Genomic DNA, 57,671 nt, shown 5'->3' with positions numbered 1-57,671 from the left:
GATGGCACGAAAATCATTGACGTTGGTCAGCGTCGGCCCGGTGATGACCGAGTCGCCAAGCGCCTGAAAGAAGCCATGAGCGTCGTTGTTTTCGAGGCGCTCGGACTCACGGATGCCGCGCTCGCGAGCCCGCTCCAGCGTGTCCGGCCGCAGCAGTGCACCCGCAATTTCTTCCTGACCGTCCACGCCATCCGTATCGCCTGCCAGCGCGAACACGCCGGGTTCGCCATTGAGCGCGACGCCGAGCGAGAGCAGAAACTCGACGTTGCGGCCGCCCCGGCCGTCGCCGCGAATCGTGACCGTCGTCTCGCCGCCGGACAGCAGGATGCAGGGCGCGCGAAACGGTTGGCCGCGCCGGCTCACCTGCTTCGCGATGCCCGCCATCACCGCGCCGACGTCGCGGGCCTCGCCTTCGATCGCGTCGCCGAGAATGTGCACCTCGATGCCCGCCTCGCGCGACTTCGTCGCAGCCGCTTCGAGCGCGAGCTGAGGCGTGGCGATCAGGTGCGTTTCAATGTTGGGCAAACGTGGATCGCCGGGCTTCAAGGTTTCCGTCAATCCTTTTTCCAGCAGCGCGATTGCCGCGGGCGACGCGCAAATTTCGTAGCGACGCAGCACGGCGAGCGCATCCGCGCAGGTGGTCGTGTCGGGAACCGTTGGACCCGACGCGATATCGCTTGCGGCATCGGCCGGGACGTCCGAGATGATCAGGTTGACTACGCGTGCCGGGAAGCAGGCGGCCGCGAGCTGGCCGCCCTTGATCGCCGACAGATGACGGCGCACGCAATTCATTTCGGCGATGGTTGCGCCGCTCGCGAGCAGCGCCTGATTGATTTCCTGCTTGTCCCGCAGCGTGAGACCTTCGGCGGGCAGCGGCAGAAGCGACGATCCTCCGCCCGAGATGACGCAGATGACCAGATCGTCGGCGCTCAGTCCCGAGACGAGCCGCAGCAGGCGTTCGGCTGCTTCGAGACCTTGCTCGTCGGGGACCGGGTGCGCGGCCTCGACGATCTCGATGCGCTCGCACTCCACCGCGTAGCCGTAGCGCGTGACAACGAGCCCTTCGAGGGGACCGGCCCAGTGGTCTTCCACCGCTTTCGCCATGGCAGCCGAGGCTTTCCCTGCCCCGACGACGATGGTCCGCCCACGCGGCGGCTGTGGCAGGAAGTCCGGCACGCGCAACGCCGGTTGTGCGGTCGCGATCGCGGCGCCGAACATGTCCTTCAACAGACCATCGACTTCGAGGCCGTCCAACGCGCCGTTTATCGGCAATGGCTCACGGGTTGCCGGGCTATTCATTGCTGCTCCCGCGCAGCGGCCGGCAAGGCCGCAACAGAAGCGAAATACGCCTGGGTGGAGGAAGTGAACATCGTGTCTCCGGCTTTTTTCTGAGCGTCGGGACGAGTCGATCCGGGCCGCGAATTGCTGCGGCCTCGTGTGTCGATCGTGCTGTCGCGACTGCTCGCGGATGCACGCCCGCCGTCAGGCAGGCGCGCTGCGTCAGGCGTTGAATTCAGCCTGGCTCATGCCGCATTCGCTGCGGGAACCGCGGACTTTTCCAGCAACGCACAGACTGCGTCGGTGACCTGAGCCGTCGTTGCGGTGCCGCCCAGGTCGCGGGTGTGGAGAGACTTGTCGGCGGTGACTTTTTCGACGGCCTGCATCACACGCTTGGCCGCGTCGAATTCGCCGAGATGTTCGAGCAGCATCACGACCGACCAGAAAGTGCCGACCGGATTGGCAAGCCCCTTGCCCATGATGTCGAAGGCGGAGCCGTGAATCGGCTCGAACATCGACGGATAGCGGCGCTCCGGATCGATATTGCCGGTCGGCGCGATCCCGAGACTGCCGGCCAGTGCCGCGGCCAGGTCGCTGAGAATGTCCGCATGCAGATTGGTCGCGACGATCGTATCGAGCGACTCGGGACGGTTGACCATGCGCGCGGTCGACGCGTCCACCAGTTCCTTGTCCCATTTGACGTCCGGAAACTCCTTCGAAATTTCGAGCGCGATCTCGTCCCACATCACCATCGCGTGGCGCTGCGCGTTGCTCTTCGTGATGACGGTCAGCAGCTTGCGCGGACGCGATTGCGCGAGCCGGAACGCGAAGCGCATGATTCGCTCGACGCCGGCCCGAGTGAGGATCGACACGTCCGTGGCCGCTTCGATCGGATGCCCCTGGTGGACCCGGCCGCCCACGCCCGAATATTCGCCCTCGGAGTTCTCGCGGACGATCACCCAGTTCAGGTCTTCCGGCTTGCAGCGCTTGAGCGGCGCGTCGATGCCCGGCAGGATGCGGGTCGGCCGCACGTTCGCGTATTGATCGAGGCCCTGGCAGATCTTCAGGCGCAGGCCCCACAGCGTGATGTGGTCGGGAATGTCGGGGTCGCCCGCCGAACCGAACAGGATCGCGTCCTTGTCGCAAATCGCGTCCAGACCGTTCTCCGGCATCATCACGCCGTGCTTGCGGTAATAGTCGCCGCCCCAGTCGAAGCTTTCGAACTCGAACGCGAACGATTTATCCGACTTCGCGAGCGCCTCGAGAACCTGCTGACCGGCCGGCACGACCTCCTTGCCGATACCGTCGCCCGGAATGGTTGCGATGCGATAGGTTTTCATGTCTCCGTCCTTCATGGTGTTGGGGTGTGACTGAACTTTACTGACATCCGGACTCCAAAACCGGTGCTAAACTCAAACCATCTTTAACTTGAATTCACAAGTTCACACGATGCGTGAGACCGTCCAACCGGCCGATTTGAGTTTTTTCTCGACGCTTGCGGCGTCGGGCAGCCTGAGCGCGGCCGCGCGCGAATTGGGGCTGACGCCGGCCGCTGTCAGCAAGCGCCTGACGCAAATGGAGAGCCGCGCGGGCGTGGCGCTCATCAACCGGACCACCCGCAGGATGATGCTCACGCCCGAGGGCGAGCTTTATGTCGAGCACGCGCGCCGGATTCTCGACGAGATCGATCAGTTGTCGGAACTGCTCGGCACGGCGAGGGAAAGTCCGAAGGGATTGCTACGCGTGAATGCGACGCTCGGCTTTGGACGAAGCCACGTCGCGCCTGCGATCTCGCGGTTCGTCGCGGAGTATCCGCAGGTGTCCGTGCAACTCCAGTTGTCGGTGACGCCGCCGCCTTTGACCGACGACGCGTTCGACGTCTGCATCCGCTTCGGCGAGCCGCCCGATACGCGGGTGGTCGCGAGGCGTCTCGCCGTGAACCGGCGGCTGCTGTGCGCGGCGCCCTCGTATATCGCGTCGCATGGCATGCCGATGACCGCGCATGACCTCACGCGGCACAACTGCATCGGCATCCGGCAGGGGGACGAGGCTTATGGAGTGTGGCGTCTGACGTCGGGCAGAGGGGCATCCCGCAAGACGGAGGCGGTACGGATCAACGGCACGCTGACGACGAATGACGGCGAAATTGCCGTCAAGTGGGCGCTCGAAGGGCACGGCATCCTGATGCGGGCCGAATGGGATATCAAGCAGTACCTGGCGGACGGGTCTCTCGTTCGCGTGCTGCCCGATCACGAAACACCGAACGCCGATATCTTCGCGGTCTATTCCCAGCGGCATCAGATGTCCAATCGCATTCGCGCGTTTGTCGATTTCATTGCGCACGATCTGAGGACCGAGGTGGGGGAGCATGCGTAGCGGCTCCCCTCACTCGACCGGTCACGCGAACCGCGTGGAGCGATGCTGGCGACGCGCCATCTTCGGCGGAAAATAGCGCGCGACGCACAGCCCGTAGATGATCAGTGAGGCGACGGTATAAGGCACGAACTTCGCCGCGATTGATTTGGAACTTCTGTTATTTGGCCTTTGCCGGCATCGTCAGCAGCGATTCACGAGCAATCATTATTTCCGGCGCTGTTTGTCCAACTCACGTATGGCGCCGCAAAATCAAAACGGAAAATTTATTTCCTCAACCCTCAATTTTTCTTACAACCTCCCGATAACAGGAATGGATGACGTCCAGGACTATCCACAATCAGCCGGGCGTTATTCATTAATCTTTAAGACCAAACGGGGGATGCGTGAAGAAAATCGCTGTACTTGCTCTAGCTCTGGTCCTGGCTGGCTGCGCCGGCACTGGCAATGAGAGCTTGCGTTCTGAATCGGAAGCAACAGTCTCGACAAAGATCGCAGAGGGAAAGACCACCAAGCAGGAAATCCGCGCAAGATTCGGGTCGCCGCAGAAGACGGAATTCACGGACGCGGGACTCGAAGTGTGGCGTTATGAATTCGCGAAGATGCACTCCGACGGGGTTAATTTCATCCCCGTGGTGAACTGGTTTGGCTCCAGCCAGAGCGGCGAGAAGAAGGAACTGGTCGTTCTATTCGATTCGTCCAACGTCGTGAAACGCTATTCCATGAGCGTGTCGGACGTCAGTGTCAAGACCGGCATTTTCAACCAGTAAAAACTTCGGCTCGTGGAATATACGAGCCGCTTAATCAACTGGTTATCTGGCTTGCGCGTGATTCACAGCTGTATCACGTGATCAACGTGCGATAAAGCTCGTTGGCGCGAGTCAGATGCGCGCGCATCGCTTGCGCGGCTTCGTCGCCGTCGTGTTTGGCGATCGCATCGACAATACGCTGATGCTCCGAAAGCGTCAGCTCCTCTGCACCTGGTGCGCGCACCAGCGGTCGATAGTATTCGCCGGCCCAGCGAAACAGCGATTCGACGATCGAAGGAAAAATCGGATTGCCGCTGATCTTCGCGATCTCGCGATGAAATGCCATGTCGCGTTCAATGAACTCTTCGAGGTTGACCATCGATGCGCGATGTTGAGCCACGCTCAATTGCAGCCGCGCGACATCCTCTTCGGTCGCACGTTCGGCAGCCATGCGCGCGGTGCCGGTCTCTAGAAAGAGGCGTGCGTGCTTCAGATGCTCCAGCATGTCGGGATGCGTGCGCAGCAGATGCATCGCGCCGCCGGCAATCTGGCCGATGAGCCGGTCCGCCGTGGGCACGACGACGCGCGCGCGTTCGCCATGCACGATCTCGACGATGCCCGAACGTTCGAGCGTCTGCAGCGCCTCTCTGACAGCCGGCCGGCCGACGCCATAGATTTCCATCAGTTCGCGTTCCGACGGCAACTGCGCGCCGGGCGCGATTTCACCCGAGCGAATGCGCTCCATCAGACGGTCCACGACCTCCTGGTACAGTTTCCGACGCGGGATGATCTCGCCCATTACGTTTTCGTCATTCAAGCTTCTGGTGTGATGACGATACCATAGACTCTCAGGTCTTTGCGAGGAACTGCAGCGACGCAGCATGCAGCAACGAAGCACGACTCGCATCGAAGCGATCGGACGAGATGCTATCGACCGGTTCTGACTGTACCGAAGAAATCCGTGCCGCCAATCTGGCCTCCCTTCAGCACGATTTCGAGCCCATCGCGCCGTGCCGACGACGACCATGCGCGGCACAACGGCGCGCCAGGCGCGAGCCCGGCGGCGACACTCAGCGCATCGATCCCCAACGTGCTCGCGACTTCGCCGGAACTGTCGCCGCCCGCCACGACCACGCGCGAAAGCTCGACCTGATCCAGCAACTGACGCATCACTTCAGCCAGCGCGCCGCCGACATTGCGCGCGGCTTCCTGCCGCGTCAGGCCCGCGTCGCGCGCAATCGTGTCGAATGCCTGCACGGCCGGATCGTCCGGCCCTTCCGCGCTGTGAACGATCACGCTCTTGCCCGCGCGGATCGCAGCGGCGGCAACCGCGACCGCGCGAAGAATCTCGCCATTGCCCGTGTGCGGATCGAGCGCGCGATGCAAATCGAGCCGTTCGACATGAAAGCCATTCGCACGTGCCCACGCAATCTGCGCGGCCGTGACCGGCGAGCAGCTTCCGCTCACGGCCGCAATCTGTTCGACCGGCCTGGCAACCGGCAACGAAGGCGTCGCGGGCAACCAGCCACGTGAGCGCCAGTACGCGGCCAGCGCGTATTGCAGCCCGGACGACGACGCGGTGAACACGCCGCCCGCGCGCTGCTCCCATACCAGCCGCCCCGCTTCGACGAGCGTCTCGTCATCGAGCACGTCGATCATTACGACGGGCGTGTCGGCCGCGCACAAGGCTCGCACCCGTGAGGCGCCTTCGCCGGCGCGTAGTTGCAGCATGTCGACGAGATCGATGCGTCGCGAAGTCTGCCGGCCAAGATGAACGCGCAGGTCCGCTTCGTCCATCGGCGTGACCGGATGGCGCGACATGGTCGGATGGCGGTCGAGCCGGTAGCCGACGCCATCGACGGCGGCAAACAGATTGCCGAACATCTGATAGCGCTTCAGGCGCGGCGCACCCACCACCATCGGCGACCACTGCGCGGGCATCAGCTTCACGCCGAGGTCGATGGCCGCGCCGATCGAGCCGACTTGCGGCGACGAATCGAACGTCGAGCAGACCTTGTATTGCAGGATCGGCGCACCCAGCGCCGCGAGACCCGCGAACGCGGCGGGCAGCACATCGCGCATCCACGCCGGGCTGCGGCCGCGCGAAGAACCCGCGAGGCCGACGCAGCGCACGTCCGGAAAGCGCGTGAGCAGATCCGGCGTCGGCGTGTCGAGGCACAGCACGGTCGGCACGCCTGCCGCCGTCATGGCTTCCATTGCGTCGGTCGAACCGGTGAAGTCGTCGCCGTAATACGCGAGCAGCAGACCGTTGCCGAATGCCTCTTTCGCTGGATCGGTCATCACGTGCTCACTTCCAGAAGCCCAGCGCCGCACGCAACGACGCATGACGCACGGCATGACGTTCGAGCGGCACGCCTTCGATCGCGGCGACCCACGCTTCGCGCAGCGCCTCGACGCCCGCCGCGACACCCTGCGGATGGCCGAAGATACCGCCGCCCGCCGTATGAATCAGGTCGGCGCGGCCGATCGCGGCGTAGGTGTCGGCGGCCTGCAAACCTGTCTGGCCCGAGCTGAACACGGGCATCGCGGTCATCGGCGCTTCCGGCATGACCGGCGCGAGCACCGCACGTGCGGAGGCGATCACACTGTCGTCGGATTCGCTGAACTTGTTGCGCAAGCCGTTCACGTGCATGTGATCCGCACCCGCGAGACGCCAGAGCATCTGCCACGGCGCGTAGTCCCAGCCGAGCCCTTCGCTGCGCGTCAGATAACCCCAGCCCGCGCGATGCGCATGAATCGGCAGTTGCGAATGACGCCGCAGCTCATGCAGACCGACCAGCCCCACGGAATTGAGCACCGCCATCACGCAGGTGCCACCGTGTTCAAGCACGAGATCGTGACGGCGGCGCATCTGATCGAGATCGCCGGTCAGATTGAAGGCGACCATCACCTTCTTGCCGGTGCGCTCCGCATGCTCGTTGACGACGCGCATCACCGCTTTCACGCGCTCGTCGAACGGGCAGTGCGAACCGTCGGCCTGCAGTTCGTCGTCCTTGATGAAATCGATGCCGCCCTCGACGAGTTCGCGCACCTGCTGCGCGGTCTGCTCAGCTGACAGGCCGACGCTCGGCTTGATGATCGTGCCGATCAGCGGACCATGCGTGACGCCGCTCAGACGACGCGTGCCTTCAATCCCGAATGCCGGTCCCGGATAGGCCGCGGCGAACGATGGCGGCAACTTCAATCCGGTGAGCCGCAAGCCCGACACCTGACGCAACTCGAACAGATTGCCCGCGATGGTCGACATCAGGTTCGGCAGCGAAGGGCCGAAGTTCTCGATCGGCCACGACAGTTCGAGCGTGCAGCGCGTATAGCGGTTCGACGCGAAACCGCCGGCGAGGTGGGGCTCGTCGGAGGTGTCGAGAATCTCGAGCCGCTCGACGCGCGCCCCGGAGCGCGCCTTCAGCTCGGGCGTCTCGGTCGGCAGCGCCACGAAGGTGCCGCTCGACTGTTCGCCCGCGATGGTATCGGCGGCGCGGCGTGGATCGTCGCCCGTTTCCAGCCAGTAAGTTGCGTAGATGCGTTCGCTCACAATGCAGTCCCTGTCGAAAGTCGGTAAGGAGAAGTCGCGGCGCGCATCAGGTAATGCGGCGGATGCTCTCGGCGATTTCGTCGCGCTCGAACACGCCCTTCCAGTCGTCGCGCATCAGGCGCGGCTTGCCGAACTCGATCGCCTTGTTGCACGCATCGGAGAACGCGCCGGGAATCTCGTTGAAGATCACCGCGCTCAGGATGTTCATGTGGCCGAGCAGGAAATCGCGCGCCGCTTCTTTCGGCACACCGCGCTTCACGGTCTCGTCCATCGCTTCGCGCATCACATAGAGCAGCGTCGCGCAGATCGTCTCGGAGAGGCCTGGTTCGAGCAGCGCCATCTGGTCGACGCTCAGGCGGTATGAACGCAGGATCGGCTGATAGATCGTCTTCGCCACGTCTTCACCGAGGTCGAACGCGGACTCGGGGCCCTGCATCAACGCGCTCGTGATCGACTGCTTCGCATACGCGCCGCCGAAGAAATCGCGCCGCGCTTGCGGATCGGATTCGTCGTTGAAGATCAGCGGGTGGCACGGGTGCGCAACGAAGTACGTCAGGTCGGGGCGGTTCGGCAGATGGCCGGCGAACGGCGCGGCCGCGTCGAGCGTCATCACCATCGTGCCGGACGGCAGCTTCGGCGCGATCTCATGGCTGAGCTTGCCGATCAGCGTGTCGGGCACCGCGAGAATCACCACCTGCGCGCCGTCGATCGCCGCGTCGATGGACACGCAATCGACCTTCAGTTCGTCCTTCAGGCGCTTGCGGCCCGCCTCGCTCACTTCGACGTGAGCAACGCGGTAGTCCGATTTCAACAGATTGCTGGTCAGACGGAAGCCCATTTTTCCGCCCGCGCCGATCAATGCAATTTTCTCTTTCATGGTTCTATCTCCTTCGAAGGGTTCGCTGTCTGTTCGCTGTCTGTTCGGTATTAGTCGTGAGGCTCAGCCGGCGTGCGGATCCAGCGCGATCGCCGCCGATTCATCGGCCGTTCCTGTGCCGCGCTCGGCGCAGAACACGAAAGCGAGCACGGCGCTCATCAGCATGAAAACGCCGACCACGAACATCGGCGCGTGATACGAGCCGGTCGCGTCTTTCATCGCGCCGGTCAAGTAGGGCGCGACGAAGCCAGCCAGATTGCCGACCGTGTTGATCAGCGCGATGCCCGCGGCGGCCGCCGCGCCGGACAGAAAGCGCGCGGGCAGCGCCCAGAAGTTCGGCAGCGCGGAGAAGATCGCGCAGGCCGTGATCGTGATGACGGCAATGCTCGCCGACGGCGACTTCATGAACAGCGCGAGCGGAATGCTCAACGCGCCGATCAGCGCCGGAATGCCGATGTGCCAGTTGCGCACGCCATGCTTCGTCGCGTTGCGGCTCCAGAGGAACAGCACGATCGCCGCCGGCAGATACGGAACCGCGGTGATCAAGCCCTTCTGGAACACGTTGAAGTGCGAGCCGAACTGGCCTTCAAAGCCGCCGATGATGGTCGGCAGAAAGAACGCAAGCGCATACAGGCCGTAGATCAGGCCGAAGTACATCAGCGAGAACATCCACACGCGGCCGCTCTTCAGCGCGGCGCCCGCATGATGCCGGTGGTGGACGGCATTCGTTTCGCGCGCACGCTGCTCGGCTTCGAGTTCCTCGGTGAGCCATGTGCGTTCGTCGGACGTGAGCCAGCGCGCGTCGGACGGCCGGTCAGTCAGATAGAACCACGCGACGATGCCGATCACGATCGCCGGCACCGCGACGCCGAGAAACATCACGCGCCAGCCGGCGAGGCCGAGCACCCCATGCGCGCCGATCAGCAGCGCGGCAAACGGCGCACCGATCACGATCGTCAGCGGTTGCGCGAGGTAGAACAGCGCGAGGATGTGGCTGCGATGACGCTGCGGCACCCACGTGCTCAGAAACAGAATCGCGCCGGGAAAGAAGCCCGCTTCGGCGACGCCAAGCAGAAAACGCAGCGCATAGAGCCCCGGCACGCTGCTCACCCACGTGAACAGCAGCGCGACGATGCCCCACGTCACCATGATTCGCGCGAGCCAGCGGCGCGCGCCGAATTTGTGCAACGCCAGGTTGCTCGGCACTTCCAGAAAGATGTAGCCGATGAAGAACACGCCCGCCGCAAAACCGAACTGCGCGGCATCGAGGCCGAGGTCCTTCGTCATGCCGTTCGGCCCGGCGAATGAAATGGCGGTGCGGTCGAGGAAGTTGATGAAGAACATCAGCGCGACGAACGGCACGAGCCGCATCGACACCTTCCGTATGGTCGAACGCTCCAGTTGGCTGGCCTGAGCGGTTTGCGTTGCGGTTTGCATTGCGTCCTCCGACTTGACTCGCGACCTCGGCGAGAATCCACAGATCACACATGTGCTGTGCTGGTGTGATGAGTAGACCACCATGCTTAAACTGTGGGCACTGGGTTTACTACCGAGACGGGTGAATTGCGGTGGACGACGCATGCGGCCCCGAAAAGGCCCGTACCCGCCCGCGAGACGGCGCGTGCGGGTGAGAAAAAAATCTCACTCACGTCCATGGTGCAGCGCAGTGTGATCTGCCGGAGCACGCATGCTAAAAACCATCCTGTACGTTTCAGCTTCGGAGACATGCGGCGCCCCAGGTGGCGCACAATGCCTCCAGCACCCAGCTCGCGCCGTATTCGCGTTGTATTCGCCCGGAGACTCGTGATGCCCTACGTTCCGTCGACCCGACATATCGACCGCGTCTGCAATGTGATCGAAGGACGGACCACCCGGCCCGGCGCGGACGGCAAGCGGCTCGCGTCGTCGTACCGGCGCTCGCTGGAGCAATACCACCTCGACCCCGGCGCGACCGCCGGCCCGCGCGTTCTCACCACGCCCGAATTGCGCGACGTGCAGCATCGCGAGGAAACCTTCCTGCGCGCGTCCGGCCAGTGTCTGTCGCGGCTGCATGAAATGGTGCGCGAGGCCGACTACTGCGTGATGCTCACCGACGCGCAAGGCGTGACCATCGACTACCGCGTCGATCGCGACCGCCGCCACGACTTCAAACGCGCGGGCCTCTATCTCGGCTCGTGCTGGTCGGAAAGCGAAGAAGGCACTTGCGGCATCGCGTCGGTGCTGCTCGACGCCGAACCGATCACCGTGCACAGGATCGATCACTTTCGCGCGGCGTTCACGACGCTGACCTGCAGCGCGTCGCCGATCTTCGGCTTGCACGGTGAACTGCTCGGCGTGCTGGACGCATCGGCGGTGCGCTCACCCGACGAGCGCGAGAGCCAGCGGCTCGTCAACCATATCGTGCGGCAGAGCGCGCTGCTGATCGAAGACGCGTATTTTCTGAACGCGGCAACGGACTGCTGGGTGCTGCTCGCACATCGCAATCGTCACTACGTCGAAGCGCAGCCGGAAATTCTCATTGCGATCGATGCATGCGGCCAGGCGATCGCCGCGAACCGGCGCGCGCGTGAATGCGTGCCGGCGCTCAACCAGTTGCCGCGTCCCGTCGCGGAGTTGTTCGACATTGCGCCGGAGCGCCTGTTTGCCGCCAAGGCGAGCCGGGGGCTCGTCGCGCTCAGACTGAACGACTCGGGTTCGACGCTCTATGCGCGCGTGCGGCCGCCGCCCGTTGCGCGAATGCCGGCGAAACGCGAGGCCCCAGGGCAACGCGCCAACTCCCAAGCTACTGAGACACCCGACACGCCCGCGATGTCCGATAGCGATGCGCTCGAACGCAAGCGCATCGTCGCCGCGATGGGCGAAGCAAAGTGGCGCACGGAGCAGGCCGCGCAAGCGCTGGGCATGTCACGCGCGACGTTATACCGGCGCATTGCCAAGCTACACATCCTGCCGCCGCACAAGTGCTAGCCGCGCTCAATCGATTCCCTTAGCGGGCGCAGAACCCGCGTTTCCAATCGAAGTTCACTATCCGTTCCGTATGGAGGAGCAACCATGCCTGAAAACAATGTCAACCGCCCGATCTCCCGCGTTCTCGAAGCGCTTGATGCCGCCCTGCAAAGCGGCGACACCGCGGCAGCCCTCGAACTGTTCCAGCCCGATTGCTATTGGCGCGATCTGGTCGCGTTCACCTGGAACATCAAGACCATGGAAGGCCGCGAACAGATCGCCGCGATGCTGGATGCGCAGCTCGGTGCGATCAAGCCTTCGAAGCTGAAACTCGCGGAACAAGAGGAGCCCGCCACCGACGCGAACGGCGTGACGCAAGGCTGGATCACGTTCGAAACCGAAGTCGCACGCGGCAGCGGATTCATTCGCCTGAACAACGGCCGGATCTGGACCCTGCTCACGACGATGGCCGAACTCAAGGGCCACGAAGAGCCGAAGGGACCGCGCCGGCCGATGGGCGCCGAGCACGGCGCGCGTCCCGATCGCACGAGCTGGAAAGAAAACCGCGAGGCCGAACTCGACGCGCTCGGCAACTCGTCGCAGCCCTATTGCCTGATCGTTGGCGGCGGGCAAGGCGGGATCGGCCTCGGTGCGCGGCTGCGGCAGCTGGGCGTGCCGACCATCATCATCGATAAGAACGCCCGGCCCGGCGATGCGTGGCGCAATCGCTACAAGACGCTCTGCCTGCACGATCCGGTCTGGTACGACCATATGCCGTACCTGCCCTTCCCCGACAACTGGCCGGTATTCACGCCGAAGGACAAGATCGGCGACTGGCTGGAGATGTACACGAAGGTGATGGAGCTGAACTACTGGGGGTCGACCACCTGCAAGTCCGCGCGTTATGACGAGGCCAAAGGCGAATGGATCGTGGAAGTCGAGCGCGACGGGCGCAACATCACGTTACGGCCCAGGCAGCTCGTGCTGGCCACCGGCATGTCGGGCAAGCCGAACCTGCCCAAATTCAAGGGCATGGACGTGTTCAAGGGCGAGCAGCATCATTCGTCGCGGCATCCGGGCCCGGATGGCTATCGCGGCAAGAAGGTCGTCGTGATCGGCGCGAACAATTCGGCGCACGACATCTGCGCTGCGCTGTGGGAAGCCGGCGTCGACGTGACGATGGTGCAGCGCTCGTCCACGCACATCGTCAAGTCGGACTCGCTGATGGAGTTCGCGCTCGGCGATCTCTATTCGGAGCGCGCGGTGGCCGCTGGCATGACGACCGCGAAAGCCGATCTGACCTTCGCATCGATTCCGTACGCCATCCTTCACGAATTCCAGATTCCGGTGTTCAACGCGATCAGGGAGCGCGACGCCGACTACTACGATCGCCTGCAAAAGAGCGGCTTCATGCTCGATTTCGGCGATGACGATTCGGGGCTATTCATGAAGTACCTGCGGCGCGGCTCGGGTTACTACATCGATGTCGGCGCGTCCGAACTGGTGGCTAACGGGAAGATCAAGCTGAAGAGCGGCGTCGACGTGGTGGAGCTGAAAGAGCACTCGGTGCTGCTGAGCGACGGAAGTGAACTCGAAGCGGACGTGCTGGTTTACGCAACCGGATACGGTTCGATGAACGGCTGGGCCGCCGACCTGATCTCGCGCGAAGTTGCCGACAAGGTAGGCAAGGTGTGGGGCCTCGGTTCGAATACGACGAAAGACCCCGGGCCCTGGGAAGGCGAGCAGCGCAACATGTGGAAGCCCACGCAGCAGCCGGCGCTGTGGTTTCACGGCGGCAATCTGCATCAGTCGCGCCATTACTCGCAGTATCTGTCGCTGCAGCTGAAGGCGCGAATGGAAGGCATACCGACGCCGGTGTTCGGGCTGCAGGAGGTGCATCACCTGTCATAAGCGAAGCGTCGTGGGGCACGCCGCCAGCGTGCCCCACGAGCGAGTGGGCGCCGCGACCGTCAGCCAGCCTTGTACGGACTCTCCTTGAGCGAATAGTACAGATCGGGCTTCGCCAGTTCCGACAGTTCATTCGCGCAGGTGATAGCCAGCTGTTTCAAGCGGCCGCTATTGTTGAGTTTCTGAACGCCATTGAAATAGCAGTAGCTGCTGCTGCACCCGCCGTGTCTGAACGAAGGGTCGTAAAAAGGCATGGCCGACCATTCCAGGTCCTGGTTGACCTGCTCCTGGAATGCCTTGATCAGATCGGCTTCGGCCTTCTTGATGCCGACGTTCACTTCATTGGCCCAGTCGATTGCCTCCAGCATCGTGCCGAGCATGGTCTCGCACAATTCCGTCAGCCGCGCATGGCGGCGGCTGGCTTGCGCCACGGCGAGCGCCAGTTCCAGATGCGGGTTGCAAACGTCCGCGCCGGCGTCCGGCGTAGCCTTGAACTTGATCTGCGCCTTCTGCAGTTCCTTCACCGCGTCCTGAAGCTTCCAGCGATAGCGGTCGAACTCCTCGACGCTCAAATCCTTGAGCTTGAACTTGACCTTGTCCTGCGCCGTAGTGGCGTTCTTCAGATTGCGCTCGTGAAGCCCTTTGCGGACCTTGCGGTCGACGATACCCGTCACTTCAGCGGCAAGATCGCCGAGCACCGGGATCGGAATCAACTGCATCGCCTTCTTGGCGACGGCGAGAGCCACCGCCGCGCCCTTCGACGCGCCGGATCCGCTGGACTTGGTCGCGCTACGAACGCTGTGAAACGTCGATGAATTGGCCACCCGCGCAAAGACCGATTTGTTGTCGACCAGCGACCGGGCGTACTCCATCAGATTGTCGTTATTCCCCACGTGTTGCTCCGCTAATTATTTATATGGACAAAGACAGCGTGAAACATGGGCTATTCATGCACGCCCAGCATCGCGAAATAACGGTTGAGGTCGCCCTCCTGCCTCACCACCTCGCGCATCAGTTCAGGCAGCGGCATGCCGCCCCATGCAACCGCGCGCCTGAGCAGATAGGGCGTCGGGCTGTGCGGCTCGGCTTGGGCCAGGTATTGCGCGATTTCGTCGAGCAACTGGTAGGCGTGGTTGCGATCGGCGATACGAAACGGCGTCATCACGGTGCGCGCCGGTTCGTGCGACACGTGAATGCTGCCGTCTTCGGCGGCGTCGTTCGATGCCGGCTCCAACGCCTGGCTCCATGCCTCGTCCGATACGTGACCAACCGGCGCTTGAGCCTCGTCGATCACCGGCAGCCCCCGCTCCCCCCGCAGCGATCTCGCCGCACGTTGCAAATCCATGAGTGCCTCCATCACGCGAGAAAAGCTCGGCGCGTCGTTGCCCAATTGCATGTCGAGACTGCGCTCGAGCGTTGCGGTCATGTCGAGTGCCGCGCTCAGCTGCTCTTCCAGGCGCAGCAGATCGGCGACGTTGGAACCCTTCGACACTTCGCCGTCGAGAAACTCGCGCGTCAGTTCCCCGGACGCGTCGCGCTCCGATGCACGGCCCGCGACACGCACCCAGTCGTCGAGATTGATCGACCCCGGTTCGACGCTCAACGTCAAGAGCCGGATCTGCAGCTTGAGCACCATCGAGAGGGTCTGGTTGATCCACACGAATGGCGCGACCCGCGCATCGGCGTCGCCTTCTTCGAGTTGCGGATAGGCATGGGCCCAGAACCGTTCGGCGAGCGCGTGCAGCAAACGCATGCCGTCCACGAAACCGTCCACGCCGCGCTCGCAGGTCCACGCCTCGCAAAGCCACGCCGCGAGTTGGAAGTCCTTGCTGCGGGTGCGCAGCGCGTCGCCGCTCAGCGCGGCAACCGTTTTCCAGTCGGCCTTGATGAGCGGGCGCTCCCATTCGCGCATCGGCAACGACGGGTCGTCCTGACGCCGCGCGTCGCGAATCTTCTGGAACACCGGATCGTTGCGCAGCGACACGCCCACGCCGTCGCCGTCCGGAAGCGGGGCGAGGTACGCGTCGATGCGGTCCGTCGAGGCGGCAAGCGCGGCAGGTGCAAGTTCAAGCGAAGCAGGCGCGTTCATGAAGCGGTCCAGTCAGGTGCGCGGGTCGGAAAACTGCCCGGCCAGGGCAGCGCGGTCTTTTTGCCGGTCGGGCTCAACACGAGTCGCACGAACACCTGTCCGCGCGACTGCCTCGGCAGCAGCGCTTCATCGGCGACGTTCACCACGCCCAGCGGAAACTCGAACTTCAGCAGTTGCGACGTGCTGCCGGTGCGCGCGCCCGCGTCGGCGACACGCTGCCGGCTGACGAACGAAAGCAGCGCCCACGGATCGCTGGACGTCCAGGTCAGCGTGCGGCCGTCGGTCGAATACGCGCGCTGCTGCGGATCGACCGCCGCGTCGAGCGGCGAGTCCTTCGCGAAACGCAGCGTCAGCGAAACCGGCATCCCGTACTCCCAGTGCAACGAACGCGGCGCATCGCGCAGCGACACGCTCTGGTCGCCGACCTTCAGCGTCCAGTCGATCACCTGGTTGGCGGCGATTTCGTTGCTGCGGTTGGCGCGGAAATCGACGTTGACGTCGAGCCCGGTCGGCGCACCGTCCGTCGCCGGATACAACGGCGAGAGCAGCGCGTCGACCTGATCGAAGTTGTCGACGAACTGGCGCATTGGCGCCTTGCCGCCGATCATCTTCTCGCCAGCGCCCTTGCGCGCCTGCTGGAACACTTGCGAGACGCGCTCGTAATGGCGCAACGCCTGGCCCAGCTCGGCGAAATCGGCGCTGTTCGCATCGCCGTTGATGCCGCGCCCCGGCACGCCGAACGGCGGATGCCCCGCCACGCCCTGGTTGAACACGGTGGCGAAGCCGTCCCATTGCTGACGCAGATCATCGACATAGCCCTGGCCGCAACGCGCGAGCAAGGTGTCGTACAGACGCGCATGCAGCGTGCTGAAGTAATCGCCCGTGGCGAGCCCCGATGGCCGCGGCGGGAAGCGTCCAATGCAGTCGCCCGCGCCCGGCTCGGCGGCCACCGTCTGCACGAATTGCTCGAGCGCGAACAGGCTGCTGTTGGGGTTCTTCAACTGATAGCGGTCGAGATCGCGGACGATCGCCTGCCAGCGCAGCGCGAGCGGCGAGCCCGCCTCGGCGGGTCCGAGCGCGGCCAGGTAAGCCGACGCCTGGCGGCCGAGCGTGGTGGCGCGCGTCGCCTGCTGATCGAGATACGCGCCGAGCGAGCCCACGTCGTTGAGCCCGAACGCCGCCAGCATGGTGCCGTGCGCGGCGCTGCCGGAGGCCGGCGCGGGCCGCGTCGAGTACAGCTCGGAGCGGCTCAGCGCGTCATCGACGAGACGCAGATGCGCGAGCGCGTCGCGCGATACCAGCGTGTCGAGGTCGTCGATCTGCGTCGAGGCGCCCATGTCCACCAGCGCCGCGCGAATCTTGACGAGCCGCAGCCGCGCGGCGTCGAAAGCGGCGCTGTCGGCCTCGCCCTGCGCGGGCGTCACCGTCGCGGCCGCCGCCACCTGATCGCCGATCAGACGCGCGAACTGCGCGTCGACCGCCTGCTCGATCGCGGGCTGCACCGCTTCCGGCAGATTTGCGAGACCGTCGGCGAGGAAGCGCTTGCGCACGTCGCCGAGCGCGAGCGCCTGATCGAGCTGCACGCGGTCCCATGCGACCACCGAACCGTCCGCTAGCGCGGGCATGGTCAAGGCGCGCGGCGCGACCATGAAGGGCTGATTCAGCAGCTTGGTCAAGCCGTCTCGCAGTGCGACGCGCTCGGGTGACACGTCATAGCGCGCGCCCTTGTCGGTCCACACGATGCCGGCGTCCGGACCGCCCAGGCGCAACGCCAGCTCGCTGCGGAACGCCTGGAACGCGCTACCCGAACGCTCACGCACGCGCGCGACCAGATCGGGGCCGAGCAGCCGGCTCTGCGCGGCGCGCGCGAAGGTGCGGTCATAGACCGGACCGGGCGCGAACTGCGTCTGCCGCATCCACCCGCCCTTGCCGGCCGCGAGCAGATCCTGCTGCGCGCCGACGCCCGCGACGATCGCCCGGTAGTTGTTCGACACCTGCGTGAAATCGGCGGCGTTTGCGTCCGCCACTGACAGCGTATTCAGGTGAGTGGTGATCGAACGCTCGGCCGCGAGCAGCGGATTGGCCGTGAACAGCGCATCGTCGATCTGTTGCGCACCCTTGTCGAACGAACAGCGCAGCGCCTGCTGCACCGTTTGCAGGTTGATGCCGCCGGTGCCGTCGGACGCATACGCGCCGCCGCGACTTCCATTGCGATAGAAGTACGGCAAGCTCGCCGCAACGTTGCCCTGCAACTCGGTGCCGAATGCGTAGCGCACCGCCAGCCGCAACGCGTCGGCGTTATCCGCCGAAGGGTGCTGCAAGCGCTCCATCGCCTGCAACGCGGCATCCAGTTGATCCACCGAACCTACGTAGCGTTGCAACGCGCGCATCGCCGGTTGATCTTCGGGCCCGAGGCTCGCCGCCGCCGGCGTATCGGCGCTGCTGGTCTGCGGTGCCGCGCAGTCGTCGCCGACAATCAGCTGGCCCGTGCCCGGATCCCGCGCGACGCCGGTCAATTGCCCCACGTGCGCGAGCATCTCGCGCTCCAGCGCCGTCACCGCAATGCCGCCGAACTCGCGTTCGAAGCGCTCGCGCACCCGTTCGTTCAGATCGTCGACCACGCCCCACGAGCCCGGCATGAACACGGTCCACGCGGTGCTCGTCTGCAGCCGGTCGTTCAACGCGATCAGCGCGAGCGCCTTGCGGCGATACCAGTCGGCAGGCAATTGCACGCCGCCCTGCTCGGCGGCCGCGCGTTCCTGGCCGTCCTTGCGCAATTCTTCGAGCGCGCTCACCAGCGCGCCATTGCGATGATTCAGCTGGACCGTCGCGACGACGAGTCCGAGCCCCCAGCCGCCCAGCAGAACCAGGCCACCCCAGCGCAGCGCGCGATGCAGCGTCGGACGTGCCAGATGCTGCGAGCGCGAGGGCCGCGTGAGCCCGTATTCGAGGAAGATCTTCTTGTCGAACAGATCGCGCAGGAATGCCGGGCGCAGCATCAGGTCGTTGACCGTCTGCGTGGCGTCGAAGGCACGCGCTTCGTCGCGGGCGGGCTCGCGGGTCACCACGACCGCCGTGCCGGTGTCGCCTTCTTCTCCGTCCATGCCGACCAGCGCCGGTTCGGCGCGTCCGTAGACGTCGGGTTCGCTGTTCGCCGCATACTGCGCCGTGTAGTCCCCGAGCGCGGGCGCCGCCACGCTGCGCTGCGCGAGTTCGCTGCTATCGCCCGTCAGATAGATACCGCGAAAGAAGAACGGCTCGTGATACGCGCTCGCGCGTAGCAACTCGTCGATGTACAACTGCAACTGCGCGCGCATCGCGTCGATGCGCGTGGGCAGCAGCAGGCATTCGCGCGCGTCGAGATCGCCCGAATCGAGCGCGAACAGCTCGGCGCTCGCATCCGACACCGAGCGTTCGATGCTGCTCATCGCCGTGTCGACCCAGTCCGACTGATACGTTACCGACAAATCGTACGGCGACGACCAGCCCAGCATGCTCGCGCGCAACGGCTCCGGCAACGCGCGCGCAAACGCGGCGAAGCCCGTCAGCGCTTCGCAGCCGGTTACCACCACGTACACCGCGAAACGCATCGCGAAGCGGTTCTGCGCGAGCCATAGGCGTCGATGCGCGAGCTTCGCATGGCGCACGAGTTCGAGCCGCGCGTCGGTGTTTTCGGCGAGCAGCATCGAGGCCGGCACCGTGATCACCACCGAATCGAACGGCCGCTGCGGCCGGTAATTGCGGCACAGGCTGAGGAATTCGTCCCACGGTTTTTCGTCGCCGTCCTCGTCGGGCGAGCCGAGATAGACCGCCTTGATATCGACCACGATGCCGCGATCGAAGAACTGCCACGAAATGCCCTGGGTCGCGGCGGGGCTCGCCGCTTCGGCGCTCAGCACGCTCGCCACGCCCGATTGCGCGATCGGCAAGGGGCGCGGATCGTCGCCTTCGTTGAGCACCAGCACCCATGGAACGTTGTAGCGCTCCGCGCGCGACGCGATGTTGCCTTCCACCAGCTCCACGGCCTGACGAAACGCGCTGCGCAACGAATCGGTGCGCAGCCGCACGATCTTGCGCTCCGCACCGGGCTTGGCCTGCGCGCCATGCAGCGCGAAATACACGACCACGCCGAGCACCGCGCACACGACGACGATCAGCACCGCCACCGACAACAGAAACAGATTGCTCGTCAGCATGGGCACGCTCCGGCAAATGACGAAAGAAGCGCGTGCGTCATGAACTCACTCCCGCTACCGCGTCGCCATGCAGCGCCGTGCGCACCGGCCACGACTGCCATAGCCACAACATCTCCGAGACCGCCAGCAGCGCGGCGAAGGACAGCAGGCCGATCACGGTCCAGCGGCTGACGGTGGGCAGCTTGCGCGGCGCGATGTGCGAAATCGTATTGCCGTACGCGGCATCCGCGAGCACCCGGTCGCGTCCGCCGAGATCGGCGCGCCGCTGATAGACGAACTCGTAAAGCTCCTCGCGGTAGCTGCGCAAACGCCCGCTGCCGTCGGTGCCGCGAAAACGTCCCTGAAAGCCCATCGCGAGCGCGAACAGACACATTCGCGCGACATCGCGGCGCGACGGCTCGCGGTCGGACAGCAACTGCTCGATCTTGCGGAACACCAGATCGCCCGCGACGTTGGTGCGAAAGAGCGTCGATTCGAGCAGGTACGCGGTCCAGTTTTCGCGGCCGGTCCACGGCGTGTTCAGCAGGATCTCGTCGGCGAGCACCGCCTTCAGATAACGCGCATCCGCGAGGTTCTCCAGATCGAAGCGCGTGCTGTCGCGATGCGACTGCAAGGTCTGCACTTCGAGCAGGTTCAGCAGATGGCGGCTCAGGCCGCTCGCGGCCTGTTCGGGATCGCCTTCCGACTGCTCGGAGAAACGCTTCTGCGCTTTCACGAGCTCGTCGAGAAAGGCGCGGAACTGCGTCATCACCAGATCGTTTTCTTCAGATTCAATTCGATTGCGTGCCATGCTTGGCTACCTTTTTCCCGGCCGTCAGCCTTTGACGAACAACAGCATTTCCTGCGGCCGCTGCGCGCTTGCGCCTTCGTTCGGATTGCTGATCACGAGTGCTTCGCTGGCGACGATCAGGCCCGGATCGGCCTGGATTTCGAACAGCAGATAGCCGGAACCCGAGCGAATCCCCAGTTCCTCCGCGTAGTCGACCACGCGGCGCGCGGCGCCCAGCACGCGGCGGCTGCGCAACGACGCGTAGATCGACTGCGAACCGATCACCGAACCGTCCATCCACGCGAGCAGATCGCGATCGGATTGGCCGCGCAGACCGACCACGATCCGTTCGCCGATCCATTCGGCGTTCAGCGCGATCTCGAATGCGCCGTGACGGAATTCGAACTTGTGCTCGCGATAGCCCTCGCCGACTTCCGACACCGCGTCGCGCAAGGTGCGCAACAGCGGCGTGAACACCGCGAGCGGATCTGCGTGGTCGTAGTCGGGCGGTACCGGCGGCAAGCCGCCCGGCACCAGCATGGCGAGCGAGCCGCTCAACGCGGCGAGCGCGTGATACAGCGCGAGCGGATGCAGATGTGGCGTGCGCAGCACCGCTTCGGCGAGCGGCAGCGCCGCGAGCAGGCTGCGCAGCCGGTCCTTCAATTCGAGCTGGGTGAGCCGGTCGTCGACCTTCGACGACGGATTCGCCGTCTGCCGCGCGACGAACGCCGCCTTGCCGCGCAGTTGCCCGAGCAGCGTCGCGACGCTCGCCCACAGCGGCGTGTCGCGCGGCACTTCGAGCAACGGCGGCAGACGTTCGGCGAGACGCACGACTTCGTTGTCGCGATAGAGGCTGCCAAGCCGCAGCGCCACGACCATCGCCGACGGCAATTCGCCGGCCGACAGCGCGAGATTCGGCACGAGCCGCGGCACGTCGGCGGGCGGTGCATCGGAGATTTCGTCTTCGACCGGCGCGCCGAGCGTCGAGCGAAACCGGCGCACTTCGCCGTCGCGCCGCATCGATGCGGCGCCCGGCAGCGTCAGGTAGAAATCGAGCGGCCCTTTCGCGAGCTGCTCGGCGTAGGGTTCGAGCGACAGTTCGAGCCGCCCCTGCTGGCCCGAGTCGGCGGAGTACGACACCGCCGTGCCGTCGGGCATGATCGCGTCGAGCGCGAGCACGCGGACCATGCCGGCCGGCAGCAAACCGGTGTCCAGCACGAGGCGCCGCACGCCCCAGCTGAACGGCGCGGCGGCCAGCGTCTGCCACGCGACCAGCGAATCGACTCGCGCGCTCATCAACTGGAAGTGCTGCGGCGCGAGCAACAGCCCTTCATGCCATTCGATGCGGTCGACGACCGGCGTCATCCGTTCAGACATCGCGCACGCTCCCTGCAAACGCCGCATTGCACGCAGCAGAACCAGGGACGCGCGCCGGCGCGGTTTTCAGTGTGTTCATTGCAAGTCCGAATACGCTCATTTCACCGTCGAGACAGTGAACGTGCTGGTGTTCAGCTGCACGGCAAGATCGCCGCCGAGCTGTTCGATCCGCACGCGATGCGCGCCCGGATCCGTGTAGTTGGCAAACAGAAACGCCGCCGCGACGCGCGGCCGGCCGAACGTGTCGCCGGTCAGCTCGATGCGCTGCCCCGGCACCAGTTCCCAGCTCTTGTAGCGCAGCGACTTGGGAAAGGTGTTGGCGAGATCCTGGCGCGCGGCAAACCACTTCGAGGCCGGCAACTCTGCGATGCGCGCGAGCATCGTGTCGTCGGTGACGAAGACGACGTCGACCGCGACCGGGCTGTTGTTGTTGACGTCGTCCTCGGCGACCAGCGTCAGATGATCCCAGCGCACCTTGTCGCCCTTGAAGCTGAACATCGACGGCATCGCGCAGCCGGCGACGAGGCCGCTCACGCAGAGCGCCAACAACGCGCCGCGCAGCCGCCGCAGCGCGCGTGCCGCGCCGCCCGTCCCAAGCGTGAGTCGCGCGGTGAGCGCGCCGTCATTCGAAACCGTTTGGCCCTTCTTCATTTCGCTCCTACCCCTACGCCCATCAAGACAATCAGCGACGCCGCAACGACGACGCATCCCGTCGCGAGCACGAGTTGCCCGCGCGTAAATGCCAACCGCAAGACCGCGCCGGCCTCGGGCCGGTCGCCGAATTCGGCGACCGGCGCGCGCTCGGCCGGCAGCCCCGCGGACACCAGCGCCACGACCGTGCACACCGACAGCAGACTCAGCAGGTTGCGCGGGCCTTCGCAGATCAGATCGACCGCGATCAGCAGCACGCCCGCCGCTTCGACCGGCAACTGCAACATCGACAGCACCATGCCCACGTATCCGATGCTCGCGGCGCCCGTGCGGCCGGCCGACGCGAACGCGGCGACGGTGGCCGTCGCGCCGATCAGCGCGAGTTCGCCGGCGCCGAGCGGCCGGTCGTACAGGTTCGCGATAAACACCGTGGCGAGCGCGAAATACAGCGCCGAACCGGCGCGCACGAACACGCTGCCGAACGGCACCACCAGTTCCGCGACGCCACGGCTGAAACCGAGGCGCGTGCTCATCGCTTCGATCGTGTGCGGGATCGGCGCGGTCGCGCTGCCCGATGTGAGACCGACCAGCATCGGCGCTTTCAGCGCGGCAGCCACGCGGGTCAGCGGCGCGTGCGAGCGCGCCGCGATCACCACGACGGCGAGCGCACACAACGCGGCCGTGCCGCCGAGAAAGCTGACGAGGAATCCGCTCATCGCGTCGAAGGTGGCGTGCTCGGTCTGCGCGGCCAGATGCGCGGCTGTGCCGAATGCCAGCACCGGTAGCAACAGGTTCGCGTATTCGATCAACGTTTCGAGGCTGCGGTAGATGCTTTCGAATACGCTGTGCAGCACACGTGTCTGCTCGCTCGAGAGCGCCGCGAACGCCATGCCGAACAGGATCGTGCCGGTCAGAATGCCGAGCGCGTGGCCGCCGGCCAGCACGCGATAGAAGTTGTCGGGCACCACGTCGCTCAGCGCGAGCGCGGACGCCGCCGAGCCGGGGTGATCGACGCCGAACAGCTTGATGCGCATGTCTTCCGCGTCGCTTGCGCTTTGCAGCACCAGTTGGCCCAATTGCCGATGCGCGTCGTCGGACAGGTGCAGCCCCGGCCCGCTCAGCACACCGGCGAGCGTGCCGCCGACGGCGCTCACGAACACCAGCCCCAGCGCGAGCGTCAGCATCGTGCCGATCCGCAGTCCCGGATGAGACAGCAGGATCAGCTGGCGCAGTCCGAAGAACATCGCGACGACCAGCAACGGCACCGCCGCCATGTTGACCAGCGCCAGATAGATCTGCCCGATAAAGAACGCAAAACCGCCGACCGGCGGCGCGAACGCGCCCGCCACGCCGCCGAGCGCGAAGCACAGCAGCAACACCAGCGTGCTGTTCGAGAGGCGCTTCAGGACGTTCATCGACGGATGTTCCAGCCGCGCGCGAGACCATACGACACCGTCGCGCGCGCCAGTTCGAGCGTGCTGTCGATCAGCTGCAGCGAGGGCGCCGCGAGCCGCCGCGCCGCCAGCGGAATCTCCGTGCAGCCCATCACCGCGGCCCTGCAGCCGCGCGCGGCGAAGGCCGCGAGCGCCGCTTCGAGTTGCACCGCCGACGCGTCCAGGTCGCCCGCCTTCACGGCCTGAATGCATGCGTCGATGTGTTCCTGCGTCGCGCCGCTCGGCACGATGGGTTCGATATCGCTGCGCTCCAGGATGCGTTGATACAGCCCCGACGCCAGCGTACCGCCGGTCGCCAGCACCGCCGCACGCCGCGTGCCGTGCGGGATCGCCGCGACGCAAGCCTCGGCGATGTGCAGGATCGGCGCGCGGCTGCGCTTGCACATCGCGTCATACCAGTAGTGCGCGGAATTGCACGGAATGGCGATCAGCTCGACGCCGGTGCGGTTCAGCATGTCGATGCCGTCGAGCAACGCGGGCAGCGGGTCTTCGCCCTCTGCCAGGATGGCCGTAGAGCGGTCCGGAATATGCGGCAGGTTCGCGAGCAGCAGCGGCAGATGCTGCTGATCGCACGATGCGCCGGCCGCACTGGTCAGCTCGATCACCCGCTCGAAGAAATCGACCGTGGCGAGCGGCCCCATCCCGCCGAGAATGCCAATCAGTGCCATGCGATTCACCTAGATCTTGAGCGGACGCGGGCAGATCACCGTCACGGCGGCCGTATTGCCGATCACGAGAATCAGCGTGCGCAGCATGTCGCACAGCGGATCGACGGCGAGGAACAGAATGAACGCGGCTTCGAACGGCAGGCTCAGATACACACAGGTCATGCCGATCAGCGACACCGTCACGAGCCCCGTCATGCCGGCCGACGCGAACCCGGCCAGCACCGACGCGAGCAGCACCGTGCTGACTTCGACGATGCCCAGCGGATGCCCGTAGAGCTGCGCGATGAAAAGCGTCGCGCACACGTAGTACACCATCGGCCCGACGCGCAGGAGCGACACGGTCAGCGGCACCATCAGTTCGACGCGGGCGCGCGCGAAGCCGAGGCCGTCCACCAGACTTTCGATCATGCTCGGCATGCACGCCGCGCTGTTGCGCGTGGCGAGCGCGAGCGCGAACGGCGCGCGCAGCGCGTCGAGCGTCTGGCCGAGCGAGTGGCTGGAGCGTTTCCAGATCACCACCGCGGCCAGCGCGACCAGCAGCAGCGAGACCACGAAGAACGCGATCACGAACTGCAGCATCGCGTGCAGCGGACCGACACCCGATTTGCCGAGTTGCGCGGCGCTCATGCAGAAGAGAATCAGCGGCAGCGGATAGCTCAACCAGTGCATCAGCTTCTGGCACGCGTGGTAGACCGTTTCCAGCGCCTGGCTCAGACCGACCGAGATGCGCTCCGGCACGCGGCCGACCGCGAGGCCGAACAGCAGCGCGAACACCAGCGCCTTGAGCGCATCGCCGTTGGCGAGCGCGGCGAAGATGTTGGTCGGCACGAGGCTCGTCAGCACGTCGTACAGGTTCACGCCTTTCGCGGCGGCGTCGGTGCCGTACAGGTTCATCACCGTTTCGTTCGAGGTCGTGTCGTTGCCGACCATCATCCCGAAGGTGTGCATCGTCGCGCTGGAGAGGTTCATGCCGGGGCGCATCACCAGCAGCACGAGCGCGCCGACCACCGCCACCGTCGCCGACGCGCCGATGAACACGGTGACCACGCGCAACAGCAGCCGCGACGTGCCGCCGTCGCGAAAGAGCCGCTGCAGGCTGAAGATCACCGCCGACACCATGAACGGCAGCGTGGTCATCTTCAACAGGTTCACGTAGATGTCGCCGATGATCGAGAACTTCTGCGACAACTCGGGCAGCAGCAGCCCGAACGCACCGCCCATCGCCAGACTGCCGATCACCGCCCACGGGTTCACGGCCAGCGCGTAAATCTTGCTTGAATTGATCATGATCTTTCTGAAGCCGGTTAGTCGTTGGACGCTTGCAGCAGCGTCATCACGTCGATCTTGTTGGTGCGCTCGGCGAGGAACTGGTTGACGAACGCGAGCAGCGACGGCGCGCACACGTTCACGCCGATCGAGATCGTGTCGTCGAGGTCTTCGAGCGTGACCACGCGCAGACGCAGCGACGCGGTCGGGTCGACCTTCAGCACGTGCTTGACCTCGAACTCGTCGCGATAGGCGGCCGTCACTTCGCCCGCGTCGAGCGCCTTGAGCAGCGCGTCCCAGCTCGGGTAGCTCTGCACCTTCGCGTGCGGGAAATTGCTCGCCACGTAGGTCGCATACGACGAGTTCGTCACCACGCCGATGCTGCCGTCATAGCTGCGGATCACGTCGGGCACCGCGCGGCCCTTCGCGAGCTGCGCGAACTTCACGCGATTGAGCAGCAGCGCGCGATGCAGGCGGATATACGGCACGCTGAAGCTGACCACCTCGGCGCGCGTCAGCGTGCGCGACAGCTTGCTGATCGCCAGATCGGCGTCGCCGTTGGCGAGCAGCGTCACCACCGCGTCGAAGGTCTTCGCGTCGCGATTGAAGCGCGCTTTCACGCCGAGCTTGGCGGCCAGCTCCTTGGCGATGTCGATGTCGATGCCCACCAGCTGGCCGTTCTGCTGCTGGAAGAACGGCGGCTGATCGACGCCGAGCACCGCGACCACCAGTTCGCCGCGCGCGACGATGCGTGCGAATTCCGGCGTGAGCAGGCGGCCGTCCGGCATCTTCACGAGACCCGTCGTGGTGGTCGGCAAAGCGGCCGCCGGGTTCGCCTGGGCCGGCATGGCAGGAGTCGCGACCGCGTCGGCGGCGCTGCCGCCCGAGGTGGCCGCGAAAGCCGGCGTGCCCGCGAAGGCGAGACCGGCGGCGAGCGCCGCGCTCCAGCGGGAGAGACGGCGCAGCACGCGCGCGCTGCGAGTGGGCCGTTGCGGGATCGGCTCAGGTGTAAAGGACGGAAACGACATCTCGGGTACCGGTATCAGTAAGTGGAAGAATCGGAAGCAGCGGCGGGACTCTCCGGCGCGCCACCCTGCGTGCCGAGCGGAGCAGCGGCCGCCGGTGATGCCTGAGCGCTCGACGGCGTCGCCAGCACTGGCGACGAAGCCGGCCCGACAAAGCGCGCGCCGATCTCGAAGCCCAGTAAAAACAACAACGCACACAGCAACAGCGCGCAACCGAGTGCGATCGTCACCATCCGCGAAGTCATCGAAAAAACGTATTGCATCGTGTTGCTCTCAAGGAATCTGCTTGGGGAATCCGCTCACGGTACTTGTGCCGTGAATTGCGCCGGGGCCACGACTGAAATCACGCCACCCCACATGCACATCAACTTCGAGGCGTCCTGCAACGCCGGAAAATTGCCGATCAGCACGGTCGGCGAGCCCGGCATCCAGGGCGCGGTCGTCATCGGCAGGCAACCGACCGGCGTCAGCGCGCCGAGCGCGGCGGCGGTCGCCGCGGCGACCATCGGATTGGCCATGCAACTGCACATGCCGAACGGCATCACGTTGACCATCGGCGCGTGATCCATGATGGTGGCGGCCGGCGCGCCGGCGAGCACACCGCTCGCGGGCAGCACCGTCAGCGCGGAGGGCGCCGCGCCGAAGCTGCACTGGATCGTCGTCCCTGCGCTCACCAGCATGCCCATGGCTAGCCCCTCACCCATTTTTCGAGGTGGCGGATCACGCGCGGCGCGCCCTTCTCATCGGCTTGCGGCGCGGCAGCGAGCGGGCTTTGCCACGCGCCGAGCGGCTTGCCGTTCGCGTAGCGGCGCTCGGCGCTGACCCGGCCGTCCGGTGCGAAACGGCGCACCGTGCCGTGCAGCAGATCGCGCTGATACGACGCGCTCTGCACGAGCGAGCCATCGGCGGCGTAATCGCGCGTCTCGCCTTCGAGCATGCCGTTGCGATAGTTCGCCCGGCGCACGACCACGCCCTCATGCAGGAACACCGATTCGCGCGAGAGCTTGCCGGCTTCGTAGAACTGCCGCGAAGTCACCAGACCCGACGGCGCGTACGTCACGCTCTCGCCTTGCAGCACACCCAGCGCATACTGCCGGCGCGCGGCGAGCCGCCCGTTCTGGTACAGCGTGGTCGGGCCGTGAAGCAGGTCGGCTTCGTAGACGGACTCCTGCACCAGCGCGCCGCTTGCGTCGAACGCGCGCAACGGTCCGCACAACTTGCCCGCGACGTAGTTCGCTTGCAGCACACGCACGCCGCCCGCGCCGTAGCGCACCGTCTCGCCGTGCGGCACGCCATCGCGCAGCGACGTGCGCGCGACGCATTGACCGGCCGCGTCGAACTCTTCGACGCGCGCAGCCGCGCTCGCGCCATCGGCATGAAGCGCGGCGGCAATCGGCGTGGGGTTCAGGAGATCGGTCATGGTCGGTTCGCTCAGTTCAGCTTGATCAGCCCACCCTTGAGGGTGAGCATCCCGCCGCCGTCCACGGTCTGCGTCGCCGACGCTTTGCTCTGCACCTCCAGACCTTCGTTCGTCAGCGTCGTGCCGGCCTTGTTGCCGAGCGTCGTACCCGCCTGGCTCGACAGCGACGTGCCCGCCTTGAAGCTGATCGAGCCGCTCACGTCGATCACCAGATTGCCGCTGACCTTCAACGTGTAGTTGCCGGTCGTGGTGTGACTGAACGCGGCATGGCTGGTATGGGTCTCGTCGCCCGTCACGTCGACGGAGCGGGTGCCTTTCACCGTATGCGTCTCGTTGCCGGTCGAGACCGTCAGCGTGCGGTTGCCCGCTTTGACCACATGCGTTTCGTCGCCCGCGATCACGGTGGTCGTCAGCGCGTTTTCGATCGCGACGTTCATGTCCTTCTGCGCGTGCACATACAGCTCTTCGCTGTTGAGCTTGTCTTCCATGCGGATTTCGTTGCCCGCCGCGCCGCCTTTCGACGAACGCGAGCGCATCACGCTCTGGGTCTGCGAGCCCGGCAGGCTGACCGGCGGCGACATCTGCCCGTTGTAGACGCTGCCGGTGACGAGCGGCCGGTCCGGGTCGCCGTCCACGTAACTGACCACCACTTCCTGGCCGACGCGCGGCAGGAACAGATGGCCCCATCCCGCTCCCGCCGACGCCTGCGCGACGCGCACCCAGCACGAACTGTTTTCGTCAGCGGCGCTCGTGCGGTCCCAATGGAATTTCACCTTGATGCGGCCGAGCGAATCCGTCCAGATCTCTTCGCCCGACGACCCGGTGACCACCGCCGTATGCGTGCCCGCTACGATGGGGCGCGCGGTGACGCGCGGCGGACGGAACGCGACCTGCGCGGGGAACACGTCGAAGTCGTTGTCGTATTGATCATTGGTCGCGCGATGCTCGACTTTGCGCACTACGTACGCGACGTTGAAGCCCGCATTCGCATGCCCGGCGAGACTCACCTGGCTGCCCGCCGTCAGCGCGAAGCACACGCTCGCGGCATGGCCGGTCTGCTGGTCCATCTGCTGCGCGGCGAGTTGCAGCGCGGCGGCGCGCGCGCCGTCCGAGGCGCTCGGATAACGTCCGGGAAACGCGTAGCGCACGCCGGTCGCGCCGTGCGTTTGCGCCGTCGATGTCGCGTTGGACGTGCTGGCCGTCTTGTAGTCGTAATCGGCGACCACGTATTCGGCCGCGACCAGTCCCGTCGACATTTCGAAGCGGCTCACGCGCTCGCTCGCCGGATGCGCGACCGAGTCGCCGGAAAAGCGCAGCGTCGGACACGCGCCGGGCTGATGCGCCGATGGGCTGTCGGCGAGCACCATCGTGTGGGCGCCGTCGGCGAACGTGAAGAAGTAGAAGATGCCTTCCTCTTCCATCAACCGCGAGATGAATTGCAGCGCGCTTTCGTCGTATTGCACGCAGTATTCGCGCACCGCATAGCTGCCGCTCACGCGCGCGTCGATCACGACGCCGAACGCGGCCAGCACCTGCTTGACGATGTCGAGCGCGCTCAGGTTCTGATAGATCGCGCGGTCGCGGCCGAGCGACAGCAGCCACAGACGCGGCGCGAGTTCCGCCGAGTAGTAGCCGTATTGCGCACTCGCGCCGACTTGCGCAAAGCGCGTGACGATGCCGTTGAAAAAACGCGGCTCGGCCGACGACGGCCCGGCCAGCTTCACCGTCGCGCTCTTGCCGATGATGGTCTGCGGATCGAGCGCGATATTGGTCGAGCGCATGCGCAGGTCGAAGCGAAACGGCGCCGAGATCGCCTCACTGCCGCCGAAACCTTCGAGCAATAGCACGTCGGCGCCGAACGGCGTGGTGATCGATAGCAGGCAGCCGGTTTGCGTCGTCAGCACGTTACTGGTCCTCGCGCGGCGCAAAGCGGAAGGTGATGCCACCCGCCGTGTCGAGACCCAGCTGCACGCCGCCGAAGGGCTCCGCGACCGAGATGCGTTCCAGCACTTCGCGCGCAAGCTCCGGCAATACCGATTGGGTGAGGATGTGGTCGACATTGCGCGCGCCGCTGTCCACTTCCTTGCAGCGCTCGGTGATGGTGCGCGCGAAGGCGTCGTCCCAGGTGAGCGGCGCGTGATGGTTGCGCTCGAAGCGAGCGGCGAGCCGCGCGAGCTTCAGGTTCACGATCGACGTGATCTGCGCATCGCCGAGGTGGTAGTACGGCACCAGCACGAGGCGGCCGAGGAACGCCGGGCTGAATTGTTTGAGCAGCGCCGGACGCAGCCGCTCGATCAACTCCGCCGGCGGCGGACGGCGCCCGCCCTGGCTGGCTTCGGTGATGACGTCTTGCGCCGCGTTCGAAGTCAACAGGATCAGCGTGTTGCGGAAGTCGATCGGCACGCCTTCGCCGTCTTCCATCACGCCTTTGTCGAACACCTGGAAGAACAGCTCCAGTACGTCCGGATGCGCCTTCTCCATCTCGTCGAGCAGCACGACGCTATACGGACGGCGCCGGACGGCCTCGGTCAGCACGCCGCCACGTCCATAACCGACATAGCCCGGCGGCGCGCCCTTCAGCCCCGACACGCTGTGCGCTTCCTGAAACTCGGACATGTTCACGGTGATCATGTTGCGCTCGCCGCCGTACAGCATGTCGGCCAGCGCGGCGGCGGTCTCGGTCTTGCCGACGCCGCTCGGGCCGATCAGCAGGAACACGCCCACCGGCTTGCCCGGATCGTCGAGATCGGCGCGGAACGTGCGCACGCGCCGCGCGATCGCGTCGAGCGCCTCGTCCTGACCGACCACGCGCTCCGCGAGCTTCTCGTGCAGATACAGCACCGTGTGCAATTCGTCGGCGAGCATGCTGCCGACCGGGATGCCGGTCCAGCCGGAAATCACTTTCGCGACCATCTCCGAATCGACGCAGACCGGCACCATCGGCTCGTCGCTGCGCACCGCTTCGAGACCCTTTTCGAGGCGGCTGAGATTGGCCGCGAGCGACGCGCTGTCTTCGTCATCGATCGATTGGCCGATGCCCGCGACGTGCTGCGCAATCTTGCGGCGCCACGCGAGAATCTCGCCCACCGCGTGCCGTTCGGTGCCGAGCTTGTCGGTCAGGCGCGCATGCTGGGCGCGCTGTTCTTCGAGCTGGCGCGCGAGCGACGCGATCGCATCGGCGCGCTCGGCGCCCGTCGCCGCTTCGTGGCGCAGAATGCGCAACTGGCTTTCGGCGGCGTCGATCGCGCGGCCCAGCGCCTCGATCTCCTCAGGCACACCGTTCTGGCCGATGGCGACGCGCGCGCATGCCGTGTCGAGCACGCTGATCGCCTTGTCCGGCAACTGGCGCCCCGAGATATAGCGCTGCGACAGCTTGACCGCGTCGCGCACGGCCTCGTCGAGAATCTCCACGCCGTGATGCGCGGAGAGCTTCGGCACCATGCCGCGCAGCATTTCGATCGCCACCGCCTCGGACGGCTCTTCGACCTTGACCACCTGGAAGCGCCGCGCAAGCGCCGGATCGCGCTCGACGTACTTCTTGTATTCGGCCCAGGTCGTCGCGGCGATGGTGCGCAATTCGCCGCGCGCGAGCGCCGGCTTCAGCAGGTTCGCCGCGTCGCCCTGGCCTTCGCTGCCGCCCGCGCCGATCAGCTGATGCGCTTCGTCGATGAAGAGGATCACCGGCACCGGCGACGCCTTCACTTCGGCGATCACCGATTTGAGGCGGTTCTCGAACTCGCCTTTCACCCCGGCGCCGGCCTGGAGCAACGCGAGGTCCAGCGAACGCACCGACACGTTGGCCAGCGCCGGAGGCACCTGGCCGAGCACGATGCGCTGCGCGAAGCCTTCGACGACCGCGGTCTTGCCGACCCCCGCTTCGCCGGTCAGGATCGGATTGTTCTGGCGACGGCGCAGCAGCACGTCGATCAGTTGGCGGATTTCGGCGTCGCGGCCATAGATCGGGTCGATCGAGCCTTCGCGCGCCTGCGCGGTCAGATCGATCGTGTACTGTGCCAGGGCGGACGCGCGCCCGCCGTTCGCTTCCGGCGACGGCATCGCCGGCTGCGGACCTGCACCGCTTGCAGCTCTCGCCGCCGCTGCGCCCGTGCCCGTGCCCGTGCCGCTACTTTCCGCCGACCCGGCCAGCAACGTCGGCAGCACGTCGCGCAGACTCGCGCGCGGGATCTTCAGCAACGCGGGCGCGGAATCCAGCAGCATGCCGCGCAGACTGTCGACTTCGAGCAGCGCCAGCACCAGCGTGCCCGAACGGATCTGCTGTTCGCCGAGCAGCATCGAGCTGAGCAGCCACGCTTCCTGGAACAGCGACGAAAAGTTCGGCGACAGCGCGGGCGTGCGGCCGTTGCCGCGCTTGAACTGGTCGACCGCCTTCTGCAACTGCGCGGTCAGGTCCGCCTCGCGGACGTCGAAGTGTTCGATGATCGACTTTAGATCCGGCGCGTCCGACTCGACCAGCTGCAGCAGCAGATGCTCGATGTCCACGTTGTAATGCGTATGGCGCACGCACAGTTGCGCCGCTTGCTCCATCGCCAGCTTGCATACCGGATTGAGCCGGCTCAGCAGTGTTCGAATGTCGATATCCATATCGTCTCGTATGCCAGCGGCATCGCCAAAAGGCGTTGCCGCGGCTTATGTATTTACGGCCGTCACGGCGCGCATCTTGAGCCTGACCGGTGTGGGTTGGGCCACTTGTGACACGCTTGAGGTCCGTGACGTGCGTGGCGCGTCGCCGCGCGCGCCGCCACCGAGCCCGGTCCCGACCCACGAAGTCCAGCCGAGCCGCGCCGCCGCGTTGCCGCCGAGCGCACTGCCCAGCACCGGCCGCTGCCGGTGCAGCACGAAGAACACGTCGTGATCCTGTTGCAGATAGCTGCGCACCAGCCACGCCGCCAGTTCGTGCGCGTCGCCGCCCGGCAGCAACGCGGCGAACGTCGCGTCGGACAGGTCGAGAAACTCGATGCGCACGCCCGCCGACTGATCCCACGTTCGCCGCCCGAGCACGGCGAGGCCGCCGAGGCACGAGCCACGTGAGCCACGCGCACTACTCGAACCGCGCATGCCGCCTCCGGACAGGCGCAACGAATCCGCGGCATCGACGCTGCGCCAGCCGCCGACGAACTGCGCCCCCTGCACCTTCACGCGGAGCCGGTCGGACAGAAGCGCCAGCAGCCCCGTCATCGAACGCGGCGCGCCGCCGAGCAGGCCGGCGTGACGCAGCCACAGGCGCGCGCCGCCCGGACCGCGCGGCGCCGCATGCAGGCCGAGGTTGCCCAACGCGTCGAGACAGGCGGTCAGCGCCGCGCCGTCCGCCGCGCGACCGTGCAAACCCAGCGCATATTTCTGCCGGCTGCGATACAGGAACGACAGAAAACGGTGATTGAAGATGTCGAGCAGATCGGCCATCGCCGTCTCGCGAGCGGCGCGACGGTTGAGCACCATCTCCGTGAACGGCATCGGCAACGGGCCGCTCGCGCCAGCGAGCGACATGACCGGCGTGGTCAGCGTGTAGGTTTCGCGTGGCAGTTGCGCGGGCGAGGCAGCGGCGTTTGCGTCGGCATCCGCGGCGACACTGGCGTCGGCCTCGACGTCGCTCGCCAGCGGCGCGTCATTCGCCAGGTCGTCATCGGCTTCGGCTTCATCGGACCGCGCGCGCACCCCATCCAGCGGATGACGCTGCACGCTGCGGATATCGCTGGCTTCGAACGCCAGCGACACGAACCCCTTCAGACGCACGGCCTCGTTCGTGCCGTCGCCATAGCCGAGCGCGCGCGCCCACGGCTGCGCGCGTTCGAGCAGATGGATCGCCTGAAACAGATCGAAGCCGTGCGGCTGCGCAATGAGACGGGCGATCAAAGCGTCTGCTGGCAACCGGTCATCGGCTCCCATTGCTTCCATATCTCGTCTCCACGGCGCACCACCAGCCGCACGAAGGAATTGACCGACGTGTACATCGCAAAGAAGCGCGCGAGCACGGCGCCCATCAGCAGCGGCGAGCCGCCCACGAACGTATCGGCGTCGAACTCGATGCTCACTTCCGTACCGCGGCAATAGCCGCGCCATGCATCGCTGCCGACGTGCGCGGTCACATTGCGCGCATCGATGCTGCGGATGCCGCGAATCTGCTCTTCTTCGCGCGGGCCGTCGGATGCGAACAGCCGCAGCATCTCCTGCAGCTCGCGACGGCCGGTCGCGCCGCCCACCAGCGAGTGGTAGTTGCGCGTCAGCAGCGACACGAGCCGCCACAGCGTCGAGCTGTCGAGCGGCGGATTGCGTTGCGAAGTCGGCTCGTACAGGCAGCGCACGCGCGCATTCTGCGAGACCCGCTCGACCAGCATGCGCGCGCCCACCGGCACGTGTTCCGCGAGCCGCCGGTTGGTGCACAGCACGTTCGCGTAGACCACCGGCACGTCCGGCTGCCCCGCCACGTTGCTCGCATCGACGAAGCCCAGATACATGTCGACGCCCGGCGCATTGCTGCGCACGCTCTGCTCGCGGCGCACCGACCAGAACATCGGGTTGGCCGCCGCCTGCGGGTCCTGTGAGTTGCCAACGCGATCGGCGGCGGTGAAGCACGGCAGCGTGGTCGCGCGATCCTGCGCGGGATCGGATGCGATCACCGACAGGATCGAATGGATTTCGGTGATCGCCTCGCGCTTCTGATCGGCGACCAGGCGGTATTCATAGTGACGCCTGTCGATCACGATCGGCTCGCTCGTCTGCGCGAACAGATTGACGATCGGCGTGCAGCCGAGCCTGAAGTGCTGCGGCCCGAGCATGCCGAGGCCACGCGGCGCGCGGTCCAGGTGCAGCACGATTTCGCAGCTGCGGCCCGTGCCGAGGCGGCCGGCCGGCACGTGCAGGTCGAAGAAATGAAACTTGCGCGGAAACGCAAAGTATTCCTGCATCAGACTGTAGGCCGGATGCGCGTGCGACGGCTGCGGCAACACGCTGTCTTCGGGCGCATAGCCCACTTCGCGCCACGCCGAAGGCGACAGCATCGACGCCGCCCCTTGCGCGGGACGCACCGATACGCCCGTGACGCCCGCCACCAGTAATTCGTACAGCGGCATCGTCACGACCCAGTCGCCATGCAGATGCAAGCGCAATTGCTTGAGTTCGAGTTCGGAGAAATCGACGCCGGCTTCGCACTCGAGCGTGAGGCGCAGCGTCGCGTCGTCGCCGAACGTAGCGTTGCTGATCTTGACGGGCCACAGCACGGTGTCCCATGCGGTGCGAAAACGGCACGACTCGCCCGCTTCGGTGAGTGCGGCGAGCCCCGTGTGGCGCGGCACGCGAAAGCCCGCCGTGACTTTGCCTTGCGTGAGGTCGAGGTCGAACTGCGCGACGGTCATCGACGGAATCGTCTGGACCAGCGTCGGGCACACGTTATCGAGCAACGCGGAGGCGATTTGCGGCGCCGCCTGGTCGAGGTCGCGATGCACGCGCGCCGCGAGAAACGCGGTCGCCTCGATCAGCCGCTCCGTGTGCGGGTCGAGCGACTCCGTGCCGTGCAGCGCGAGGCGCGACGCCACTTTCGGATAGCGCTGCGCGAAGTCCGCGCCTTGCGTGCGCAGATAGGAAAGCTCGCGCTTGTAGTACTGGAGAATGTCTTCCGCAGCCATGTCAGTGGGCGTCCGTCCAGCGCGCGTCGGCGGCGCCACGACTGTGGGTCTGCAATTCGAAGAACACGTGTTCGACCGACTGGTTCACCCGCATGGTGCCGTCGATCGCGAGCACCGCATGCTGTTCGTTGCCGGATGCGAACGTGAAGGCCACCTTCACGTCGGTAAGACGCGGCTCGAAAAGCGCGATCGCACGGCGCACCGCGGCGACGATCGCCTCGCGGTCGGGCGCCGAGCGCAGCGACAGATCGGAGAAATCGGGCAGGCCGTAATCCAGCACGGTGCCATCGCTGCGTGCGAACGCATCCATGGAGAGACTCGAACGCGCATTGAGCAGGCGTGACAATTCACGCGCGACGGATTGTCGAAGCGCGTCCTCACCTTGCAGCCATGCATCGGCGTCTTCGACCAGACGCTCGAACAAAGGAAGGGGATAGCCGTTGGCGGTAGCCGACATACGCAACACCGGTTGAAGCCTGACAGAACGACTGCTGCCCGCCGCGCGGCGGGCAGCGATGAATTACGCCGCGGGCGTCAGAGTCTTGTTGGTGCTCAGATCCCAGCCGAACGGCGCCGTGCCTGCCAGCGTCGAGTCCGGGTTCTGCTGCGTGTATTGCGACGTGATCCCGGAGAAGTTGATGGAGAACGAATCCATCATGTCCGAACCGCCGCCGCTCGTCGCAATGTTCGCGATCATCGCGTTCGACATCACGTACTTCATTTGCAGCATGAACTTGCCGCCTTCATTACGGCCGATCGAGATCGTCGCGTCGCCGAGCTTGGTGCCGGCCGTGCAGGCCGCGTACAGCGCGGGCGTCGCCTGATCGGTCATCTTCGTCAGAGAGAATTCGCTGAACGACGGGCGACCCAGCGTACGCTCGGTGTTCGCCGTATCGAAGTTCATCGGCATGTTGACGCTGTGCGAGAACGACATGATCTGAATGCCTTCCTTGAAGCCGTCGATCAGCGTATTGCCCTTGATTTCCTTGAACTGCAGGATGATGGTATCCATGACTTGCCTGACTCGAAAAGTAGATGAAATCGGCGTGACGCGCGGCCTTGCCGCACGTCACGCGTCACATGTTTGCCGGCTGCGCCAGCAGCCCGCTATCAGGCAGCCGCGCCCGGCAGATCCGCGACGAGACGGATCGACGCCGTGAGCTCTTCCATCTGGAAGTGCGGCTTCAGGAAGCAGGTTGCGCGATAAGCGCCCGGCTTGCCCGGCACTTCGGTCACGTCCACGCGAGCCTGGCCCAGCGGATAGCGCGCTTTCTGTTCATGCGAGGCCGACGCATTGATCAGCACGTACCCGGCAATCCAGTTGTTCAGATAGTTCTCGACGTCGGCGCGGGTCTGGAAGCTGCCCACCTTGTCGCGCATGATCACCTTGATGTAATGCGCGAAACGCGACGCGGCCAGCACGAACGGCAGACGCGCCGACAGTTGCGCGTTGGCGTTGGCTTCGTCCTTGTTGTAGAGCTTCGGCTTGTTGACCGTCTGGCCGCCGAAGAACGTCGCCACGTTCGAGCCCTTCGAGTTGACCAGCGCGATGAAGCCGAGGTCGCTCAGTTCCTTCTCGCGACGATCGGTGATCGTCACTTCGGTCGGGCACTTCAGCGTGACGTCGCCTTCGTTCGTCTTGTACGCATGGGCCGCGATGCCGTCGACCTTGCCGCCGCCTTCCACGCCGCGAATCGCGGTTGCCCAGCTGTATTTCGCGTAGGCGTCCGTAATGCGCAGACCGAGCTGATACGCCGAATTGGCCCACAGGTACTTGCCGTGATCGGTGCCGTCGACATCCTCTTCGAAGCCGAACGACTCGACCGGGTTGGTCTTCGCGCCGTACGGCAGACGCGCCGCGTAGCTCGGCAGCACCAGCGACACGTAGCGCGAATCTTCCGACTCGCGGAAGCTGCGCCATGCGGCCAGTTCAGCGCTTTCGAAGGTCTTCGACAGATCGCGCGCCACGCCCAGTTCGGTGAACGACTTCAGGTCGAACAGGCTCGGCGCGGCAGCAGCGATGAACGGCGCATGAGCGGCGGCCGCCACGCGCGAGACGCGTTCGAGCAAAGCCATGTCCTGCGGATGACGGCCAAACGAGTAGTCGCCGACCAGCAGCGAGAACGGATGGCCGCCGAACGTGCCGTACTCTTCTTCGTAGATCTTCTTGAACAGCACGCTCATGTCGTGATCGACAGCCGTCTCGAGGTCCTTGTGCAGTTCCTTCTTCGTGACGTTCAGGAGCCGCAGCTTCAGGTTCGTGCCGGTCTCGGTGCCATATACCATGTCGTGCAGACCGTGCCACGACGCTTCCAGCGCCTGAAACGCGCTGTCGTGCATGATCGCGTTGAGCTGGTCGGTCAACAGACGGTCGATTTCGGCGACGCGTTCGTTGATCATCGCCACCACGCTCTTGTCCGGGCTGGTGCGCATGCCCTCGTCGAGAATCTGCGATGCGAGCTGGCCGATCAGCTTCTTGGCGTAGGTGCCCTGCGACGGTTCGACCGCCATGTTGCCTTCCTGAACGATTTGTTCGAGGAGACTCAGTTCACCTTCCTGCGTGGTCGCACGAGCGCCCACGGCTTCGGCGGAGGTATTCGTTTCCATCTGGATCAATCCTGAGGAGAAGTGTCGCGTCAGTGACGCTGAAATGGGGCCGTCACGCGGACGGCGTGTCTTCCGTCGCGGGCGCTGCTACGGCTTCGCCAGCTTGCTGTGCGGAGGCCGCATCGCCGGCGTGGGCCTGGCTTTGCAGCTTCTTCAGCTCTTCCGAGTTCTGCACGATGCGCTCGAGCATCGAGTCCAGTTCGTCATTGCCGTCGAGCTTCGCGAGCAGGTCGCGCAGTTGCTGACGCGCTTCGAGCAGCTTCGCGAGACGCGGCACCTGACGCACGAGGCTCTCCGGGTGAAAGTCCGAGAACTGTTCGAACTTCAGCTCGACCTTCAGATTGCCTTCGCCCTTGAGCGTATCCGGCACCGACAGATCGAGACGCGGCGCGATCTTGCTCATGATCTCGTCGAAGTTGTCGCGATCGATTTCGACAAAACGGCGCTCTTTCAGCTTGGGCAGCGGCGTAGCCGGCTGGCCGGACAGATCCGCCAGCAGACCGACTACCATCGGCAACTCACGCTTTTCGATAGCGCCGCCGAGCTCGACGTCGTACGTGATCTGGACGCGCGGCGGCCGATTGCGGCCAACCCATTTCTGCAAACTATTGGACATGAACTTCCCCGAGATAAAGAGAACTCGAAATACGTTTTGACAAGGCGTCAAGCGGCACGCCCCTGACTCGATTCAGGTGCAACAAAAAGGCGGGGATAGGTTTGATGCAGTAAGGACGCGCTACGTCCCGACGTCGGCGCCGCTCACACGCAAGTAGGCAGGGCGGCACATGAAGGTGCGCCCACATTGTGTGCTCGGCGTCGTTGGCAAACCAATGCGCACCCCGTCGCACATCGGCTCGCGAATATTGTGAATGCTGGTCGGCAGACGGCGCACGCCGGTCACGTGCGCGACGGTTCCTTCATCTATGGATTGGTCTGAATCTCTTTTCGATCTTTCTATTGCTTGAGTTTGCGGTACTTATCGAAGCTCGACAGCGACGAGATCGTACCTGTCTCTTACGGGCATTATTGACTAGGTGTCTCAATTTTGGAAAGAAATTTTTGCTATGTCTGACCATATTTTTTGGCGCTTTAGCGACAGGTTTTCTTTTCCTTATTTTCTGCAGCAAACGCTGAAAAGTACTAATGAATTAGCGCTACAAAAGTATTGTGTCAACTGCAAGTGCATCGCGCGATCTTTCCTTGGTCCGCTCTCCGAAGCCTTGTGCCGAGTGGGCCGCGGCGCTTGGGCAGCGCGCGGCGCCCAGATATGCTGAATCGACTATTTTCGCGTAAATTAACCCGCGCAAACGTTTGCCATGCGTACTCGAGTTGGCAATGCGAATGCTTGAAACGGCGTAATTAAGAATCGCAGTCGCTTAATTATGCTTATTGTTTTGTCTATCGCTGTTATTGACGGTAATACGCGCAGCATTTTCGCTTTGAATTTTATTTGCGACCCTATGCGAAACACGCCAATCCGGCTCGTTGGCGAAGAGGCGAAGAGGCGAAGAGGCGAAGAGGCGAAGAGGCGAAGAGGCGAAGAGGCGAAGAGGCGAGAAACTTTACGCGCATCTCGCGTGAGTTGCCGTGGATGCGCTCGACGGTGACGACCATCGCCTCGACGACGTCACTGCCCGTATCCGCGACGCCCGTCGAGTCCAATGCGAGTTCCCTGGCGCCACGCGTATTGTCGGTGTTCTGTTGGACCGCTTCGGACAACTGCCCCGAGCACCGCAGTAAGACGTCTGTCTCACGGCGGCGACCCCGCTTCGCGAAGTGCAGTACGAAGCAGTTGACCCGGCGCTCAAATAGATGCTTCTAACCCAAATACCAGGTTCCATTGAGCAAGCCGTCAACCTCCATCAACCAGCCGCGTTCAAGCCGGCCAGAGGCTGGTAAATGTCACTCGCCGCCATGTGCGCAAGCGCACGGACAGTCGACTTGGGGGTATCGCCTAATAGGCCCACACGCGATGTCCAAAAAGACAACATGACACAGGCACCGGAAAGGTTCTCCGAGGCGGCGAGTGTGAGCCGCAGCGAGGAGAACGAGACGAATACGCCGAACTACAAAATGCACCCCGTCGATTTCGGCGGCCATTTCGGTTGGCTTTACGAGCCGCTTCCAGCCGCCGGCGAAAATGGCCGGTCAGGCATCGTGCTCTGCGGTCCACTCGGACATGAAGCGCTGTGGCTGCATCAGACCTTGCGATCGCTGACCGACCGCCTCGCGGCGCGGGGCTTCGCAGTACTGAGATTCGACTATGCCGGCACCGGCGACTCGATCGATATCGGCGGGCTCGTCGAACCGAGCCGCTGGGTGGACGAAGCCGTCGAGGCCGTGAGTTTTCTCAAGCATGCGACAGGCGTCGAGCGTGTCGCGCTGGTCGGCTTCCGCTTCGGCGCGATGGTGGCCGCGCAGGCCGCGCGGGCGGCGTCGGTGGATGCCGTGGGGCTGATCGCGCCGGTTGTCGGCGGGCGGCAGTTCGTGCGTGAAATGACCGCGCTACACCGCACGTGGCTGGACAAGGTTGCTCACGACGTGCGCAACGACGTAGCGCCCGCCGATGCGTTCGACGTGCTCGGACATCGCTTCAGCCGCGCCGCCATCGACGAGATTGCGAAACATGACTTGCGCCGGGCCAGCACGCCACCGGCGGCCAAACTGTTGATCGTGCACACGGCCGGTCAGGGGGCGAGTCACGAGTTGGCGGACGTGTATGGCAAGCTGGGTGCTCAGGTCGATTCGTTGCCGTTCCCCGAATACGCGCTGGCGCTGCAGCCAGCGTGGATGGCAACGCTGCCGCAGGCAACGCTCGGTTCCGTCGAAGCATGGTTCGCCCGCGAGTTTGCGGAATCATCCGCGCCGTTGCCCCGTGCTGCATCCGACGCGGCGATTCTCCCTTTCCCGTCGAGACGGCCATCCGATTTGAGCGATTCGAGCGGCGTTGTCGAAACACCGGTGCAGCTTGCCGACGGACGTTTGTTCGGATTCCTGTGCGAACCGGGGGGCCGTCGCGAGCGCGCGCCGCTGGTCGTCATCGCCAATACGGGGACGACGCACCATGTCGGCGACGGGCGCTTTAACGTCGAACTCGCCCGCTCGCTGGCGCGCGCCGGCATCGCCTCACTGCGAGTCGACCCGCATGGCATCGGCGACAGCCCCCACGCCCACACGGTGGTCAACCCGTCCCTGCTCAGTTACGAGCAGCTCGCCGACGATACGTCGCTGGCCGTCGATTGGGCTGTCGACAGAGGGCATCCGCGCGTCGCCGTGTTCGGCATTTGCTCGGGCGCGTATCTGAGCCTTCAAGTCGCCGAGAAAAATCCCTCCGTTTCGGCGATGCTGCTGGTCAACCTTCAGCGCTTCGAGTTTCCGGTGGACTTCAGGATGTGCGACGCGCTCAAGATTGGCTCGGGCTCGACGCGCGCCCACTTCCGGGCGATGCTGCGCGTGCGCAAATGGGCGCAGGTGCTGCGCGGTGAGGTCGGCTTGCGGCCGGTGTTGCGCACGCTGTCGCGCTATGCGATGGACGCTTTCGTCAGCAACGCCGCGGCTTTGGCCGGAGACGCAAACGGCAACGCTGGGAATCGAGGCTCCCGCGCCCGGCGGCGAATGAAAGATCTCGACGCGCGGGGCGTGCGTGTCCAGCTGCTATTCAGCCCCCTGGATCGCGGGCTGGACGAGTTGCGCATGCACTTCGGCCCGGGCGGACGCCGCCTCAACAAGCTGGCGCACGCCCGCGCGATGGTGATCCCGAACATGGATCACGAAGTGTTGAACCGCGTGGCGCGGCAGCAGGTTGCGGCGTTGTGCGAAACGTTTTTCCATCAGGCGTTCGCGGCCGCAAAAGCCGGCGACACATCTCACGAAGAGCAACCAAACGTTCGCGTGCGCGGCCGACGCGGTTCATTCGATCCCACGTCGTCGTGACGCTGCGCGGCTGAACGCGAAAGGCGCGCCGCGGGTCGCGAACCCGCGGCCCGGCGCATGCGCTCTCAGACCCGCCAGACCGGCCCATCGGGAAAGCTGTGCTGGTCGAGCGAGGCCGCATGCATTTCGATGCTGTAACCCGGACGCTCCGGCGGCATATAACGGCCGTTGCGAATCACGACCGGATCGACGAAGTGCTCATGCAGATGATCCACGTATTCGAGCACGCGGTTTTCCAGCGAAGCCGACACGCAGATGTAGTCGAATAGCGAAATGTGCTGCACGTACTCGCACAACCCGACGCCGCCCGCATGCGGACACACCGGCACGCCGAACTTCGCCGCCATCAGCAGCACGACGATCACTTCGTTCAGACCGCCGAGGCGGCAGCTATCCACCTGGCAGAAGTCGATCGCCTGCGCCTGCAGCAGTTGCTTGAACATCACGCGGTTGTGGCAATGCTCGCCGGTCGCCACGCCGATCGGCCGCAGGCGCTGGCGGATAGCCGCATGCCCGAGGATGTCGTCCGGGCTAGTGGGTTCCTCGATCCACCACGGATCGAACTCCGCAAGACGCCGCATGTTCGCCACCGCTTCATCGACATCCCACACCTGGTTCGCGTCCATCATCAGCTTGCGGTCCGCGCCGATTTCTTCGCGCAGGATGCGCGCGCGCCGCATGTCTTCTTCGAGGTTGCCGCCCACCTTCTGCTTGAAATGCGTCCAACCCTGCGCGACGCCTTCACGCGCGAGCCGGCGGATCTTGTCGTCGTCGTAGCCGAGCCAGCCTGCCGATGTCGTGTACGCCGGATAGCCGTGTGCGCGCATGTCCTTTTCGCGTTCGCCGCGGGTCTTCGCGTGACGGTGCAGCAGCGCAATCGCTTCATGCGGCGTGATCGCGTCGGTCACGTAGCGGAAGTCGAGACACCGCACGAGTTCTTCCGGGCTCATGTCGACCAGCAGCTGCCAGACCGGCTTGCCTTCTGCTTTGGCCCACAGGTCCCACACCGCATTCACGACAGCCGCCGTCGCCAGATGAATCGCGCCCTTGTCCGGGCCGATCCAGCGCAACTGGCTGTCGGATGTCAGCGCGCGCCAGAACGCGCCCATGTTCGCGGCGATGTCCTCGAGCGTCTTGCCGACCACCAGCGGGGCCAGCGCGTGGGCCGCGCTCACGCAGATCTCGTTGCCCCGCCCGATCGTGAAGGTAAGGCCGTGGCCCGTGAGTGCGTCGGGCGCATCCGTTTCGAGCGTCACGTAGGTCGCGGAGTAGTCCGGCGCGGCGTTCATTGCATCGGAGCCATCGAGTGAACGCGAGGTCGGAAAGCGGATGTCCCGCACGGACAGCCTGGTGATCGTGGTCATCTGAACACGCTCCTGGTCGGCAGCGATCGACTTCCGCCTGGCAGCGAAGGCGGACCGGTTTGTTGCGTTGCAACTGAAATGGCGGGCTGTGTTGGCCCATATCCGCCTGTGTCGCCGCGAGTCGCCAATGAAAAGAAGAGGAAGCGCTACGCGCCCCTCTTCTTTCATCACATAGGCACGGCGATGGTCAATCGTAGAGCACGGCGGCGATCTTCGGATCGGTCATGTTGGTCTTGTCGTACCAGAAGAAGCCCGTGTCGATTTTCGTGGGCAGCTTGCCGCCCTTCAACGCCGTCACCGCCGAGTCGACCACGCACTTGCCGATGCCGACCGGATTCTGCGTGATCGCGCCGAGCATCAGACCGGACGTGATGTCCGCTTTCTGTTCCTTGCCGGAGTCGAAGCCGATCAGCACGAGTTTCTTGCCCGATTCCCTGACGCCGATCGCCGCGCCTTCCGCCGAGCCTTCATTGGCGCCGAAAATGCCCTTCAGGTTTGGATTGGCCTGAATCATCGCCTTGGCGATTTCCGCTGACTTCAGATGGTCGCCGCCGCCATACTGGATGGAGACGATCTTCACGTTCGGATGCTTCGCCTTCATCTGGTTCACGAAGCCGTCGCGGCGATCAATGCCGGTGCGGCTGGTCTGGTCGTGAACGATCACGCCGACTTCGCCGGAATTGCCGATCGCCTCGGCCATCTTGTCGGCGGCGAGCGCGGCGGCGGCAAGGTTGTCGGTCGAGCAGGTGGTCAGCGGAATGTCGCTGTCCACGCCGGAGTCGAACGCGATGACCGGCATCTTGGCGGCCTGCGCCCGCTTCAGAAGCGGGATCGCCGCCTTGCTGTCGAGCGCGGCGATGCCGAGCGCCTGCGGCTTCTTGGCGAGCGCAGCCGACAGCATGTCGATCTGCTTGTCGACCATCGCCTCGGTTTCGGGCCCCTCGAACGTGATCCTCACGCTGTGTTCCTTCGCCGATTGCTCGGCGCCGGCTTTGACGGCCTGCCAGAACTGATGCTGGAAGCCCTTCGAAATGAGCGGGATGTACGCCTCATCCGCATACGCGAGATTCGCCCCGCCAACGAGTGCGCCCAGGCCGACCACGACACCGAGTATTCTTTTATTCAACATGGATTTTCTCCTCCTAAGGTGGACCAGCAACCTTCAGTCGTTGGGAAACCTTGTGGCGCTCCCCGTTTTGGTGGTGTCGGCGCGGCGTCAGCCCCTTCTGCGCCGCAGAATGTCGGCGTAGACCGCGAGAATGATGATGAGACCCGTCACCACGATCTGCCATTCCTGAGCGACGGACATGATACGCAGGCCGTTGGTCAGCACGCTCATGATGAACGCGCCGATGATCGTGCCGAGAATCGTGCCCGAGCCGCCGCTGAGGGACGTGCCGCCGATCACCACGGCGGCAATCGCTTCGAGTTCGTAACCCTGGCCGAGCGCCGGCTGGGCCGAATTCAGGCGCGACGCGATCAGCAGCCCGGCGACGCCGCAGATCGCTCCGCTCAGCCCGTAAATCGCGATCTTCCAGCGATCGACATTGACGCCGGACAGGCGCACGGCTTCTTCGTTGCTGCCGAGCGCGAAGGTGTAGCGCCCAAGCGCCGTGCGATTGAGCGTGATCGAACTCGCCACCGCCAGGAAAAACAGAATCAGGACCGCGTTCGGAATGGGCAGGTTCGGCACGACATAGCCGATCAGCGAATCCTGCGAGATCCGGTAGAAGTTTTCGGTGTCGGTGAAATAGATCGGCTTGTCGGCCGACACGACTAGCGAGAGTCCTTTGAGCAGCATCATCATGCCCAAAGTAGCGATGAACGGCGGTATTTTCATCTTCGCCGTAAGGGTGCCTGAAATGGTCCCGCAGATCGCGCCCGTGCCGATCGCGGCGAGCACGCCGATCCACATCGGCAAATGCCAGAACGTGAGGAACACGCCGCAGATCACCGCCGTGAAGGTCATCAGCGTGCCGACCGACAAGTCGATGCCGCCGGTGATGATCACGAACGTGCAGGCAATCGCGAGCACGCCGTTGACCGCCGTCGCCTGCAAAATGCCGAGCATGTTGTCCATTTGCATGAACGCCGGCGAAGCGAAGCTGAAAAAGATCAGCAGCAGGATCAGGCTCGCAAAGGCGAGCAGCTTTTGCAGCGCGGTCGGCGAAAAGACGCGCGCTCTCAGGGCCGCAGAGCGTCCCTGTCTTGCAAGCGCCGAACTATCCGTGGGCAATGTCATATCGATCTCTCGGCTCACGCCGCCGCTTTCAGGGTTTCACGCTGCGTCGCCAGATGCATGATGCGCTCCTGGGTCGCTTCTTTGGCTGACAGCTCGCCGGTAATGCGGCCCTCGCACATCACGATCACGCGATCGCTCATGCGCAGGATTTCCGGCAATTCCGACGAGATCATCACGACCGCCTTGCCTTCGTCGGCGAGCGAGCGCAGCAGCTTGTAGATTTCGTTCTTCGCGCCGACGTCGATACCGCGCGTCGGCTCGTCGAAAAAGAGCACGTCGCAGTCACGCTCCAGCCACTTCGCAATCACGATCTTCTGCTGGTTGCCGCCCGACAGAAGCCGCACCTGCTGGGTGGCGGAGGGCGTGCGAATGGCGAGCAGGTTGATGAAATGGCTGGCGGTGCGGCGGATCGGCGCGCGGCGCAAAAAGAAGTTGAACGCGAGAAACTTGCGCAGGTTGGACATGACGATGTTCGATTCGACGTCCATGCCGGTCGCGAGGCCATAGCGTTTGCGGTCTTCCGACAGATAGCCGATGCCGCGCGCCACCGCGTCGCTCGGCGTTCGGATGGCCGCCTTCACGCCTTTCACGACGATTTCCCCGGACTCGATCGGGTCAGCGCCGAACACCGCTCGCGCGACCTCGGTACGCCCTGCCCCCATCAAGCCCGCAAAGCCCAGGATCTCGCCTTTGTGCAACGTGAAGCTCACGTCCTTGACGAGCGGACCGGCATTCAGATTCCTGACTTCGAGCGCGACTTCGCCCTTGTCCACGGCGCTGTGGGATGGCGCGACATCGGTCAAGGTTCGCCCGACCATCATGCCGATGATCGCCTCGACGCTGGTGTCCTGGGCGGCGACGGTGGCCACATATTCGCCGTCGCGCATCACGGTGACGCGGTCGGCAATCTGCTTGAGCTCATCCATCTTGTGCGAGATGTAGATGATGCCGACGCCCCGGCTCTTCAGCTTGCGGATGATGCGAAACAGCTCAGCGATCTCGGCGTCATTGAGCGCCGAGGTGGGCTCGTCCATGATCAGCACGCGCGAATCGAACGACAACGCCTTGGCGATCTCGACCATCTGCTGCCGCGCGACCGTGAGCGCGCCCACGACGGCGCGCGGCTCGATAGCCACATGCATGCTGGCGAGAATGTCGCGCGCCTGCGCATTGAGCTTGTCTTCGTCGAGGAACAGGCCGAAGCGCCCGCGCGGCTCGCGGCCGATGAAGATATTCTGCGCGACGGTGAGATGGTTCATCAGGTGCAGTTCCTGATGAATGATGCCGATGCCGACGGCCTGCGCGTCGCGCGGGCTCTCGAACTCGACCGGCTTGCCTTCGTAGAGGATTTCCCCCGAGTCCCGGGTGTAGACACCGGCGAGGATTTTCATCAGCGTCGACTTGCCGGCGCCGTTCTCGCCCATCAGCGCGTGGACTTCCCCGGCCATGAGCTCGAACTGGACTTCATGTAGCGCCCTTACGCCGGGAAAGCTCTTGTTAAGCCTTTTGACGGAAATGAGCGGGGTCACGGCGCGGATCGGGTGATAAATGCACGGCCGCCGCGGGCCCCATCGCGCGAGGCTGGCGGCAAGGGCGCGAGGCGCCGCAAGGTTTTGTGACGGTAATCGCAAAGAGAAACCAGACGCATTGCTGGACCCCGAAAACCGATGTGCCACGATTTTACGACGCGGGGGAGCGGCGGCTCAAGTTCAGGCATTCCCCAGTGTCGGGAAGGTACCGGCGACTAAATGCCGTGGCGCGGGATTGGATGCCGTCGGCGCGCAAGGCGTGATGCCGCGAGCGGCGGCCAGCCTATTCGCCCTTACTGCGCGCCCTTACTCTGCGCGCCCCTACTGCGCGCTGTCGCGCAAATCCCGAATGTGCTGATAGACGGTCGCGCGGCCCATCCCCAACACGTTCGCGACATAGTTCGCCGCGCTCTTGCCCTTGAAAGCGCCCTCGGCCCACAGCGCGGCGACGAGTTCACGCCGGTGATCGCGTGTCAGCGAGTTGAGCGCCAGCTGCCGTTCCTGAAGCCAGCCGTGCAGGAAAGTGTTGATGCGCTCCTGCCAGTCGTCCTTGAACAGCTCCTCCGGTTGCTTCACGATGCCCGCGCCCGAAATCACGAGATCGATCACGTGCTTCACTTCCTCGAACACGGCGATGTTGTAGTTGATGCACATCACGCCCGAGGCCACGCCGGCGTCGTCGAACAACACCGTGCTGACACAGCGCATGCGCCGGCCATCCCAGTTGATCTTCTCGTAGGGACCGATGTTGCCGGGCTGCGCGACGTGATCGATCTCTTCCAGCGCGGAGTCGTCGCCCAACTCCCGCTTCGACAGATTGTTCGCGATGTGCGCGACCGTCTGGCTGTGAAGGTCGTGAATGACGACTTCGACGTAGGGGAAAAACAGCAGTGCGATACCGTCGGCGACGCGGCTATAGCGCTCAAGCAGCATCCGGCGAGCCAGGGTGGATTTTGTCTTTCGCATGGAGTCGGGGAAGGTTGCGGGGTGGCGGCAAGCGCCAGCATGGGCTAGCCGCGATATGCGGGATGCCTGGGATGCCGTCACCATGGGTCCGTACTATTCTGCCACGGGGTGTCGGGCGCTCAGATATCGAAACAGTTCGTACGCGATCGCCACGTCTTCGAGGCCGAGTCCGATCGAACGGAAAAACGCGTGCCGCCGGTACGACGGCCGATTCGCGTTGCCGCCCACCAGCTCGGGCAGGTCCGCCACCACGTTCTGCGGGGACCAGCCGTGCAGTTCGGCCGCCAGCTTCATTTCTCCGGCGCTGGCGGGCGTGGTGCGCCGGTAGTCGCAATACACATCCATCTGCGGCAACCACGCGGGCGGGATTTCATGCGCGTTCGCAACGTTGGTGCTGATCGACGTGATCAATGCCGGCCTGGTCAGCATGCCTTCGCTCAGAATCGGCGTGCCGGACGACGTGCACAACGCCACCACGTCTGCGTCACGCACGCAGTCTTCGAGCGTCGCGCTGACGGTGACGCGCGGGTCCAGCGCGGTCACGGCGGCACGCTGTGCTTCGCTGCCGTGCAGGCCGGGCGAGAAGACGTGAATCGAATCCCACGGCCGCAACGGCGCGATGTGACGCAGATGCGCTTGGCCCACTGCCCCTGCGCCGACGATCGCAAGCCGGCGCGCGCCGGGCGCCGCTAGATGCTCGACCGCGAGCGCGGTAGCACCGGCGGTGCGCTCGACGGTGAGCAGGCCCGCGTCGCACCACATCAGCGGCTGGCCGGTCTCCATCGACATCAGCGCGGTCCACGCGGTGATGATCGGCTTCGAGTCCGTGACGATGTACGGCGACAACTTCGCGCCGAACACCTTGGCGTCGGCGATCGCGCCAAGGTACGTGATGAAATCGCCCGCGTTCGCGGGAAACAGCGTCAGGCTTTGCGGCGGCTGCACCGCCTGCTCGCCGAGGAGCGCGCGGAACATCTCCGTGAGCGCGCGGCGCACGTCCAGTTCAGGCAGTGCGCTGCGCACCGTGTCCTGCTGGACGATTAGCGGGGTGGTCGTTTCGCTGTGGCTCATGCGTGTGCTCTCCAAGTCGGTGCCAGAGGTCCGGCGGTGGCTCAATTCTAAATTTAAAGTCCAGTCTGGATTATTTTTTTTGAAATGCCTTGCAATTATCCCGGTCCAGAATAGACTCATGTTCCAGAACAGCGTCCGGACGGCGTCCATGCAATGGCTTCGCGCCGGCCTCCGGCTGTTTCACTTGGCCCCTTTTTGCGACCTCAACTACGCCCGGACCCATCATGATTCTCAAGCTCCCGCTTTCTGTTTGCCTTGCTGCCGCCCTGTTCTGCGCGACCGGCGCAGCCAACGCCGAAACCGCCGGCAGCTTGCGTTTCGGTATCGAGGCCGCGTATCCCCCGTTCGAGAGCAAGTCGCCGACCGGGCAGTTGCAGGGCTTCGACGTGGACGTCGGCAACGCCGTCTGCGCGAAGCTGGGCGTGAAGTGCGTGTGGGTGGAAAATTCGTTCGACGGCCTGATTCCCGCGTTGCAAGCGCGCAAGTTCGACGTGATCAATTCGGCGATGAACATCACGTCCAAACGCAAACAAAGCATCGACTTCACCCCGCCGATCTACGTCGTGCCGATCGTGATGGTGGTCAAGCATGGCTCGCCGCTGCTGCCTGACGTGAAGAGCCTGCAGGGCAAGCGCGTCGGCGTATTGCAGGGGTCGTCGCAGGAAGACTTCCTCAAGCAGCACTGGGCGAATGCGGGCGTGTCGGTCGTGTCGTATCAGGACCAGGATCAGGTGTATGCCGATCTCACGGCGGGCCGCCTCGACGCTGCGGTGCAGGAAGCGCAGACGGTCCAGGAAGGTTTTCTCGACAAGCCGGCCGGGCATGACTATATGATCGTCGGCGAGCCGCTGAAAGATCCGGCGACCCTCGGCGAGGGCACCGGCTTCGGGCTGCGCAAAGGCGACAAGGCGCTGGGCGCGAAGATCGACACCGCGCTCGACGAGCTGAAAAAGGACGGCACACTGAGCAAGCTGTCGATCAAGTACTTCAAGCGCGACATCATCGCGAAGTAAGCGACTCCCGGGCCGTGAGCCACAGGTCCATCACGCGCGAACCGGTGCGCGAGGCAGAACCAGTCTATGGATTTCGATGTAATCGTATTGGGTGCCGGCATTGTCGGCGTGTCGTCCGCGCTGCATTTGCAGGATCGCGGACGACGCGTCGCGCTGGTCGATCGGCGCGGGCCCGGTGAGGAAACCAGTTTTGGCAACGCGGGGCTGATCGAGAGTTCGTCGATCGTGCCATACGGTTTTCCGCGCCGGCTCGGCACGCTGCTGCGCTACGCGCGCAATCAATCGACCGATCTCTACTGGGATTACCGCGCACTTCCCGCGTTCGCCGGATGGCTGGGCCGTTTCTGGTGGGAATCGTCTCCGGAGCGGCTCGCGATGGCGGCGCGCGACATGTTGCCGTTGATCCGGCAAAGCGTCGCCGAACACGATGCGCTGATCGCGCGCGCGGGTCTTGAACAGCTCGCGCACGACGGCGGCTGGATCGAAGCCTTTCGCACGCGCAGCGAGTTGGATCAGCAAGCGGCGGCGGCCGAAGCCGCGGTGCGCGAGCACGGCCTGCGCGTGACGCCCCTCGATGCGACGGCGTTGCGCACGAAAGAACCGGGTATTGGAGCGGGCTTTTGCGGCGCATTGCACTGGCAGGACCCGAAGAGCATCTCCGATCCCGGCGCGTTGACGAAGGGGTATGCACGCCTCTTTGAACAGACAGGCGGCACACTGCTGACCGGCGATGCAGCCACGCTGCGCGCGCAAGGCGAGGCGTGGACCGTTCAGACCAGCGCCGGAGAAATCAGCGCGAAGGAAGTGGTGGTCGCGCTCGGGCCGTGGTCGGATACGGTATTCGAGCCGCTCGGCTATCGCATTCCGCTGCGTGCGAAGCGCGGCTATCACATGCACTATCGGCCGACCCAGGCTGTCTTGTCAGTGCCCGTGGTCGATACTGAAGAAGGCTACGTGATCGCGCCGATGCGAGCCGGTTTGCGGCTGACCACCGGTGTCGAGATCGCGAGGCGTGATGCCGCGCCCTCTCCGATTCAACTCGAGCGCGCCGAACGCATCGCCAAGCCGCTATTCGGCCTGGGCGAGCGTCTGGACGAGCAGCCCTGGCTCGGGCGGCGTCCCTGCACGCCCGATATGCGGCCGGTGATCGGGCGCGCGCCTCGCCATCGCGGGCTCTGGTTCTCCTTCGGACACAACCATCACGGCCTGACGCTCGGCCCCGTCACGGGACGTCTGCTGGCGGAAATGATGACGGGTGCCACGCCGTTCACGGACGTGCGTCCGTTTCGTCCCGAGCGTTTCTAATAGGCGGACAGTTCGTCTTGACGACGGAGCGGCGGTTAATCCCCGCTCCGTCCGTCGACACGCGCTGAAGCTCCTGTTGACGCGAAACTTGGTGCTTTCCCTAGCGCGGTCTATGCGAACCGACTCTCGCTAGCCGCCGTGCGCGTATTTATTTTGAAAAATTGGATACAAAAATCCAATCACGGTAGACTGCGCAAACGGTAGGCACACCAGGCGCTGATCTAACTCATAGAATTCAATGTCAACTCCCGTAGTGACTGCAGAAGAGGAAGCGTATCGCTACCTGTTCGACGCAATTTGCCAGGGCCGATTCACGACGGGGCAACGCATCGTCGCGGAAAGCATCGGCGCGGAATTATCGATGAGCCGCATGCCTGTGCGCGAAGCGCTTCGCCGGCTGCACAGCGAAGGGCTCGTCATTCTTCGTCCCAATCGCGGGGCGATCGTCAAAGGGCTCGACATCGACGAGCTGCGCGACATCTTCGACATGCGTGCGGCGCTCGAAGGTCTGGCAATCCGTATCGCAGCTCCGCGCTGCACCGACGCGCATCTGTCGACTCTCGAACGCCTGCTGGACGACATGGACGTATGCGTCGACAACACTGAACTATGGGTTCAGCGCCACTGCGCGTTTCATCAATACTTGTGCAGCATCAGCGGGCGTCCGCGCCTGACCCGGGAAATCGCATCGCTCTACACGTTGATCGAAGGGCCCATGCGGCTCTGGGTGGAACAGACAACATCCAGACGGCGCAAGGCGCGCGAAGCGCATCAGGAACTTCTCGATGCGCTGCGTACACGCGATCCAGTACTGGCCGAGAAGGTTCTGCAAGAACATGCGTCGTCCACCGTGTCGCGCCTGATCGCATTTATTGAAGGCTCGCCGCCTGGCACATGAGCCTCTCCTTACCCATGGATTTCATACTCAGCGCAGGCTTTGGTCTGTAGTTGCATCATGTCATTACGATAGGAGCACGTCTATGTCGGGTCGTCAAACTACGCGGGTTCGTTTCGCATTCCTTCTTATTGGGCTGGCGTCCTTGCTGCAAACCGGGGCGAGTGCCGCCGATGCTCCGCCACTCGGCCTTTTGCAGGATCACACGCTCACTTACTGTTCGAGCATGGACGCGCCACCTCTCGCTTCATACGACGAACAGCAACGTCCGCAGGGGTTTTCCGTCGATGTCGCTCAAGACGTCGCGAAGTCGCTGGGCAACCTGAAAATCGAGTGGCGGATCGTGCCGTTCAGCGGCATGATTCCGGCGCTGAAGGCACATCAGTGCGATCTGATCATCAGCCAGCTTTTCGACAAGCCGGAACGTCGCGAAGTGATCGACATCATCGACTATATGTACTCCAGTCAGTCGATTCTGGTGCCGCACGGGAACCCGAAAAACATCAAGGCGCTAGCCGATCTCTCGGGTATGAAAGTTGCCGTGATCAACGGATCGACCATTCGGAGCCTGCTTGAAAAAGAGAATGCAGCACTCACCGCGGCAGGCAAACCGCCGATGAACATCGTCGTGTACGGCCAGGATGCCGATGCGTTTCAGGCATTCCGCCTGCAGCAAGTCGACGCGTATGGCACGACTGCGGAAAGCGCCGCGCACTTCCGAAGCGTCACCGGCGACACGTTCCAGGAAGCAATCCCTTCCTTCAATCGCATTCCGACAGGAATCGGCGCACGAAAAGACGAGCCGTTGAGCAACGCTGTCAAACAGGCCGTCGTCGACCTCGTGCATAGCGACCGCTACACGCAGCTACTGAAAAAGTGGAAGCTCGAAAACGACCGCTTCTAAACGTGGAACGACGCCATGAATTTCAGTTGGGAAATTTTTCGTCAATTCCTTTTGACACCGAGTTCGACGTATCTCCACGGACTGTGGCTGACCTGCAGTATCAGCGTACTGGCCGTATTGCTAGGCGTGGTCCTTGGACTATGCGTCGCGCTGATGCGGTTGTCGTCGAAGCTGCCCTTGCAATGCATTGCGCGCTTCTACATCTGGATGATTCGCGGCACTCCGTTGCTCGTACAGATTGTCTTCCTGTACACGGCGTTTGCGGCCGCTAATATCTTCCGCTTTCATGACCTTGCTTTCGGCCCGTTCACGCTTCCCGCGAACATCCATGCTGCGGTACTGGCATTGGGTATGAACTCGGCAGCTTATATGGCCGAAATCATTCGCGCCGGCCTCGGGGCGGTGGATCGCGGACAGTACGAGGCTTCGCGCTCGCTCGGCATGACGACGCCGCTTCTGATGAGACGCATCGTGTTGCCGCAGGCGCTGCGCGTGATCATTCCGCCGATGGGAAACGAGTTCAACGTCATGCTGAAGAACACGACGCTCGTCAGCGTGATCGGAGTGCAGGAACTCATGCTGAGCACGCAGATGATCACCTCGGTGAATTTCCGCGTGTTCGAGTTGTACCTCGTACTGGCGATCTATTTCCTGCTGCTGACTACAGTGTGGGGCTTTTTCCAGCGCTGGCTCGAGTCGCACTACGGCCGCAGTGAACAGCGCGCGAGTTCGGGCGGCCGCATGTTCGGATTGCAAACAATGAAAATGCTGCGGGGACGCTGACGTGAATAATCAAGATGAAGTGATCATCGAAGCGTCGGAGATCCATAAGTCTTTTGGCGCCAACAAGATCCTCAACGGCATTTCATTGAAGGTATCGAAGGGCGAAGTGGTCGTGCTGATCGGCGCGTCCGGCTCCGGAAAGACGACTTTCATCCGGTGCCTCAATCTACTCGAAACATTTGAAAGCGGCCGCGTCCGGGTTAATGGACATACCCTCGGCTACGTCGAGCGCGCGGACGGGAGTCTCGCACCCGACTCCGGGCGCGAGATTGCGCGCAAGCGCCGGGATATCGGCATGGTGTTCCAGCGCTTCAATCTGTTTCCCCACATGACCGCGATCGAAAATATCATCGAGGCGCCCATCCACGTATTGAAGATGTCCCGTGCCGATGCGATCGCCCAGGCAAACAAGCTGCTATCACGCGTGGGTCTCGCGGACAGGGCCGACCACTATCCATCGCAGTTGTCCGGCGGCCAGCAGCAACGCGTCGCCATCGCGCGCGCGTTGGCGATGCAACCCAAGGTCCTGCTGTTCGACGAACCCACGAGCGCATTGGACCCGGAGACTGTCGGCGAAGTACTGCAGGTCATGAAGGAGTTAGCCAGCGACGGCATGACGATGATCGTCGTGACGCACGAGATGGGTTTTGCGCGTGAGGTCGCACACCGTGTGGTCGTGCTCGATCAAGGTGAACTGATCGAGCAGGGACCGCCGGAGCGGATCTTCACCGCGCCTGAACATCCACGTACACGGGCCTTCTTGCGCAGGATGTTCGAACCGCTGGAGGCGCCCGTAAGCTTGCAGCCGACGTAACCGTCAACAGGGTCGATGATGCGCCGCGATCCCACCGACGTTGCGGGCGGCAAACGGCGCAATTCCCGAAAGTCCATTCCACCGAACGGGACATCAGACGCAAAAGCTAAAGGCTGCGGCGCGTTGGCTCGTTTCTCACACTGACAAGAACACAATTCATGCGCGATTTTGAGGCCCCTGGCCGCTCTCTGGTTGTCGCCCGCAACGGCATGGCTGCAACTTCACATCCGCTTGCCACGATGGTGGCCATCAACACGCTCGAAGCAGGCGGCAATGCGATGGACGCCGCGATTGCCGCGTGCGCGGTCCAATGCGTGGTGGAACCGGGTTCGACTGGCGTCGGCGGAGATTGCTTCGCCCTGTATTCCCGAGGCGGCACGGACGACATCGTTGCCTATAACGGCGCCGGCTGGGCGCCCGCGGCTGCGTCGGCGGAGAAGTTGCAAGCGCTCGGCGTCAACGCAATCGAACGACACTCAGCGCACGCGGTGACCGTGCCGGGCGCAGTACACGCGTGGACTACCTTGCACCGCGACCATGGCCGGCGCTCGCTCGCCGAGGTACTGGCGCCTGCCATTCGCTATGCCGAACAAGGTTACGCCGTTGCGCCGCGAACGGCGGCGGACTGGAACAGTGAAGTGCCACTGCTCGCCCGGGACGCCAACGCTCGCGCAGCGATGCTGGTCGACGGCGCCGCGCCGCTGGCTGGCACGAGCCATCGTCAGCCGCTTCTCGCGAATACATTGCGCGCGATCGCCGAGGGCGGCCGCGATGCGTTCTATCGTGGTGAGATCGCCGCCGATATCGTCGGCCACCTGCAACGCAATGGCGGCCTTCATTCGCTGGATGATTTCGCGGGCTACCACGGCGATTACGTGACGCCGATCCGCTCGACGTTTCAGGGATACGAAGTCGTCGAGTGCCCTCCGAGCGGCCAGGGGATCATTGCACTCATGCTGCTGAAGATTCTGCAGAAATTCGACGCCGGTGGACATCCGCTCAACGTCGATCGCATACATCGTGAAGTCGAAGCAGCGAGGCTTGCCTATTCGGTTCGAGACGCTTTTCTGGGCGATCCGCGCGATGGAAAACCCGATGCCGAATGGCTGCTTTCAGACGAATTGGCCGACAAGTTACGCGAGCAGATCGACCTTGATCGTGCATTGACCGAGCTGCCTGCTTTTAGTACCGCCGAACACAAGGACACGGTGTACATCACGGTAGTTGATCGCGACCGCAACTGCGCGAGCTTTATCAACTCGTTGTTTCACCCGTTCGGCAGTGGTCTGATGGCGCCGAAGTCGGGAGTACTTCTGCATAACCGCGGTCAAAGCTTCTCGCTGGAAAAGGGACATCCCAATGCGATTGGACCGCATAAGCGGCCGATGCATACGATCATTCCCGGCATGGTAACGAAAGGTGGCCGCGTGCAAATGAGCTTCGGCGTGATGGGCGGGCACTACCAGGCCATGGGCCACGCGCACTTTCTGTCAAAGGTTCTTCATTACGGCATGGACATGCAGTCGGCGATGCAATTGCCGCGAATATTTCCTCGGCCAGGCACGAATACCGTCGAGGTGGAAGGACAAATGCCTGTCGAAGTATGCGCGGCACTGACGCAGCGTGGATTCAAGCTTGTCAGGCCAGGCTCGCCTATCGGCGGTTCTCAGGCCATTTGGGTCGATTGGGAAAACGGCACGCTATTGGGTGCGTCGGATCATCGGAAGGACGGTTGCGCACTAGGCTATTGAACGATGGCGCCACACGTGATGAGCTGTTGGATTGGCTCGCTTGCGTGTGGTTGAGTGGCTGTATTCAGCTACTTTGGCAAGCAGCGATTCAGCACTGATTCGTCGCTGGATTTTTCGACTATTATGCGGCGTCCCAAACGCAGAAACCCCACCTTTTGGGGGTGGGGTTTCTGTTCACTGCGGGGGAGCCTGACGATTACCTACTTTCACACGGGCAATCCGCACTATCATCGGCGTAGAGTCGTTTCACGGTCC

General features: G+C 64.3%; 46 protein-coding genes (1 of these 46 running past the window's edge). 12 read left to right on the top strand and 34 right to left on the bottom strand.

Translation table 11 applies throughout. The features are described from left to right. Both FVF58_RS43060 and FVF58_RS43055 read right to left on the bottom strand, forming a co-directional pair. On the bottom strand, positions 1 to 1,218 hold the 5' portion of the coding sequence (locus FVF58_RS43060; protein WP_246217465.1) for a glycerate kinase type-2 family protein. The gene continues 42 nt to the left of window position 1, outside the view; the window shows 1,218 of its 1,260 coding nt (coding positions 1-1,218); its start codon is at positions 1,216 to 1,218; its stop codon lies beyond the left edge, outside the window. A 305-nt stretch (positions 1,219 to 1,523) separates the two neighbouring features. Further along, positions 1,524 to 2,618, bottom strand: a complete 1,095-nt coding sequence (locus FVF58_RS43055; protein WP_149675707.1) for a tartrate dehydrogenase — start codon at positions 2,616 to 2,618, stop codon at positions 1,524 to 1,526. A 109-nt stretch (positions 2,619 to 2,727) separates the two neighbouring features. Here FVF58_RS43055 and FVF58_RS43050 point away from each other — a divergent pair, with 109 nt between their 5' ends. Beyond that, complete coding sequence (locus FVF58_RS43050; RefSeq protein ID WP_149675706.1) at positions 2,728 to 3,654, top strand: LysR family transcriptional regulator; 927 nt, start codon at positions 2,728 to 2,730, stop codon at positions 3,652 to 3,654. A gap of 383 nt (positions 3,655 to 4,037) precedes the next feature. Beyond that, complete coding sequence (locus FVF58_RS43045) at positions 4,038 to 4,421, top strand: hypothetical protein (RefSeq protein WP_149675705.1); 384 nt, start codon at positions 4,038 to 4,040, stop codon at positions 4,419 to 4,421. Between the two features lie 73 nt (positions 4,422 to 4,494). Here the strand turns inward: FVF58_RS43045 and FVF58_RS43040 are convergent, their stop codons facing one another. The 5 genes from FVF58_RS43040 to FVF58_RS43020 all read right to left on the bottom strand — a co-directional run bounded on the left by FVF58_RS43040 (position 4,495) and on the right by FVF58_RS43020 (position 10,267). Then, positions 4,495 to 5,199: a transcriptional regulator NanR gene (locus FVF58_RS43040; protein WP_149675704.1), complete on the bottom strand. Its 705-nt coding sequence runs from the start codon at positions 5,197 to 5,199 to the stop codon at positions 4,495 to 4,497. Positions 5,200 to 5,327: 128 nt separating this feature from the next. Beyond that, positions 5,328 to 6,701, bottom strand: a complete 1,374-nt coding sequence (gene oiaK / locus FVF58_RS43035) for a 3-oxo-isoapionate kinase OiaK (RefSeq protein ID WP_149675718.1) — start codon at positions 6,699 to 6,701, stop codon at positions 5,328 to 5,330. 7 nt (positions 6,702 to 6,708) lie between these two features. Then, the gene (locus FVF58_RS43030; RefSeq protein WP_149675703.1) at positions 6,709 to 7,953 is read right to left on the bottom strand and encodes a ribulose-bisphosphate carboxylase large subunit family protein; all 1,245 of its coding nucleotides are present in this window, start codon (positions 7,951 to 7,953) and stop codon (positions 6,709 to 6,711) included. 46 nt (positions 7,954 to 7,999) lie between these two features. Beyond that, entirely contained in the window at positions 8,000 to 8,830 is an 831-nt protein-coding gene (locus tag FVF58_RS43025) for a phosphogluconate dehydrogenase C-terminal domain-containing protein (RefSeq protein ID WP_149675702.1), read from the bottom strand. A 63-nt stretch (positions 8,831 to 8,893) separates the two neighbouring features. Next, a complete protein-coding gene (locus FVF58_RS43020; RefSeq protein ID WP_149675701.1) occupies positions 8,894 to 10,267 on the bottom strand; it encodes an MFS transporter in 1,374 nt (457 codons plus the stop codon). 369 nt (positions 10,268 to 10,636) lie between these two features. On the opposite strand from FVF58_RS43020, the gene FVF58_RS43015 reads away from it, so the two are divergent. Together FVF58_RS43015 and FVF58_RS43010 are read left to right on the top strand one after the other, a co-directional pair. Then, positions 10,637 to 11,797 carry a sigma-54-dependent Fis family transcriptional regulator gene (locus FVF58_RS43015; RefSeq protein WP_149675700.1) on the top strand — a complete coding sequence of 387 codons (1,161 nt, stop codon included), beginning with the start codon at positions 10,637 to 10,639 and terminating at the stop codon, positions 11,795 to 11,797. Between the two features lie 84 nt (positions 11,798 to 11,881). Beyond that, positions 11,882 to 13,687 carry an NAD(P)/FAD-dependent oxidoreductase gene (locus tag FVF58_RS43010; RefSeq protein WP_149675699.1) on the top strand — a complete coding sequence of 602 codons (1,806 nt, stop codon included), beginning with the start codon at positions 11,882 to 11,884 and terminating at the stop codon, positions 13,685 to 13,687. 59 nt (positions 13,688 to 13,746) lie between these two features. Here FVF58_RS43010 and FVF58_RS43005 read toward each other — a convergent pair whose 3' ends face one another. From FVF58_RS43005 to tssB, 21 genes are all read right to left on the bottom strand, one after another. Then, positions 13,747 to 14,577, bottom strand: coding sequence for a hypothetical protein (locus FVF58_RS43005; RefSeq protein ID WP_149675698.1), 831 nt, complete (start codon positions 14,575 to 14,577; stop codon positions 13,747 to 13,749). Positions 14,578 to 14,627: 50 nt separating this feature from the next. After that, on the bottom strand, positions 14,628 to 15,773 hold the full coding sequence (gene tssA / locus FVF58_RS43000) for a type VI secretion system protein TssA (RefSeq protein ID WP_149675697.1): 1,146 nt from the start codon (positions 15,771 to 15,773) through the stop codon (positions 14,628 to 14,630). Further along, entirely contained in the window at positions 15,770 to 19,969 is a 4,200-nt protein-coding gene (locus tag FVF58_RS42995; RefSeq protein WP_149675696.1) for a type VI secretion system protein, read from the bottom strand. Before FVF58_RS42995 ends, tssA begins: the two co-directional genes overlap by 4 nt. Before the next feature lie 37 nt (positions 19,970 to 20,006). Further along, positions 20,007 to 20,759 (bottom strand): DotU family type IV/VI secretion system protein, encoded by a 753-nt coding sequence (locus FVF58_RS42990; protein WP_149675695.1) that lies wholly within the window; start codon positions 20,757 to 20,759, stop codon positions 20,007 to 20,009. Positions 20,760 to 20,783: 24 nt separating this feature from the next. Then, on the bottom strand, positions 20,784 to 22,115 hold the full coding sequence (tssK, locus tag FVF58_RS42985) for a type VI secretion system baseplate subunit TssK (RefSeq protein ID WP_149675694.1): 1,332 nt from the start codon (positions 22,113 to 22,115) through the stop codon (positions 20,784 to 20,786). Positions 22,116 to 22,211: 96 nt separating this feature from the next. Further along, positions 22,212 to 22,766, bottom strand: coding sequence for a hypothetical protein (locus FVF58_RS42980; protein WP_246217464.1), 555 nt, complete (start codon positions 22,764 to 22,766; stop codon positions 22,212 to 22,214). Then, entirely contained in the window at positions 22,763 to 24,181 is a 1,419-nt protein-coding gene (locus tag FVF58_RS42975; protein ID WP_149675693.1) for a dicarboxylate/amino acid:cation symporter, read from the bottom strand. Before FVF58_RS42975 ends, FVF58_RS42980 begins: the two co-directional genes overlap by 4 nt. Further along, the gene (gene cuyB, locus FVF58_RS42970) at positions 24,178 to 24,888 is read right to left on the bottom strand and encodes a cysteate racemase (protein WP_149675692.1); all 711 of its coding nucleotides are present in this window, start codon (positions 24,886 to 24,888) and stop codon (positions 24,178 to 24,180) included. The genes FVF58_RS42975 and cuyB overlap by 4 nt, the downstream gene beginning before the upstream one ends. A 9-nt stretch (positions 24,889 to 24,897) precedes the next feature. Continuing rightward, entirely contained in the window at positions 24,898 to 26,172 is a 1,275-nt protein-coding gene (locus FVF58_RS42965) for a dicarboxylate/amino acid:cation symporter (RefSeq protein ID WP_149675716.1), read from the bottom strand. 20 nt (positions 26,173 to 26,192) lie between these two features. Continuing rightward, positions 26,193 to 27,182 carry an ABC transporter substrate-binding protein gene (locus FVF58_RS42960; protein WP_149675691.1) on the bottom strand — a complete coding sequence of 330 codons (990 nt, stop codon included), beginning with the start codon at positions 27,180 to 27,182 and terminating at the stop codon, positions 26,193 to 26,195. A gap of 14 nt (positions 27,183 to 27,196) precedes the next feature. After that, the gene (locus FVF58_RS42955) at positions 27,197 to 27,442 is read right to left on the bottom strand and encodes a hypothetical protein (protein WP_149675690.1); all 246 of its coding nucleotides are present in this window, start codon (positions 27,440 to 27,442) and stop codon (positions 27,197 to 27,199) included. Between the two features lie 36 nt (positions 27,443 to 27,478). Next, positions 27,479 to 27,865, bottom strand: a complete 387-nt coding sequence (locus tag FVF58_RS42950; RefSeq protein ID WP_149675689.1) for a DUF4280 domain-containing protein — start codon at positions 27,863 to 27,865, stop codon at positions 27,479 to 27,481. Between the two features lie 2 nt (positions 27,866 to 27,867). Continuing rightward, positions 27,868 to 28,599, bottom strand: coding sequence for a toxin-antitoxin system YwqK family antitoxin (locus FVF58_RS42945; protein WP_246217463.1), 732 nt, complete (start codon positions 28,597 to 28,599; stop codon positions 27,868 to 27,870). Between the two features lie 11 nt (positions 28,600 to 28,610). After that, positions 28,611 to 30,503 (bottom strand): type VI secretion system Vgr family protein, encoded by a 1,893-nt coding sequence (locus FVF58_RS42940; protein ID WP_149675688.1) that lies wholly within the window; start codon positions 30,501 to 30,503, stop codon positions 28,611 to 28,613. 1 nt (position 30,504) lies between these two features. Next, a complete protein-coding gene (gene tssH, locus FVF58_RS42935) occupies positions 30,505 to 33,201 on the bottom strand; it encodes a type VI secretion system ATPase TssH (protein ID WP_149675687.1) in 2,697 nt (898 codons plus the stop codon). A gap of 45 nt (positions 33,202 to 33,246) precedes the next feature. Continuing rightward, a complete protein-coding gene (tssG, locus tag FVF58_RS42930; RefSeq protein ID WP_188131125.1) occupies positions 33,247 to 34,512 on the bottom strand; it encodes a type VI secretion system baseplate subunit TssG in 1,266 nt (421 codons plus the stop codon). Continuing rightward, positions 34,467 to 36,239 (bottom strand): type VI secretion system baseplate subunit TssF, encoded by a 1,773-nt coding sequence (gene tssF / locus FVF58_RS42925; RefSeq protein WP_149675686.1) that lies wholly within the window; start codon positions 36,237 to 36,239, stop codon positions 34,467 to 34,469. The genes tssG and tssF overlap by 46 nt, the downstream gene beginning before the upstream one ends. Before the next feature lies 1 nt (position 36,240). Then, positions 36,241 to 36,696, bottom strand: coding sequence for a type VI secretion system baseplate subunit TssE (gene tssE, locus FVF58_RS42920; RefSeq protein ID WP_149675685.1), 456 nt, complete (start codon positions 36,694 to 36,696; stop codon positions 36,241 to 36,243). A gap of 63 nt (positions 36,697 to 36,759) precedes the next feature. Continuing rightward, entirely contained in the window at positions 36,760 to 37,251 is a 492-nt protein-coding gene (locus FVF58_RS42915) for an Hcp family type VI secretion system effector (protein ID WP_149675684.1), read from the bottom strand. A 98-nt stretch (positions 37,252 to 37,349) separates the two neighbouring features. Then, on the bottom strand, positions 37,350 to 38,846 hold the full coding sequence (gene tssC / locus FVF58_RS42910; protein ID WP_149675683.1) for a type VI secretion system contractile sheath large subunit: 1,497 nt from the start codon (positions 38,844 to 38,846) through the stop codon (positions 37,350 to 37,352). A 52-nt stretch (positions 38,847 to 38,898) separates the two neighbouring features. Beyond that, the gene (tssB, locus tag FVF58_RS42905) at positions 38,899 to 39,462 is read right to left on the bottom strand and encodes a type VI secretion system contractile sheath small subunit (protein ID WP_149675682.1); all 564 of its coding nucleotides are present in this window, start codon (positions 39,460 to 39,462) and stop codon (positions 38,899 to 38,901) included. A 1,373-nt stretch (positions 39,463 to 40,835) separates the two neighbouring features. On the opposite strand from tssB, the gene FVF58_RS42900 reads away from it, so the two are divergent. Next, the gene (locus tag FVF58_RS42900; RefSeq protein ID WP_188131124.1) at positions 40,836 to 42,779 is read left to right on the top strand and encodes an alpha/beta hydrolase; all 1,944 of its coding nucleotides are present in this window, start codon (positions 40,836 to 40,838) and stop codon (positions 42,777 to 42,779) included. Between the two features lie 65 nt (positions 42,780 to 42,844). Here FVF58_RS42900 and FVF58_RS42895 read toward each other — a convergent pair whose 3' ends face one another. From FVF58_RS42895 to FVF58_RS42870, 6 genes are all read right to left on the bottom strand, one after another. Beyond that, the gene (locus FVF58_RS42895; RefSeq protein ID WP_149675680.1) at positions 42,845 to 44,143 is read right to left on the bottom strand and encodes an L-fuconate dehydratase; all 1,299 of its coding nucleotides are present in this window, start codon (positions 44,141 to 44,143) and stop codon (positions 42,845 to 42,847) included. Between the two features lie 187 nt (positions 44,144 to 44,330). Then, positions 44,331 to 45,272, bottom strand: a complete 942-nt coding sequence (locus FVF58_RS42890; protein ID WP_149675679.1) for an ABC transporter substrate-binding protein — start codon at positions 45,270 to 45,272, stop codon at positions 44,331 to 44,333. 87 nt (positions 45,273 to 45,359) lie between these two features. Beyond that, on the bottom strand, positions 45,360 to 46,385 hold the full coding sequence (locus FVF58_RS42885; RefSeq protein WP_149675678.1) for an ABC transporter permease: 1,026 nt from the start codon (positions 46,383 to 46,385) through the stop codon (positions 45,360 to 45,362). 14 nt (positions 46,386 to 46,399) lie between these two features. Then, on the bottom strand, positions 46,400 to 47,914 hold the full coding sequence (locus FVF58_RS42880) for a sugar ABC transporter ATP-binding protein (RefSeq protein ID WP_149675677.1): 1,515 nt from the start codon (positions 47,912 to 47,914) through the stop codon (positions 46,400 to 46,402). Between the two features lie 321 nt (positions 47,915 to 48,235). Continuing rightward, positions 48,236 to 48,880: a helix-turn-helix transcriptional regulator gene (locus FVF58_RS42875; protein ID WP_149675676.1), complete on the bottom strand. Its 645-nt coding sequence runs from the start codon at positions 48,878 to 48,880 to the stop codon at positions 48,236 to 48,238. A 93-nt stretch (positions 48,881 to 48,973) separates the two neighbouring features. Beyond that, a complete protein-coding gene (locus FVF58_RS42870; RefSeq protein WP_149675675.1) occupies positions 48,974 to 49,951 on the bottom strand; it encodes an ornithine cyclodeaminase family protein in 978 nt (325 codons plus the stop codon). A 224-nt stretch (positions 49,952 to 50,175) separates the two neighbouring features. On the opposite strand from FVF58_RS42870, the gene FVF58_RS42865 reads away from it, so the two are divergent. From FVF58_RS42865 to ggt, 7 genes are all read left to right on the top strand, one after another. Then, positions 50,176 to 50,964 (top strand): ABC transporter substrate-binding protein, encoded by a 789-nt coding sequence (locus FVF58_RS42865; RefSeq protein ID WP_149675674.1) that lies wholly within the window; start codon positions 50,176 to 50,178, stop codon positions 50,962 to 50,964. 66 nt (positions 50,965 to 51,030) lie between these two features. Next, positions 51,031 to 52,269, top strand: a complete 1,239-nt coding sequence (locus FVF58_RS42860) for an NAD(P)/FAD-dependent oxidoreductase (protein WP_149675673.1) — start codon at positions 51,031 to 51,033, stop codon at positions 52,267 to 52,269. A 238-nt stretch (positions 52,270 to 52,507) separates the two neighbouring features. Further along, positions 52,508 to 53,167: a GntR family transcriptional regulator gene (locus FVF58_RS42855; protein ID WP_149675672.1), complete on the top strand. Its 660-nt coding sequence runs from the start codon at positions 52,508 to 52,510 to the stop codon at positions 53,165 to 53,167. After that, on the top strand, positions 53,142 to 54,068 hold the full coding sequence (locus FVF58_RS42850) for an ABC transporter substrate-binding protein (protein ID WP_223191213.1): 927 nt from the start codon (positions 53,142 to 53,144) through the stop codon (positions 54,066 to 54,068). The genes FVF58_RS42855 and FVF58_RS42850 overlap by 26 nt, the downstream gene beginning before the upstream one ends. A 15-nt stretch (positions 54,069 to 54,083) precedes the next feature. Continuing rightward, a complete protein-coding gene (locus tag FVF58_RS42845) occupies positions 54,084 to 54,851 on the top strand; it encodes an amino acid ABC transporter permease (RefSeq protein WP_149675671.1) in 768 nt (255 codons plus the stop codon). Between the two features lie 22 nt (positions 54,852 to 54,873). Then, complete coding sequence (locus tag FVF58_RS42840; RefSeq protein WP_149675712.1) at positions 54,874 to 55,665, top strand: amino acid ABC transporter ATP-binding protein; 792 nt, start codon at positions 54,874 to 54,876, stop codon at positions 55,663 to 55,665. Positions 55,666 to 55,823: 158 nt separating this feature from the next. Next, positions 55,824 to 57,416, top strand: a complete 1,593-nt coding sequence (gene ggt, locus FVF58_RS42835) for a gamma-glutamyltransferase (RefSeq protein ID WP_149675670.1) — start codon at positions 55,824 to 55,826, stop codon at positions 57,414 to 57,416. The last annotated feature ends 255 nt before the right edge of the window (positions 57,417 to 57,671 follow it).

This window comes from Paraburkholderia panacisoli (assembly GCF_008369935.1).
GTDB classification, from domain to species: domain Bacteria; phylum Pseudomonadota; class Gammaproteobacteria; order Burkholderiales; family Burkholderiaceae; genus Paraburkholderia; species Paraburkholderia panacisoli.
This window is presented reverse-complemented; position numbering and strand designations above follow the sequence as displayed.

What these genes read in the sequence shown, in the direction of transcription:
- FVF58_RS43055 (WP_149675707.1), bottom strand. Translation starts at nt 2,618, where the DNA reads ATGAAAACCTATCGCATCGCAACCATTCCGGGCGACGGTATCGGCAAG.
- FVF58_RS43050 (WP_149675706.1), top strand. Translation starts at nt 2,728, where the DNA reads ATGCGTGAGACCGTCCAACCGGCCGATTTGAGTTTTTTCTCGACGCTT.
- FVF58_RS43040 (WP_149675704.1), bottom strand. Translation starts at nt 5,199, where the DNA reads ATGGGCGAGATCATCCCGCGTCGGAAACTGTACCAGGAGGTCGTGGAC.
- oiaK (WP_149675718.1), bottom strand. Translation starts at nt 6,701, where the DNA reads ATGACCGATCCAGCGAAAGAGGCATTCGGCAACGGTCTGCTGCTCGCG.
- FVF58_RS43025 (WP_149675702.1), bottom strand. Translation starts at nt 8,830, where the DNA reads ATGAAAGAGAAAATTGCATTGATCGGCGCGGGCGGAAAAATGGGCTTC.
- FVF58_RS43020 (WP_149675701.1), bottom strand. Translation starts at nt 10,267, where the DNA reads ATGCAAACCGCAACGCAAACCGCTCAGGCCAGCCAACTGGAGCGTTCG.
- FVF58_RS43015 (WP_149675700.1), top strand. Translation starts at nt 10,637, where the DNA reads ATGCCCTACGTTCCGTCGACCCGACATATCGACCGCGTCTGCAATGTG.
- FVF58_RS43010 (WP_149675699.1), top strand. Translation starts at nt 11,882, where the DNA reads ATGCCTGAAAACAATGTCAACCGCCCGATCTCCCGCGTTCTCGAAGCG.
- tssA (WP_149675697.1), bottom strand. Translation starts at nt 15,773, where the DNA reads ATGAACGCGCCTGCTTCGCTTGAACTTGCACCTGCCGCGCTTGCCGCC.
- FVF58_RS42995 (WP_149675696.1), bottom strand. Translation starts at nt 19,969, where the DNA reads ATGCTGACGAGCAATCTGTTTCTGTTGTCGGTGGCGGTGCTGATCGTC.
- FVF58_RS42990 (WP_149675695.1), bottom strand. Translation starts at nt 20,759, where the DNA reads ATGGCACGCAATCGAATTGAATCTGAAGAAAACGATCTGGTGATGACG.
- tssK (WP_149675694.1), bottom strand. Translation starts at nt 22,115, where the DNA reads ATGTCTGAACGGATGACGCCGGTCGTCGACCGCATCGAATGGCATGAA.
- FVF58_RS42980 (WP_246217464.1), bottom strand. Translation starts at nt 22,766, where the DNA reads ATGAAGAAGGGCCAAACGGTTTCGAATGACGGCGCGCTCACCGCGCGA.
- FVF58_RS42975 (WP_149675693.1), bottom strand. Translation starts at nt 24,181, where the DNA reads ATGAACGTCCTGAAGCGCCTCTCGAACAGCACGCTGGTGTTGCTGCTG.
- cuyB (WP_149675692.1), bottom strand. Translation starts at nt 24,888, where the DNA reads ATGGCACTGATTGGCATTCTCGGCGGGATGGGGCCGCTCGCCACGGTC.
- FVF58_RS42960 (WP_149675691.1), bottom strand. Translation starts at nt 27,182, where the DNA reads ATGTCGTTTCCGTCCTTTACACCTGAGCCGATCCCGCAACGGCCCACT.
- FVF58_RS42955 (WP_149675690.1), bottom strand. Translation starts at nt 27,442, where the DNA reads ATGCAATACGTTTTTTCGATGACTTCGCGGATGGTGACGATCGCACTC.
- FVF58_RS42950 (WP_149675689.1), bottom strand. Translation starts at nt 27,865, where the DNA reads ATGGGCATGCTGGTGAGCGCAGGGACGACGATCCAGTGCAGCTTCGGC.
- FVF58_RS42945 (WP_246217463.1), bottom strand. Translation starts at nt 28,599, where the DNA reads ATGACCGATCTCCTGAACCCCACGCCGATTGCCGCCGCGCTTCATGCC.
- tssH (WP_149675687.1), bottom strand. Translation starts at nt 33,201, where the DNA reads ATGGATATCGACATTCGAACACTGCTGAGCCGGCTCAATCCGGTATGC.
- tssG (WP_188131125.1), bottom strand. Translation starts at nt 34,512, where the DNA reads ATGGAAGCAATGGGAGCCGATGACCGGTTGCCAGCAGACGCTTTGATC.
- tssF (WP_149675686.1), bottom strand. Translation starts at nt 36,239, where the DNA reads ATGGCTGCGGAAGACATTCTCCAGTACTACAAGCGCGAGCTTTCCTAT.
- tssE (WP_149675685.1), bottom strand. Translation starts at nt 36,696, where the DNA reads ATGTCGGCTACCGCCAACGGCTATCCCCTTCCTTTGTTCGAGCGTCTG.
- FVF58_RS42915 (WP_149675684.1), bottom strand. Translation starts at nt 37,251, where the DNA reads ATGGATACCATCATCCTGCAGTTCAAGGAAATCAAGGGCAATACGCTG.
- tssC (WP_149675683.1), bottom strand. Translation starts at nt 38,846, where the DNA reads ATGGAAACGAATACCTCCGCCGAAGCCGTGGGCGCTCGTGCGACCACG.
- tssB (WP_149675682.1), bottom strand. Translation starts at nt 39,462, where the DNA reads ATGTCCAATAGTTTGCAGAAATGGGTTGGCCGCAATCGGCCGCCGCGC.
- FVF58_RS42900 (WP_188131124.1), top strand. Translation starts at nt 40,836, where the DNA reads ATGACACAGGCACCGGAAAGGTTCTCCGAGGCGGCGAGTGTGAGCCGC.
- FVF58_RS42895 (WP_149675680.1), bottom strand. Translation starts at nt 44,143, where the DNA reads ATGACCACGATCACCAGGCTGTCCGTGCGGGACATCCGCTTTCCGACC.
- FVF58_RS42890 (WP_149675679.1), bottom strand. Translation starts at nt 45,272, where the DNA reads ATGTTGAATAAAAGAATACTCGGTGTCGTGGTCGGCCTGGGCGCACTC.
- FVF58_RS42885 (WP_149675678.1), bottom strand. Translation starts at nt 46,385, where the DNA reads ATGACATTGCCCACGGATAGTTCGGCGCTTGCAAGACAGGGACGCTCT.
- FVF58_RS42875 (WP_149675676.1), bottom strand. Translation starts at nt 48,880, where the DNA reads ATGCGAAAGACAAAATCCACCCTGGCTCGCCGGATGCTGCTTGAGCGC.
- FVF58_RS42870 (WP_149675675.1), bottom strand. Translation starts at nt 49,951, where the DNA reads ATGAGCCACAGCGAAACGACCACCCCGCTAATCGTCCAGCAGGACACG.
- FVF58_RS42865 (WP_149675674.1), top strand. Translation starts at nt 50,176, where the DNA reads ATGATTCTCAAGCTCCCGCTTTCTGTTTGCCTTGCTGCCGCCCTGTTC.
- FVF58_RS42860 (WP_149675673.1), top strand. Translation starts at nt 51,031, where the DNA reads ATGGATTTCGATGTAATCGTATTGGGTGCCGGCATTGTCGGCGTGTCG.
- FVF58_RS42855 (WP_149675672.1), top strand. Translation starts at nt 52,508, where the DNA reads ATGTCAACTCCCGTAGTGACTGCAGAAGAGGAAGCGTATCGCTACCTG.
- FVF58_RS42845 (WP_149675671.1), top strand. Translation starts at nt 54,084, where the DNA reads ATGAATTTCAGTTGGGAAATTTTTCGTCAATTCCTTTTGACACCGAGT.
- ggt (WP_149675670.1), top strand. Translation starts at nt 55,824, where the DNA reads ATGCGCGATTTTGAGGCCCCTGGCCGCTCTCTGGTTGTCGCCCGCAAC.